The 56,101-nt window shown below is 73.0% G+C and carries 39 protein-coding genes (1 of these 39 running past the window's edge); 21 read left to right on the top strand and 18 right to left on the bottom strand.

What is annotated here, in order from left to right; all coding sequences use genetic code 11:
• The 9 genes from JOL79_RS28645 to JOL79_RS28605 form a co-directional block, all read left to right on the top strand.
• The coding region (locus JOL79_RS28645) for an acyl carrier protein (protein WP_210159017.1) at nucleotides 1–320 on the top strand (320 nt) is incomplete at its 5' end.
• A 24-nt stretch (nucleotides 321–344) separates the two neighbouring features.
• Complete coding sequence (locus JOL79_RS28640; protein ID WP_210159016.1) at nucleotides 345–5,237, top strand: type I polyketide synthase; 4,893 nt, start codon at nucleotides 345–347, stop codon at nucleotides 5,235–5,237.
• Between the two features lie 156 nt (nucleotides 5,238–5,393).
• Complete coding sequence (locus JOL79_RS28635) at nucleotides 5,394–15,023, top strand: type I polyketide synthase (protein WP_210159015.1); 9,630 nt, start codon at nucleotides 5,394–5,396, stop codon at nucleotides 15,021–15,023.
• Between the two features lie 50 nt (nucleotides 15,024–15,073).
• Nucleotides 15,074–15,925: a 3-hydroxyacyl-CoA dehydrogenase family protein gene (locus tag JOL79_RS28630; protein ID WP_210159014.1), complete on the top strand. Its 852-nt coding sequence runs from the start codon at nucleotides 15,074–15,076 to the stop codon at nucleotides 15,923–15,925.
• Between the two features lie 91 nt (nucleotides 15,926–16,016).
• Nucleotides 16,017–16,271: an acyl carrier protein gene (locus tag JOL79_RS28625; protein WP_210159013.1), complete on the top strand. Its 255-nt coding sequence runs from the start codon at nucleotides 16,017–16,019 to the stop codon at nucleotides 16,269–16,271.
• Nucleotides 16,268–17,476 (top strand): acyl-CoA dehydrogenase family protein, encoded by a 1,209-nt coding sequence (locus JOL79_RS28620; protein WP_210159012.1) that lies wholly within the window; start codon nucleotides 16,268–16,270, stop codon nucleotides 17,474–17,476. Before JOL79_RS28625 ends, JOL79_RS28620 begins: the two co-directional genes overlap by 4 nt.
• Complete coding sequence (locus JOL79_RS28615; RefSeq protein WP_210159011.1) at nucleotides 17,473–18,585, top strand: HAD-IIIC family phosphatase; 1,113 nt, start codon at nucleotides 17,473–17,475, stop codon at nucleotides 18,583–18,585. Before JOL79_RS28620 ends, JOL79_RS28615 begins: the two co-directional genes overlap by 4 nt.
• Nucleotides 18,586–18,591: 6 nt before the next feature.
• A complete protein-coding gene (locus JOL79_RS28610; protein ID WP_210159010.1) occupies nucleotides 18,592–19,386 on the top strand; it encodes a thioesterase II family protein in 795 nt (264 codons plus the stop codon).
• On the top strand, nucleotides 19,377–20,264 hold the full coding sequence (locus JOL79_RS28605; RefSeq protein WP_210159009.1) for a 4'-phosphopantetheinyl transferase family protein: 888 nt from the start codon (nucleotides 19,377–19,379) through the stop codon (nucleotides 20,262–20,264). The genes JOL79_RS28610 and JOL79_RS28605 overlap by 10 nt, the downstream gene beginning before the upstream one ends.
• Nucleotides 20,265–20,348: 84 nt before the next feature.
• Here the strand turns inward: JOL79_RS28605 and JOL79_RS28600 are convergent, their stop codons facing one another.
• Nucleotides 20,349–22,064, bottom strand: coding sequence for a DUF222 domain-containing protein (locus JOL79_RS28600; protein ID WP_210159008.1), 1,716 nt, complete (start codon nucleotides 22,062–22,064; stop codon nucleotides 20,349–20,351).
• 647 nt (nucleotides 22,065–22,711) lie between these two features.
• On the opposite strand from JOL79_RS28600, the gene JOL79_RS28595 reads away from it, so the two are divergent.
• Nucleotides 22,712–23,002 (top strand): alpha-amylase inhibitor, encoded by a 291-nt coding sequence (locus tag JOL79_RS28595; protein WP_210159007.1) that lies wholly within the window; start codon nucleotides 22,712–22,714, stop codon nucleotides 23,000–23,002.
• Here the strand turns inward: JOL79_RS28595 and JOL79_RS35900 are convergent.
• From JOL79_RS35900 to JOL79_RS28570, 6 genes are all read right to left on the bottom strand, one after another.
• The gene (locus tag JOL79_RS35900) at nucleotides 22,975–23,580 is read right to left on the bottom strand and encodes a DUF6342 family protein (RefSeq protein WP_372446819.1); all 606 of its coding nucleotides are present in this window, start codon (nucleotides 23,578–23,580) and stop codon (nucleotides 22,975–22,977) included. The genes JOL79_RS28595 and JOL79_RS35900 overlap by 28 nt on opposite strands.
• 133 nt (nucleotides 23,581–23,713) lie before the next feature.
• Complete coding sequence (locus tag JOL79_RS28590; protein WP_210159006.1) at nucleotides 23,714–24,874, bottom strand: acyl-CoA dehydrogenase family protein; 1,161 nt, start codon at nucleotides 24,872–24,874, stop codon at nucleotides 23,714–23,716.
• Nucleotides 24,871–28,716: an SDR family oxidoreductase gene (locus tag JOL79_RS28585; RefSeq protein ID WP_210159005.1), complete on the bottom strand. Its 3,846-nt coding sequence runs from the start codon at nucleotides 28,714–28,716 to the stop codon at nucleotides 24,871–24,873. The genes JOL79_RS28590 and JOL79_RS28585 overlap by 4 nt, the downstream gene beginning before the upstream one ends.
• Nucleotides 28,713–33,524 carry a type I polyketide synthase gene (locus tag JOL79_RS28580; RefSeq protein ID WP_210159004.1) on the bottom strand — a complete coding sequence of 1,604 codons (4,812 nt, stop codon included), beginning with the start codon at nucleotides 33,522–33,524 and terminating at the stop codon, nucleotides 28,713–28,715. Before JOL79_RS28580 ends, JOL79_RS28585 begins: the two co-directional genes overlap by 4 nt.
• Before the next feature lie 37 nt (nucleotides 33,525–33,561).
• Nucleotides 33,562–34,401 (bottom strand): ABC transporter permease, encoded by an 840-nt coding sequence (locus tag JOL79_RS28575; RefSeq protein ID WP_210159003.1) that lies wholly within the window; start codon nucleotides 34,399–34,401, stop codon nucleotides 33,562–33,564.
• Complete coding sequence (locus tag JOL79_RS28570; protein WP_307848790.1) at nucleotides 34,391–35,221, bottom strand: ABC transporter ATP-binding protein; 831 nt, start codon at nucleotides 35,219–35,221, stop codon at nucleotides 34,391–34,393. The genes JOL79_RS28575 and JOL79_RS28570 overlap by 11 nt, the downstream gene beginning before the upstream one ends.
• A gap of 200 nt (nucleotides 35,222–35,421) precedes the next feature.
• Between JOL79_RS28570 and JOL79_RS28565 the strand changes: the two genes are divergently transcribed.
• Complete coding sequence (locus JOL79_RS28565; RefSeq protein ID WP_210159001.1) at nucleotides 35,422–36,711, top strand: acyltransferase family protein; 1,290 nt, start codon at nucleotides 35,422–35,424, stop codon at nucleotides 36,709–36,711.
• Here JOL79_RS28565 and JOL79_RS28560 read toward each other — a convergent pair.
• From JOL79_RS28560 to JOL79_RS28510, 11 genes are all read right to left on the bottom strand, one after another.
• The gene (locus JOL79_RS28560) at nucleotides 36,701–38,287 is read right to left on the bottom strand and encodes an ABC transporter substrate-binding protein (RefSeq protein ID WP_210159000.1); all 1,587 of its coding nucleotides are present in this window, start codon (nucleotides 38,285–38,287) and stop codon (nucleotides 36,701–36,703) included. The genes JOL79_RS28565 and JOL79_RS28560 overlap by 11 nt on opposite strands.
• Nucleotides 38,288–38,299: 12 nt before the next feature.
• Complete coding sequence (locus tag JOL79_RS28555; RefSeq protein ID WP_210158999.1) at nucleotides 38,300–39,100, bottom strand: alpha/beta fold hydrolase; 801 nt, start codon at nucleotides 39,098–39,100, stop codon at nucleotides 38,300–38,302.
• Nucleotides 39,101–39,113: 13 nt separating this feature from the next.
• On the bottom strand, nucleotides 39,114–40,112 hold the full coding sequence (locus JOL79_RS28550; RefSeq protein WP_210158998.1) for an ABC transporter ATP-binding protein: 999 nt from the start codon (nucleotides 40,110–40,112) through the stop codon (nucleotides 39,114–39,116).
• The gene (locus JOL79_RS28545) at nucleotides 40,109–41,116 is read right to left on the bottom strand and encodes an ABC transporter ATP-binding protein (RefSeq protein WP_210158997.1); all 1,008 of its coding nucleotides are present in this window, start codon (nucleotides 41,114–41,116) and stop codon (nucleotides 40,109–40,111) included. The genes JOL79_RS28550 and JOL79_RS28545 overlap by 4 nt, the downstream gene beginning before the upstream one ends.
• Nucleotides 41,113–41,979 (bottom strand): ABC transporter permease, encoded by an 867-nt coding sequence (locus JOL79_RS28540; protein ID WP_210158996.1) that lies wholly within the window; start codon nucleotides 41,977–41,979, stop codon nucleotides 41,113–41,115. Before JOL79_RS28540 ends, JOL79_RS28545 begins: the two co-directional genes overlap by 4 nt.
• Entirely contained in the window at nucleotides 41,976–42,935 is a 960-nt protein-coding gene (locus JOL79_RS28535; protein ID WP_210158995.1) for an ABC transporter permease, read from the bottom strand. Before JOL79_RS28535 ends, JOL79_RS28540 begins: the two co-directional genes overlap by 4 nt.
• Nucleotides 42,932–43,723 (bottom strand): FadR/GntR family transcriptional regulator, encoded by a 792-nt coding sequence (locus JOL79_RS28530; protein WP_210158994.1) that lies wholly within the window; start codon nucleotides 43,721–43,723, stop codon nucleotides 42,932–42,934. Before JOL79_RS28530 ends, JOL79_RS28535 begins: the two co-directional genes overlap by 4 nt.
• A complete protein-coding gene (locus tag JOL79_RS28525; protein WP_210158993.1) occupies nucleotides 43,720–44,982 on the bottom strand; it encodes a M20/M25/M40 family metallo-hydrolase in 1,263 nt (420 codons plus the stop codon). The genes JOL79_RS28530 and JOL79_RS28525 overlap by 4 nt, the downstream gene beginning before the upstream one ends.
• A 271-nt stretch (nucleotides 44,983–45,253) precedes the next feature.
• Nucleotides 45,254–45,451, bottom strand: a complete 198-nt coding sequence (locus JOL79_RS28520) for a hypothetical protein (RefSeq protein WP_307848789.1) — start codon at nucleotides 45,449–45,451, stop codon at nucleotides 45,254–45,256.
• A complete protein-coding gene (locus tag JOL79_RS28515) occupies nucleotides 45,448–45,759 on the bottom strand; it encodes a hypothetical protein (RefSeq protein ID WP_210158991.1) in 312 nt (103 codons plus the stop codon). Before JOL79_RS28515 ends, JOL79_RS28520 begins: the two co-directional genes overlap by 4 nt.
• A gap of 6 nt (nucleotides 45,760–45,765) precedes the next feature.
• Nucleotides 45,766–45,948, bottom strand: a complete 183-nt coding sequence (locus JOL79_RS28510) for a hypothetical protein (RefSeq protein WP_210158990.1) — start codon at nucleotides 45,946–45,948, stop codon at nucleotides 45,766–45,768.
• 182 nt (nucleotides 45,949–46,130) lie between these two features.
• Here JOL79_RS28510 and JOL79_RS28505 point away from each other — a divergent pair, with 182 nt between their 5' ends.
• The 10 genes from JOL79_RS28505 to JOL79_RS28460 form a co-directional block, all read left to right on the top strand.
• The gene (locus JOL79_RS28505; protein WP_210158989.1) at nucleotides 46,131–46,910 is read left to right on the top strand and encodes a GntR family transcriptional regulator; all 780 of its coding nucleotides are present in this window, start codon (nucleotides 46,131–46,133) and stop codon (nucleotides 46,908–46,910) included.
• A complete protein-coding gene (locus JOL79_RS28500) occupies nucleotides 46,864–47,091 on the top strand; it encodes a ferredoxin family protein (protein ID WP_210158988.1) in 228 nt (75 codons plus the stop codon). Before JOL79_RS28505 ends, JOL79_RS28500 begins: the two co-directional genes overlap by 47 nt.
• A gap of 11 nt (nucleotides 47,092–47,102) precedes the next feature.
• The gene (locus JOL79_RS28495; RefSeq protein ID WP_210158987.1) at nucleotides 47,103–48,515 is read left to right on the top strand and encodes an ABC transporter substrate-binding protein; all 1,413 of its coding nucleotides are present in this window, start codon (nucleotides 47,103–47,105) and stop codon (nucleotides 48,513–48,515) included.
• Nucleotides 48,512–49,468: an ABC transporter permease gene (locus JOL79_RS28490; protein ID WP_210158986.1), complete on the top strand. Its 957-nt coding sequence runs from the start codon at nucleotides 48,512–48,514 to the stop codon at nucleotides 49,466–49,468. The genes JOL79_RS28495 and JOL79_RS28490 overlap by 4 nt, the downstream gene beginning before the upstream one ends.
• Nucleotides 49,465–50,265 carry an ABC transporter ATP-binding protein gene (locus JOL79_RS28485; RefSeq protein ID WP_230985655.1) on the top strand — a complete coding sequence of 267 codons (801 nt, stop codon included), beginning with the start codon at nucleotides 49,465–49,467 and terminating at the stop codon, nucleotides 50,263–50,265. The genes JOL79_RS28490 and JOL79_RS28485 overlap by 4 nt, the downstream gene beginning before the upstream one ends.
• Nucleotides 50,265–53,153: a fumarate reductase/succinate dehydrogenase flavoprotein subunit gene (locus JOL79_RS28480; RefSeq protein ID WP_210158985.1), complete on the top strand. Its 2,889-nt coding sequence runs from the start codon at nucleotides 50,265–50,267 to the stop codon at nucleotides 53,151–53,153. The genes JOL79_RS28485 and JOL79_RS28480 overlap by 1 nt, the downstream gene beginning before the upstream one ends.
• 407 nt (nucleotides 53,154–53,560) lie before the next feature.
• A complete protein-coding gene (locus tag JOL79_RS28475) occupies nucleotides 53,561–54,067 on the top strand; it encodes a flavin reductase family protein (protein ID WP_210158984.1) in 507 nt (168 codons plus the stop codon).
• Between the two features lie 106 nt (nucleotides 54,068–54,173).
• Entirely contained in the window at nucleotides 54,174–55,190 is a 1,017-nt protein-coding gene (locus tag JOL79_RS28470; RefSeq protein WP_307848788.1) for an ABC transporter substrate-binding protein, read from the top strand.
• Entirely contained in the window at nucleotides 55,187–56,029 is an 843-nt protein-coding gene (locus tag JOL79_RS28465) for an ABC transporter ATP-binding protein (protein ID WP_210158983.1), read from the top strand. Before JOL79_RS28470 ends, JOL79_RS28465 begins: the two co-directional genes overlap by 4 nt.
• Nucleotides 56,022–56,101, top strand: partial view of an ABC transporter permease gene (locus JOL79_RS28460; protein WP_307848787.1) — the 5' portion only. The gene runs 823 nt beyond the window's last position; only the first 80 of its 903 coding nucleotides appear in the window; it begins with the start codon at nucleotides 56,022–56,024; the stop codon falls past the right edge of the window. The genes JOL79_RS28465 and JOL79_RS28460 overlap by 8 nt, the downstream gene beginning before the upstream one ends.

The following is a 56,101-nucleotide window of genomic DNA, read 5'->3' as shown; positions in this document are numbered from 1 at the left end:
TGAACGCGGAGACGGGGTTGCGTCTGCCGGCGACGTTGGTGTTCGACCATCCGACGGTGACGGCGTTGGCGGATTACCTGTTCCGCACTCTGGCTCCGCCACCGCCCTCCCCCGAAGACACCCTCCGCACCGCGCTGCGGAGCATGGACGAACTGATCGCCGGCGCGAACGGAGAGGCCGACGTGCTGCGCGGCCGGTTCGCCCGCATCCTCCAGGACGCGCTCGGCCGCCTCGGCGCCGCCGGATCAGGCGGCGTGACGGACACGATCGACTCGGCCTCGGACGAGGAGATCTTCGCCCTCATCGACAACGAACTGTGACTTCGGACCGGAAGGGCTTCCACGATGGGAACCGAGGACAAGCTCCGCGCCTACCTCAAGCGCGCGACCGTCGAACTGGCCCAGACCCGGCAGCGCCTGAGTGAGGTCGAGGAGCGGCGCAACGAGCCCGTCGCCATCGTCGGCATGGCCTGCCGGTTCCCCGGAGGCGGCACGGTCGAGGACTTCTGGGCGCTGCTGCGCGACGGCGGGAGCCCGGTGCGCGAGGTGCCCGCCAGCAGGTGGAACGCCGACGACTACTACGATCCCGATCCCCGGGCGCCGGGCGCCATGTACACGAAGTCCGGCACGTTTCTCGACGACATCGCCGGCTGGGACGCGGAGTTCTTCGGGCTGTCCCCGCGTGAGGCCCTGCGCATGGACCCTCACCAGCGCCTGCTGCTCGAACTGACCTGGGAGGGCCTGGAGAACGCGGGCCTGGCCCCCTCCCGGCTGGCCGGCAGCCGGACCGGCGTGACGGTCGGCTACATGGACACCCTCCAGTACGGCAGGCTCCAGATCGAGCGGCAGGGCCGCGACGCGCTGAGCGACCCCTACCTGGGCCAGGGCTCGGTGCCGAGCGTCGCCGCCGGGCGCATCGCCTACCAGTTCGACCTGGTCGGGCCGACGATGACCGTCGACACCGCCTGTTCGTCCTCACTCGTCGCCGTCCACCTGGCCGCGGAGAGCCTGCGGCGGGGCGAGTGCGACCTCGCGATCGCCGCCGGGGTGTCGCTGAGCATCCACCCGTCGCTCTACATCCAGGCGTGCGCGGGCCTGATGATGAGCAGGGACGGCCGCTGCAAGACGTTCGACGAGGGGGCCGACGGCTACGTCATGGGCGAGGGCGGCGGCCTCGTCGTGCTGGAGCCGCTGTCCAGGGCGATCGCGAACGGCCGCCGCATCCGGGCCGTGCTGCGCGGGTCGGCCGTCAACCAGGACGGCCGCAGCAACGGGCTCACCGCGCCGAGCCGGCGCGCCCAGGCCGACGTGATCGGCCGGGCCCTGGCCGCGGCCCGGGTCACGCCGGACGACGTCGACTACGTCGAGGCGCACGGATCGGGCACCCACCTGGGTGACGCCATCGAACTGTCCGCGCTGCACGACGTCTTCGGCGGCCGCCCGGCCGACCGGCCGCTGCACGTCGGAGCGGCCAAGACCAACATCGGCCACACGCAGGCGGCGGCCGGCATCGCGGGCCTGATCAAGACGACGCTGATCCTGGAGACCGGGCTCATCCCGCCAACGCTGAACGTCAGCACCCCGGCCGTCGCGATCCCCGAGGACGGCACCGTGCGGCCCGTCACCGGCGCGACGGCCTCCGCCCCGGACCGGCGGCCCCGGCTCGCGGGCGTGAGTTCCTTCGGCCTGTCGGGCACCAACGCCCACCTCGTGCTTGAGGCGGCCCCCAGTCGCGAAGCCGGCTCCGAGGCCGTCCCCCCGGACGCGGCGGCGTCCCCCAACACGCCCCCCAACACGTCCCGCGACGCGTTACCCAGCGCGTACGTTTTCCCTCTGTCCGCCGCGAGCGGCGCCGCGCTGCGGGAGCAGGCGGCCCGCCTCGCGGCGTGGCTGGAGGACCGGCCGGAGACCGATCCGGCCGACCTCGCGCACACGCTGCGGTCCGGGCGATCCGCCCTGGACCACCGCCGCGCGATGGTCGCCGCCGACCTCGGCGAGGCGATCCGGGGGCTGCGCGACCTCGCCGGAGGCGGCTCGCACCGGGTCAAGGGCCGGCCGCGGATCGCGTTCCTGCTCCCCGGGGTCGGCGACCACTACGCCGGGCTCGGCCGCGACCTGTACGCCCGCGAACCCGTCTACGCGGAGGCCGTCGACCGGTGCGTGGAAATCGTCCACCGGCGGTCGGGCCGCGACCTGCGCCCCCCGTTCGAGGCGGACCCGGCCGCGCCGGCCGGCGATCCGGCGCCGGACCCGTTCGCCGAGATGCTGGGCCGGGGCACGCCCGCCGGGGACGACCCGCTCGACCACGCCGTCACGGCGCACCCTTTCCTCTTCACCGTCGAGTACGCGCTGGCGCGGCTGCTGGCCCACCGGGGCGTCACCCCGGATCTCCTCATCGGCTACAGCCTGGGCGAGTACGTGGCGGCATGCCTCGCGGGCGTGTTCACGCTGGAGGACGCCCTGCACGTGGTCGTGGAGCGGGCGCATCTCATCGCGGCCGCCCCCGCGGGCCGCATGGTCGCGGCGGCCGGCCCGCTGGACGCCGTCCGGCCCGCGCTCACGGGCCTGGAGGTGGACGTCGCCGCCCTCAACGGGCCGTCGATGACCGTGCTCAGCGGCACCCCCGACGACGTCGCCGCCGTGACCGCCGCGCTGACGGAGCGCGGGATCGCCTGCCGCCCGCTGCGTTCGGCGCACGCCTTCCACTCCTTCCTGCTGCGGCCCGCCCGGGAGAAACTCGCCGCCCTCCTCGACGCGGTACCGCGCCGGCCGCCCGCCGTCACCATCGTGTCCAACCTCACCGGCCGTCCGCTCACGCCCGAGCAGGCCACCAGCGTGTCGTACTGGGCCGACCAGCTCGTCGGCACGGTCCGCTTCTCCGACGGCGTACGGCACTGCCTCGGCCAGGACGTCGCGGCGTTCGTGGAACTCGGGCCCGGCCAGACCCTCGGCGGGCTGGTCAGGCAGAACCTCACGGCGGCCTCCGGCGCGGCCGTCCTCGGCACGCTGCCTCCCCGGCACCGCGCGCGCACCTCGCACGCCTCGGGGACGGCCGACGAGCTGACCCGGTCGTGTGCCCGGCTCTGGGAACTCGGCACGCCCGTGAGCTGGGAGAACACCCAGCCCCAGGGCGGCCGCGTGCTGAGCCTGCCCACCTATCCCTTCCAGCGGACCCGCTTCTGGCCGGAGCCGGCGGACCCGTCGGCCCGGCCCGAGCCGTTCGGAGGCGCCGCGACCGCGGCCGGCACAACCGGCACAACCGGCACGGCCGGCACGGGGGGCGCCGCCGACCACGCCTACGTGCCGAGCTGGCGGCAGGACCCGGCGCCCCCGGCCGCACCCACCGCCGTGTCCTCCTCTGCATCCCTCTCCGTGCCCCCGCTCACCGGGCCCCTTGTCGTCTTCGCCGACCCCGGCGGCGTCGGGACCGCGCTCGCCGATCTCGCCGAGGCGGCGGGCGTGCCCGTCGTCGAGGTCGTCCCCGGCGCCGCGCGGCACCGCGAGGGCCGCCGGCTGACCGTCGACCCCGCCGCGCCCGGCGACTACGCCGAGGTCTTCGCCGGCCTGGGCGAGGGCCGGGTCCACGTCGCTCACCTGTGGGGGCTGACCCCCGCGGCCGGAGATTCGGCGGACGAGCACCTCGCCGCCGCCGTCACGGGCGGCTTCGACAGCCTGCTGCTCGCCCTGCAGGCGCTCGGCGACCTGCCCGCAAGCCGGGGCGTACGGCTGCTGACGGTGTCGCGGGGGGCCGCGGAGATCCTCGGACGGGACGTGCCCGCGCCGCAGCAGGCGCTCGTCCACGGCCTCGGCCGGGCCGCCCGCCACGAGATCCCCGGGCTCGTCTGGAGTGGCGTCGACCTCGACCCCGAGACCGGCGGGGACGGCGCGGGCGAGGCCGCCCGGGAGGTGCTCCGCGAGATCGGGACCGACCCGGAGGGAGACGCCGACCGCGACGCGCTCGCCGCGTGGCGGCGCGGGCGGCGCTGGACCCGCGGCTGGGCCCCGCTCCCCGTGGACGCGGCGCGGCCCGGCGAGCCGGTGTGGCGCCCGGACGGCGCCTATCTGATCACCGGCGGCACCAGGGGCCTCGGCATGGCCCTGGCCCGTCACCTGGTGCGGTCGGGAGTGCGGCGGCTGGCCCTGGCCGGCCGTACGCCGATCGACCGCACGGGCGGAGCGGAGCCGGACGAGCGGGCGGCGCGCACGCTCCGGGACGTCGCCGAGCTGGAGGCCGCCGGCGCAGAGGTGCTGCTGGTCACGGCCGACGTGGGCGATCCGGCGGCGCTACGCGAGGCGCTGCGCCGGGCACGGACCCACTTCGGCGCCCTGCACGGCGTGGTCCACGCCGCCGGGCTGCCCGCGGGCGGCCTGCTGGGGCGCCGCACGGTCGCGCAGGCCCGCGAGGTGCTCGCCCCCAAGGTGCTGGCGATGGGGCCGCTCGCCGAGCTGGTCGGCCCCGGCACGCCGCCGGAGGAGCGGCCCGAGCTGCTTGTCCTCTACTCCTCCGCGGTCACCGCGTTCGGCGGCATCGGCGAGGGCGACTACTGCGCGGCCAACACCCTGCTCGACGCGTACGGCCAGGCCCTGGCCGCCGCCGCGCCCTCGACCCGTGTCGTCTCGGTCGCCTGGGGGCCCTGGCGGCACGACGTCTGGCAGGCGGAGAACCTGAAGTCCGCGGGCGGCCTGGCCGAGCGGGTCGCGGCCTATCGGGAACGGTACGGCTTCTCCGACGAGGCCGGGTGCGCGCTGCTCGACCGGATCGCCGCCTCCGGTCACGGCAGCGTCCTCGCGGTGCGGCAACCGCTCCACGAGGTGATCCGCGACTGGTCCGGGATGCTCGACCTGGACAGTCTGGTCGGCGCCGCCGCGCCGAGAAGCGAACGGTTCCCCCGCCCAGAGCTCCGCGCCGACTACACGGCCCCGCGCACCCCCGCGGAGGCGCGGATGGCCGAGCTGTGGGGCGCCTACCTCGGCATCGACCGGGTGGGGGTGCACGACCCGTTCTTCGACCTCGGGGGCAACTCGCTGGTCGGCATGGCGATGGTGCTGGTCATCGAGAAGGAACTCGGCCGGCCCGTCCCTCCCGCCCTGCTTTTCGAGCGCCCGACCGTCGCCGAGTTCGCCGCCGCGCTGGACGGCGGCGCGGACGGGCCCGACACCGGCGGCGAGGAGGCGCTGGCGGACGGCTCGGCGCGCGGCCAACGCCGCCGCCGGGCCCGCGTCGGCCGGCGCGGGTGACCCCCGCCCGGTGCGGACGGCCCGGCCCTCCCCACGCGATCCCGCGACACACCACCATGACGCTCCCCACGACACCCCGCGACACACTCCCCGCGACGCTCCCCACAGGGCGGCCCGGGACGAGAACCGAGACGAACCCTGAGATGAGGGCCTGAGATGAGGGCGGAAGACGTGATCGACGAGATCGACGGGATCGACAGCTCCGGCGCCGACATCGCGATCGTCGGCATGTCGGGCCGGTTCCCGGGGGCGTCCGGCGCGGCCGAGCTGTGGGACGCCGTCCGGGCGGGCACGTCCGGCATCACGCGCCTCACCGACGACGACCTGCGCGCGGCCGGCGTCCCCGAAGACCTGATCGGCGATCCGGCGTACGTCAAGGCGGTCGCGGCGATCGACGGCGTCGAGCTCTTCGACGCGGGGTTCTTCGGGTTCAGTCCCAAAGAGGCCCAGATCATGGATCCGCAGCACCGGCTGTTCCTGGAGCACAGCTGGTCGGCGCTGGAGGACGCCGGCTGCGACCCCACCCGCTTCGACGGCTCCATCGGCGTATTCGGCGGCTGCGCGCACAGCTCCTACCTGCAGAACAACCTGGTGCCGAGCGGCATCGGCGCGGTGATCGGCGACCTCGCCCTCGGCCTCGCCAACGACAAGGACTCGCTGACGACGCGGGTGGCGCACACGCTCGGCCTGTCCGGTCCCAGTTACGGAGTGCAGAGCTACTGCTCCACGTCGCTGGTCGCGGTCTGCGCGGCGGCCACCAGCCTGGCCGCGTTCGAGTGCGACCTCGCGCTGGCCGGCGGCGTCGCGGTGAACGTGCCGCAGCGGGTCGGCTACCTCTACCAGCAGGGCGGCATCACCCCGCCCGACGGCGTCTGCCGCGCCTTCGACGCGGGCGGGCTCGGCGCGCCGCTCGGCAGCGGCGTCGGCGTCGTCGCCCTGCGGCGGCTGGAGGACGCGCTCGCCGATGGCGACCAGATCTACGCGGTCATGCGCGGCTGGGCGGTGAACAACGACGCCGGGCGCAAGGTCGGCTTCACCGCGCCGGGTGTGCAGGGCCAGGCCGCGGTGATGGCCGAGGCGCTGGCCAGCGCCGACCTGACCCCGGCCGACATCGACTACGTCGAGGCACACGGCACCGGGACCGCGCTGGGCGACGCCGCCGAACTCGCCGCGCTGCAGCAGGTGTTCCGCGGGCGGTCGGTGCTGATCGGCTCGGTCAAGACCAACGTGGGCCACCTCGACCGGGCCGCCGGGGTCGCCAACCTGATCAAGGCGGCGCTGGCCCTCCGCCACGACGAGATCCCGCCCACGCTCAACCTGGAGCGGCCCAACCCCCAGCTCGGCTCCGGCGAGGCCCACCTGGAGGTCGTCACCCGGCTGCGGAGCTGGCCGCGCGAGGCGGGTCGCACCCGCCGGGCGGGGGTGAGTGCCTTCGGCATCGGCGGCACCAACGCCCACGTCGTACTGGAGGAGGCGCCGCTGGTGCCCCGCACCGCGGAGCCGCCGCGGCCGGAACTGCTCGTGTGGTCGGCCCGCACGGCCGCCGCCGCCGACGCCATGACGGAACGGCTCGCCGCGCACCTCGACGGCGAGGGCCGCGACCACCGGCTCTCCGACGTGGCCCACACCCTGCAGGCCGGGCGGCAGGTCTTCGCACACCGCCGCATGCTGGTCGCCTCCTCAACGGCCGGGGCCGCCGCGGCGCTGCGGGGTGGCGCGGCGCCGCGCGGTGGCGGAGTGCTGAGCGGTGGCGGAGTGCTGAGCGGTACGGCCACCGGCGCCGACCGGAGGGTCGGACTGCTCCTCACGGGTGCCGGTGAGCCCTGCCCGGGCCTGGCGGCCGAGCTGTACGAGTCGGAGCCGGTCTTCCGCGAGGCGATCGACGCCTGCCGGGCCGGGCTGCGCCGCCTGACGGACGCGACCGACCCCCTCGCGCCCCTGCTCGACCGCGCCGGGACGGACTCGTTTCCCGGCCCGCTGCCCGGCTCGGCGCCCGATTCGTTGCCGGGATCGTCGCCCGGATCGTTGCCCGGTCCGGCCGTCGTGTTCGCCGTCGAGTACGCCCTGGCCCGGCTGGTGCTGTCGTGGGGGATACGGCTCTCGGTGGTCGCCGGATGCGGCGTGGGCGAGTTCGTCGCCGCCGTCCTGGCGGAGGTGTTCCCGCTGGAGTCGGCGCTGGCCCTGATCGTCCATGGGGCACACCCCGTGGGCGCGCCGCTCCGCCCGCCGTCCGTTCCCTTCGTCTCCGGCGTGACGGGTGCGCTCGTCCCCGGCGAGCGGCTCACCGACCCCGCGTACTGGGCCGGACCCGGGTCCAGGCCCGGGTCCATGTCCGGGTCCAGGCCCGGGTCCACGCTCTGGTCCGCGCCCGTACGGCTGGACGACGTGCTGGCCACGCTGCTGCGGCACGAGGGGGAGCCCGTCCTGCTGGAGATCGGCCCCGGGACGTCCCGTTCCGTGTCGGCCGACGGCCGTCTCGGCTGCCCGCCCGAGCGGCTGCCCCTGGTCGTCGCCGCGTCGCCCGATGCGGCCGATGCGCCGGCGGTCGGCGAGTCACTGGCGGTCGGCGAGTCGCCGGCGGTAGGGGAGGCACTGGCCGAGACGGCCGGCCGGCTCTGGCTCGCCGGGGTGGCGCTCGACTGGGCCGGGTTCCGCCAGGACCGGCCGGTGGCGAAGGTCGGCCTGCCCGGCTACGCGTTCCAGCGGGAGCGTTACTGGATCGACCCGCCGCCCGCCGCTGCCACCGGCGGCGTCCCCACCGCCGTCACGACCGCCCCCGTGCCGACCGCTGCGCCTGCCGCCATGTCGGCTGCCGCGTCCACCACCGCGTCCACCATGGCCTCCACCATGGCCTCCACCATGGCCTCCACCACGGCCTCCACCACGGCGGCCGCCCCTGTGACAGCCGCCGCGGATCGGCCCGCAGCGCGTCCCCATGTGGAGTTGCTGGCCCCGGCGTGGAACCTGGCGCCCTCGGCGGGCGTCCCCCAGCCGGTGGCGCGCTGCGTGCTGCTGGCCGACCGGACGGGCGTGGCCGAGGCGCTGGCCGGCGCCCTCAGCGCCGCGGGCACCGAGATCGTCGTGGTTCCCCCTACAGACGCAGCCACAGAGGCGGGTACAGCGGCAGGCGCGGCGGCCGGGGCGGTCGCAGACGTGGCCCGTCGCGCGGGCGCCGCGGTGGTCGTGGATCTCCGTCTCCTCGACGACCCCGACGGCGAGGCAGCGTCGGCCGCCGCGCCCAATGCGTCGGCCACCGCGCCCAATGCGTCGGCCACCGCGGCGCTGCCCGCCGCGGCACGGCTGCTGGCCACCTGGGGTGAGGAGGGCGGCGACGGCAGCCGGATCCTCCTCGTCACGCGAGGCGGGCAGGCGGTCGCGCCGGGGGAGAACCCCCGGCCCGGTCATGCCGCCGCCGCGACCCTTCCCGTGGTCGCCAACCAGGAGTACCTCTCGCTCGCGTGCGCCGCGGTCGACCTCGACCCACAGGCCGGGCCCGCCGCCGCGGCGGACGCGCTCGCCGCCGAGATCCGTCATCCGTCCGCCGACGTGGTCGTCGCGTACCGGGACGGGGTGCGGCTGGTGCGGAGCTTCACGCCCACCGCGCCGCCGGAGCCCGCATCGACGTCCATCCCGACGCCCGCGCCGACGTCCATCACGAGGCCTGCGCCGATAAAACAGGGCGGGACCTATCTCGTCACCGGAGGGCTCGGCGACGTCGGCCTGCTGCTGGCCGGTCACCTGGCGGCGGCCGGGGCGGGGCGGCTCGTCCTCACCGGGCGCGGCGGCCTGCCCGGCGACCCGGCCGACCACCGGCGACTGGCGGTGGACCGGCTCCGCGCGCTCGGCTGCGAGGTGCTGACCCCCCGGGTGGACGTCACCGACACCGGCGCCATGCGCGCGCTGCTGGACGGCCTGCTCGCCTCCGGCGGACGCCTGGACGGGGTGATCCACGCGGCGGCCGAGACCCGTCCCGGCACCTTCGCTCCGTTGCGAGACCTCGACGCCGCCGCGGTGGACCGGCACTTCGCGGCCAAGGTGACCGGCGCCCTGGTCCTTGAGCGCCTGCTCGAGGAGTTGCCCGACGACCGCCGCCCGGCATTCTGCCTGCTGTTCTCCTCCACCTCCGCCATCCTGGGCGGCATCACGTTCGGCAGCTACGCCGCCGCCAACGCCGCGCTGACCGCGATCGCCCGCCGCGCCCACGCGGGCGACGCCGGCCACGACGTCGAGGGAACGGCGACGCGATGGGTGGCAGCGAGCTGGGACACCTGGGCGGTCACTCTCGACCGGATGGAGGGTGGTCTCGGCGCCGCGATGGCGGCCCACTCCATGACGGCGGAGGAGTCGCTCGCGGCCTTCGACCTGCTGGCCGCCGGCGTGCCCGACCTGCCCGACGTGGTGGTCGCGGCGGGCGGCCTCGACGACCGGCTGCCCCGGGCGCTGCCACCGGCCGCCGCCGCTCTGCCCGGTGCGGCCGACCGGTTCCCCCGGCCCGAGCTGCCCGAGCCGTACGCGCCGCCGGTCTCCGCGACGGAGCGGGGCCTGGCCGGCCTGTGGTCGGAGGTGCTCGGCGTCGAGCCGGTCGGCACCAGGGACAACTTCTTCGACCTGGGCGGCAACTCCCTGGTGGCGCTGCAGATGCTCACCCTGGTGAAACAGCGTTTCGGCGTCGCCGTCCCGACTGTGGCGCTGTTCGAGGCACCGACCGTGCGCACGCTGGCCGCCCTGCTGGACGAGCGCGGCGCGCCGGACGGGGCCGCCCCCGCCCCTCTCAACCCCGCCCCTCTCAACCCCGCCCCTCTCAACCCCGCGGCCCTCGCTCCCATCAGCCCCGCCGCCGTTCCCGGCGCGGCCGCACCCGCGCCCGCAATCACTCCCGTACGCGCGCCGGTGTCCGTGCCACGGCCCTCGGCCACGGGCGGGCGCGTCCGGGACGACGCGGGGGACGACGCAGGGGAGGACCGGCGGATCGCGATCGTCGGCATGGCGGGGCGGTTCCCCGGCGCGCCCGACGTCGCGGCGTTCTGGCGCAACCTGTGCGACGGCGTTGAGTCGATCACGTTCTTCTCGCCCGAGGAACTGCTGGCGGCCGGTGCCGACCCCGCGCAGATCGCCGACCCGGCTTATGTGCCGGCCCGGCCGGTCCTCGGCGACGTGGCCGGCTTCGACGCCGCCTTCTTCGGCATGAGCCCCCGGATGGCCGCGATCACCGATCCCCAGCAGCGGGCGTTCCTGGAGGTCTGCTGGGAGGCGCTGGAGCAGGCCGGCTACGCCGAGCCCGCCCACCGGGGCCGGGTCGGCGTGTTCGGCGGCGCCAACATCAGCACCTACCTGCTGCGGATGACCGACCACGTGTTCGGCGGCGGGCGGCGCGACTTCAGCGACTTCGAGGTCATCATGGGCAACGACAAGGACGCCCTGACCACGACCGTCTCTTACCTGCTCGACCTGTACGGCCCCAGCGTGGCAGTCCAGACGTTCTGCTCCACCTCGCTCGTCGCCGCGCACCTCGCCGTGCGGAGCCTCCGCGCGGGCGAATGCGAGATGGCCCTCGCGGGCGGCGTGTCGATCCGGGTGCCCGACCGGGTGGGCCACCTTTACGGCCCCGGGGGACAGGAGTCGCCCGACGGGCACGTCCGGGCCTTCGACGCCCGCGCCAAGGGCAGCATGTTCGGCGACGGAGCCGCCGCCGTCCTGCTCAAGCGCCTGCCCGACGCCGTACGCGACGGCGACCACATCTGGGCGGTCATCCGCGGCACGGCGATGAACAACGACGGCGCGCTGAAGGTCGGCTACACGGCGCCCAGCGTGGTCGGCCAGTCGCGCGTCATCGCCGACGCGATGGCGGACGCCGGGGTCACCGGCGACGACATCAGCTACGTCGAGGCCCACGGCACCGCCACCGAGCTGGGCGACCCCATCGAGGTAGCCGCGCTGACCCGCGCCTTCGGTCCGACGGCGGAGAAGGGCTACTGCCCGATCGGCTCGGTGAAGACCAACGTGGGGCACCTCGATCGGGCCGCCGGCGCCAGTGGCCTCATCAAGACGGCCCTCGCGCTGCGCGAGGGAGTGATCCCGGCGACCCTCCACTACACCAGCCCGAACCCCGAGATCGACTTCGACGGCAGCCCGTTCCGGGTGAACGCCGAGCTGTCGCCCTGGCGGACCCGCGGCGGGCGGCCCCGCATAGCTGGGCTCAACTCCCTCGGCATGGGCGGCACCAACGTCCACATGGTGGTCGAGGAGCCGCCCGTCCGGACGGCGCCGCCGCCCTCCGCCCGCCGGCATCAGGTGCTGGTCGTCTCGGCGCGGACCGCCGCCGCGGCCGACGAGGCGTCCGGCCGTCTCGGCCGCCATCTGGCCGCCGATGCCGGCGGCCGCCTCGCCGACGCCGCCTACACGCTGCAGGCCGGGCGCAAGACGTTCGAGCACCGGCGGGCGGTGGTCGCCCGCGACGCCGCGGCGGCCGCCGCGGCACTGACCCGCCAGACGGAAGGGGCCCTGCTGAGCAGGGTCGACACCGTACGCGACCGGCCGGTGGCGTTCCTGCTGGCCGGCGTGGGAGAGCAGTATCCCGGCCTCGCCGGCGACCTCTACCGGCACGAGCCCGCCTTCCGCGCCGCGCTCGACGAGTGCCTCGGCCTGCTCGACGACACCCTCGCCGGGTCCGATGACGGGTCCAATGGCGGGCCCACCGACGCGATCTCCGACCTGCCCGATCTGCCCGATCTGCGCGAGCTGCTGGCCGGCCCGCGCGGTTCGGGCGCGGGCGCCGACCTGGCCGCCCTGCTGGGCCGCACGACCAGCACGAACGGCGCGAACGGCACGAACGGCACGGGCGACGGGCGGGCCGCCGCGCTGGAGCGCACCGAGGTCGCCCAGCCCGCCCTGTTCGCCGTCGAGTACGCGCTGGCCCGCACGCTCATGGCGTGGGGTCTGCGGCCCCAGCTGATGCTGGGCTACAGCCTGGGCGAGTACGTCGCGGCCTGCCTGGCCGGGGTGCTGTCGCTCCGCGACGCCGTCGCCCTGGTCGCCCACCGGGCCCGGCTGATCGCCGGGATGCCGGCGGGCGCGATGCTCGCGGTCTCGCTGCCCGCCGGCCGGTTACGCGACCGGCACGGGCTGGCCGCGCGCGGCCTCGACGTGGCCGCGGAGAACGGCCCGCAGGCGACCGTCGTCGCCGGGCCGCCCGAGGAGGTGGCGCGGCTCGCCGCCGATCTGCGCGCGGCCGAGATCGCCTGCCGCCCCCTGCCGACGACCCACGCGTTCCACTCGCGGATGCTCGAACCGCTTACCGGCGAGCTGACCCGCTGGATCGAGGCCAACATCGAGCTCCGGCCGCCCGCCCTGCCGTACGTCTCGAACGTGACAGGTGAGGTCGCCGACGCCGCCCTCGTCTGCGATCCCGGCTACTGGGCCCGCCACATGTGCGGCACGGTGCGGTTCTCGGCCGGCGTGGAGACGCTGCTCGCCGACCCCGCCCTGGCCGTCGTCGAGATCGGGCCGGGGCAGTCCCTCGGCGCGCTGGCGCGCGGGGCGGGCTGCCCACCCGACCGGTGGCCGCTGATCACCCACACGCTGCCGGCGACCGGCGACACCCGGCCCGGCGACGAGGTGCTCGCCGGATGCCTGGCGCGGCTGTGGCTGTGCGGCGTCACCGTCGACTGGGACGCCTACCACGGCCGGGTCGAGGGCGCCGATCCTGCCGGGCTGCCGGGACGGGTGCCGCTGCCCACGTATCCGTTCCAGCGGCAGCGCCACTGGATCGACCCTCCGCGCCGTGACCGCGCGGCCGTCCCCGCCGACCCCGGCGACCTGTTCGAGGCCGTCACCAGCCTGCCGAAGCTGCCCGAGGACCGGTGGCTCTACCTGCCCGTCTGGCGGCAGACGGCGCGCCCTGCGCCGGCGGAGAAACCTCCGGGCTCGTGGCTGGTGTTCACCCGGGCCGGTCTGGCCGACGCCGCCGCGACCCGGCTGGCCGGCGCCGCCGCGGGTGCGCCCGTCACGTTCGTACGACCCGGCGACGCCTACACCAGGACCGCCGACGGCTACACCGTCCGGCCTGGACACGTGGCCGACGCCATCGCCCTGCTGCGCGACCTGCGTGCGGAGGGCCGCCCGCTGGACCGGGCCGTGCACCTGTGGACCCTGGAGCCCGGCGGGCACGACGACGCCGTACGCCTCGGACTGCACACGCTCGTCGCCCTCGCGCGGGCCGCCGGGGAGTCGGGCGTCGGGGGCTGGTCGCTCGACGTGGCCGTCTCCGGCACCCAGCCGGTGCTCGGCGAGGAGGTCGCCAACCCCTCAGGGGCGACGCTGACCGGTCCCTGCCTGGTGGTCCCGCTGGAGTATCCGGAGGTGACCACGCGGCTGGTCGACCTGCCGGCCGGCCCCGCCGCGTCCGACCTGGACGACCTCGCCGCCGAGCTGGCCCGGCCGCAGGGCGACCGGATCGTGGCGCTGCGGCGCGGCCGCCGGTGGCTGCCCGGCTACGACCCCATGCCCGCGCCCGCGCCGGACGGCGCCGCGCCGTTCCGCGAGGGCGGCGTCTACCTGATCACTGGCGGGCTCGGCGGCATCGCGCTCGGCCTGGCCGAGCGCCTCGCCCGCCACAGCCGCGCCAGGCTGGTGCTGCTCGCCCGCACCGGGCTGCCGCCACGGGAGGAGTGGCCGGCCGTCCTGGCGGGCGGCTCCGGCTCCGGCTCCGGCTCCGGTTCCGACGCGACCGTACGGCGGCGGGTGGCCGCGGTGAGCGAGATCGTCGCGCTGGGCGGCGAGATCGAGATTGTCACCGGCGACGCGGCCCGGCCCGAGGACGTCGCCCGGGCGGTCGATGTGGCCCTCGAACGGTTCGGTGCGCTGCATGGAGTGCTCCACGCGGCCGGTGTGCCCGCGATGGGCCTCATGCAGTTCAAACGGCCCGAGGAGCTGGACGCCGTGCTCGCCCCCAAGACCGGCGGCGCCCTGGCGATCGAACACGCCCTGCGGATCGGCACGCCCGGCGAGATCGAGCTCGACCTGCTCGTGCTGTTCTCGTCCATCACCTCGGCGACCGGAGGCGGGCCAGGCCAGGTCGACTACTGCGCCGCCAACGCCTTCCTCGACGCGCACGCCGCGCGGCTCGCCGCGACAGGCCGGCGCGTGGTGTCGGTCGGCTGGGGCGAGTGGACCTGGAACGCCTGGGAGGCCGGGCTGGAGGGGTACGAGGAGTCGTTGCGCGACTTCTTCCGGGAGAACCGGGCCCGCATCGGCATCGGCTTCGACGAGGGCTGGCGCGCGCTGCTGCGGGCCCTCGCCACCGGCGAGCCCCACGTGGTGGTCTCCACCCAGGACTTCCCCACGCTGGTCATGGGCAGCTCCCGGTTCACCGTCGAGGCCGTCACCGCCCCGGCGATCGGCGGCGCGCCGGCCGACCGCCACCCGCGGCCGGAGCTGCTCACCCCCTACCAGGAGCCGTCCGGCCCCGCCGAGGAGGCGATCGCCGCGATCTGGGGCGACTCGCTGCGGCTGGACCGCGTGGGCGTCCTCGACAACTTCTTCGAGCTCGGCGGCAACTCGCTGCTCGGCGTCGCCGTCGTGGCCGCGGTGCGCAGGGAGTTCGGCCTGGCCGAGCTGCCTCCGCACATCCTCTACGAAGCGCCCACCGTGGCGGCGCTGACCCGCACGGTCGAGGCCCTGGCGGCCGGTGAGGCGCCGGAGGCCGCCGACTCCGGCGGCAGCCAGGTGCGCGCCCAGCTCCGCCGTTCGGGGCTGGAGGCGTCCGCCGCCCGCAGACGCGGGCGGTGACCGCGCGTTTCGCGTCATTGCAATCACCACATGAACGAACAGGAGCGGACATGAGCGTGATCGGTGTCATCGGCGCCGGTGTCATGGGGGTGGGGGTCGCCCAGAACCTCGCCCAGACCGGGCACGACGTGGTGCTCGTCGACAAGGAGGAGGGCATCCTCCGCGAGGCGCTGGCGACCATCGCCCGCAACACCCGGATGAGCCGGCTGATGGGCGGCCCCGCCCTCGACTCCGACGAGGTGCTGTCGCGGATCTCCACCTCGGTTGGCGTGGCGGGGGCGGCCAAGGCCGCCGTCGTCATCGAGAACGTCACCGAGAACTGGGACGTCAAGCGGGAGGTCTACGAGGCGCTGGACGCCGAGTGCCACCCGGACACCGTCTTCGTCGTCAACACCTCGGCCATCCCGATCACCAAGGTCGCCGCCGTGACCCGGCGCCCCGGCAAGGTGATCGGCGTGCACTTCATGAACCCGGTGCCCGCCAAGCCGGCCGTGGAGCTGATCCCCGGCTTCCACACCTCGCCCGAGACCGTCCAGCGGACCCGCGACCTGCTGCAGGCCATGGGCAAGAAGGCCGTCGACGTCAAGGACTCCTGCGGCTTCGTCTCCAACCGCGTGCTGATGCTGACCGTCAACGAGGCGGCCTACCTGGTGCACGAGGGCGTGGCCGACGCGGCCTCGGTCGACGAGGTGTTCCGCAGCTGCTTCGGCCACCCCATGGGCCCGCTGGAGACCGCCGACCTCATCGGCGTCGACACGATCCTCTACAGCGTCGAGGTGCTCTACGAGCACTACGCCGACAGCAAGTACCGCCCCTGCCCGCTGCTCAAGCAGATGACCGACGCCGGGCTGCACGGCCGTAAATCGGGCCGCGGTTTCTACACCTACGCCACGGCCGGCTGATCCCCCTAATTCCCCAGCTTTCGCGACTTTCCAGACTTGCCTGACCTTCCCGACGTTCCCCCAATATCGAGACAATCCAAGGAGAACCGCCATGTTCGACACGGCTCAGGGCCAGATCCTCGAATTCGTCCGCGGCAGGTACCCCCAGGCCGAGATCGACGCCGAGCAGGACATCTTCGCGTTCGGCTTCGTCAACTCGCTGTTCGCGATGGAACTGGTGATGTTCGTGGAGAAGACCTTCGGCATCACGATCCCCAACGAGGAGCTGCGGATCGACAACTTCCGCTCCGCGAACACCATGGCCGCGCTGGTGGGCCGGCTGCAGAACGAGCCGGTCGTCGCATGACGCTCCTCAACGAGGCCCCGGCCGCCGTCGCGGCGGCCGGCTCTGTCACCGGCCCCGTCACCGGCCCTGTCACCGGCCCCGTCACTGGCCCTGTCACTGACCGCGCCTCGGCGCGCGCGTTCGTGGACGCCTGCGTGACGCCGTACGCCAACGCGTACGACCGGGCCGGACGGGTCCCCGAGGACCTGCTTGACCAGGTGGCGCGGGCGGGCCTGTGGGCGCCGTTCCTGCCCTCCGCGTACAGCGGCGCCGACATGGACATGGTCACCCTCGGCGCGGTCCACGAGGAGGTGGGCCGGGGCTGCTCGTCGCTGCGCAGCCTCCTCACCGTCCACACCATGCTCGCGTGGACCGTACGGCGGTGGGGCGACCCCGCGCAGCGGGAACGCTGGCTGCCCGAGCTCGCCTCGGGCGCGACGCTGGGCGCGTTCTGCCTGTCGGAGCCGGGAGCGGGCAGCGACGCGTCGGGCATCGCCACCACCGCCGTCGAGACGGGCGGGGGATGGGTGCTCAACGGCGTGAAGAAGTGGACCACCGGCGGCCAGCGGGCCGATCTGTTCCTCGTCTTCGCCCGCACCGCGACCAGCATCGGCGCGTTCCTGGTGCCGAGGGACGCCCCGGGCGTCCGGGTCGTCCCCATCGACGACATGCTGGGCACCCGCGCCTCGATGCTGGCCGAGATCTCCTTCCAGGACGTCGTCCTCGGCCGGGACGCGCTGCTCGGCCCGAGCGGCTTCACCGCCGGCATGGTGCTGACCGGCGCCCTCGACCTCGGCCGCTACAGCGTGGCCGCGGGTTCCGTCGGCATCATCCAGGCCTGTCTGGAGGCATCCTCGGCGTACGCGGCGGAGCGGACCGTGGGCGGCACGCCGCTCGCGCGGCTACCGCTCATCCAGGCCAAGCTCTCCGACATGGTCACCGACGCCCGCGCGGCCCGGCTGCTGCTCGCCGAGGCGGGCCGGCTCAAGGACGCCGGGGACGCCAACACGATCATGGCGACCTGGGTGGCCAAGTATTTCGCGTCGGTGGCCGCCGCCAGGCACGCCGCCGAGGCCGTGCAGATCCACGGCGCCAACGGGTGCAGCCCGGACTATCCCGTGGCCCGCTACTACAGGGACGCCAAGGTGATGGAGATCATCGAGGGCAGCAGCGAGATCCAGCGGATCACGATCGCCGGCCAGGCGGAGCGGGAGACCACGATATGAGCGTCACCACCGAGGGGCGGCCCGATTCCGCCGTCGCCCCGCCGCCCGCCAAGCCCGCGCGCGGCCGGATCAAGTGCGTCGTCTGGGACCTCGACAACACGCTGTGGGACGGCGTGCTGCTGGAGGACGCCGACGTGACCCTGCGCGAGGCCGTCGTCGAACGGGTCCGCGAGCTCGACCGCAAGGGCGTCCTGCACTCCGTCGCGAGCAAGAACGACCGGGAGACGGCCCTGGCGAAGCTGCGCGACCTCGGGCTCGACGACCTGTTCCTCTATCCGCAGATCAACTGGAACGCCAAGTCGGAGTCCATCCGGCAGATCGCCAAGGCGCTCAACCTCGGCCTGGACGCGTTCGCGTTCGTCGACGACCAGGAGTTCGAACGGGCCGAGGTGGCTCACCAGGCCCCCGAGGTGACGTGCGTCGACATCCTCGACCTCGACGCGGCGCTGGCGACGCCGGAGTTCCAGCCGCGCTTCGTCACGGACGAGTCGGCCCGCAGGCGCGAGATGTACCGGAGCCAGCTCACCCGCGACCGGATCGAGGAGGAGTTCGTCGGCACCAACGAGGAGTTCCTCGCCAGCCTGGAGATGACGTTCACGATCGCGCCGGCCCAGCGGGACGACCTGCAGCGGGCCGAGGAGCTGACCGTTCGCACCAACCAGCTCAACTCGACCGGCCGCACCTACTCCTACGAGGAGCTGGACGCGCTGCGCGAGTCGCCCGATCACATGCTGCTCGTCGCGTCGCTCACCGACAGGTTCGGCTCCTACGGCAAGATCGGGCTGGCCCTGGTGGAGAAGGGCACGGAGGACGGCGCGGAGGACGGCGCACCTGTCTGGCGGCTGAACATGATGCTGATGTCGTGCCGGGTGATGTCCCGCGGTGTCGGGATGGTGCTGCTCAACCACATCATGCGGCTGGCCGCCCAGGCCGGGGCCGTCCTGCGGGCGGACTTCGTGGAGACGGGCCGCAACCGCATGATGCAGATCACGTACGCGTTCGCCGGTTTCCGGGAGGCGCGCCGCGACGGCGCCCGGGTCCTGCTGGAGGCCGACCTGAGTGCCGTGCAGCAGCCGCCGCCGTACGTGCGGCTCGAGATTCTCAAGTGAGGACCCATGACCGTTGATCCCGCAGTGGGGAGCGATCTGGTCGCCCGGTGGCTGCCGTTCTCCGCGCTGACCGGCGCCGAGCCGGGCGCGCTGCCCCTCTACTGCCTGCCGCACGCCGGCGGCGCCGCCTCGGCCTTCCGGGGATGGCAGCGGCGGTTGCCCGGGGTGGCCGTGCAGCCGGTGCAACCGCCGGGCCGGGAGAGCAGGCACCGCGAGGAGCCGTACCGGCGCATGGAGCCGCTCGTCTCCGACCTCGCCGACGTGGTGCTGACCGACGTGGAGCTGTCGGCGGCGGGCCGCCGGTACGCCCTCTACGGGCACAGCCTCGGCGCGCTCGTCGCGTTCGAGCTGGTCAGGGAGATCCGGCGGCGCGGCGGCCCCGAGCCGGTCCACCTGTTCGTCTCCGGCTCGGACGCGCCCCACCTCACCTACGAGGACGGGCCCGAGGTGGCGAAAATGGGCCGGGCCGAGCTGGTCGCCCTGCTGCGCGCGCTCGGCGGGACGCCGGAGTGGCTGCTCGACGACCCCGAGGCGCTGGACATGGTGCTGCCCGCGGTGCAGGCCGACTTCACCGTCAAGGAGACCTACGCCTACCGGGACGAGCCGCCGCTTGAGGTGCCGATCACGGCGCTGCCCGGCGACGCCGATCCGCGCGTGTCCGGGGCCAAGGTGGCCGGCTGGTGGGCGCAGACCTCGCGGGGATTCACCCTGCACCCGATCCAGGGCGGCCATTTCGCGGTGTTCGAACAGGTCGCGCGGACCCACGAGATCGTGGCGGAGGCGCTGCTGCCGTGGCGGTGACGGCGGTCGCCGCGCCGCTCCCGGCCCGGGGCCTCGTGGGGGCGAGGATCTGGCGGATCCCGCTCGACCGGCCAGGCGACCCGGGCCGGTGGCGCTGTCTGTCGGAGGCCGAGCGCCGCCGTGCAATGCGCTTCGCCGCCCCCGGCGAAAGGCGCAGGTACGTCGTCGCCCACGCCGCCCTGCGCACGCTGCTGGGGCGGCTGTGCGGTGTTCCGCCGGAGCGGCTGGCCTTCGGTGCGGAGGACGGTGGCCGCCCCCGCCTCGACCCCTCGTGCCTGCCCCCGGGGGACCGGAAGCCGCCGCCCGACTTCAACCTGTCGCACTCGGGAGACTGGGCGCTGGTCGCGGTGGCCCCGCCCGGCGAGCGCGTCGGCGTCGACGTCGAGCGGATCCGCGCCGACCTGGACCACGACGAGTTGGCCCGGCGCATGTACCAGCCGGAGGAGGCCGCCCGGGTCAGCCGGGCCGGCCTGGGGGAGTACTTCCGGCTCTGGACGGCCAAGGAGGCATACGTCAAGGCCACCGGCGTCGGTCTGGCCGGGCTGCGCGACGTCCTGGTCCGCGAGACCGGCGTCGCCTGCGAGACCGGCGCTGCCTGCGAGACCGGTGTGGTCCGCGTGACCGGCGCTGCCTGCGAGATCGGCGACGCGCGGGAGGCCGGCGTCGTCCGCGATACCGGCACTGCCTACGAGACAGGCGCCGCCTGGGGAGTCGGCGACGGGGCGCGTCCGGACCGCGCCGAGGTGCTGTCGCTGTCCGCGGGCTCGGAGGCTCGGCCGGTGCACTGGCTGGACGTGGCCCCCGGCTACGCCGCCGCCGTGGTGACCGTGCCGTCCCGGCAGGCTCACGCCCGGCAGGCTCAGGGCGTGCGGTCATAACACCTGGGGCGGGTGACGGTCTCGCCAGGGCCTCCAGGTGTCTGTCCCGGGTGTCATGCCCGGGGGGTTCTGTCCCCGGGCACCTTATCCCGGTGGGTGGGTGACCTGGTCGGTCCGGGGTTGGCGGGTGCCGCGTTCGTAGCTGCGGCGGTTGGGGTGGTGGAGGAGGGTCCAGGTGCCGTAGGGGTTGCGGCGAGCGGTATAGCGCTCGGGGTGGGCGAATTTGTCGCGGTTGTGGAAGGTGCAGGCGGGGGCGAGCAGGTCGAGGTTGGTGACGCCGTCGTCGATCCAGCCGTTGACGTGGTCGACTTCGGCCATGGTGGCGGGGATCGGGCAGCCCTGGCAGTAGCAGGTGGCGTACTGCGCGAGCAGAGCCTTCCGCTGGGCCGGGGTGGCCAGCCGCACGGAACGCCCCATGTCCAGGACCTGTCCCTTGGCGTCCATCACCATCCGGGTCAGGCGTGAGGTCCGCGCCAGCCGGTGGACGTCGCTGACCGGCAGCAACTGCCCGGTCGCCACCAGCAGGCCCGGGGCGAGCCGGTCGGGAGCATGCCCGCAGGTGCGGCACGCGTCAGCCCGCGCTCCGGCGGTCCCCTCCTCCGCTCGCGCGTCTGCGTCTGGGTCTGCGTTCGCAGTGGCAGCAGTAGCGACGTCTTCGGCGGTTGCGGCACCGGCGGCGAGCGCAGCATCGGCGGAGGCATTGGGAGGGTCCGGGTCGGTGCCGGTCGGCTCGGCGGTCGACCCGGCCTCCTGCGCTCCGGCCGGCGGGGCGTCCCGTGTTCCGGCCGGCGGGGCCTTCGGTGTGCCGGTGGGGATGAGGATGTCGTCGGGGATGGATTCGGCGCGGACCAGGACGAGGAGTTCGGTGGAGACCTTCTTACTCAACAGCGCGGCGAACGCGTCGGCCTGGCGAACGCGTAGCGGCCGGTCGTCGTCCTTGTCCTTGGGCCGGGCGTAGGAGGTGAGGAACGACCGCAACCGGGCCGCCGCCTCCCGCGGTAGGCGGAATTCCCCTTCCACACCGCCGGTGCTGGACGGGCGGACCAGCAGGAACCGGGACGCGTAATCGTCCTCACACTCTTGGACGAGGGTGCCGGGGTCGAGGATCTCCCGGATGTAGCGGCCGGCCTTGGCCACCTCCGCGCACGACGCGCTGTCGGACAACTGCACCAGGATCTGTTCGGCTTCCTCCGCCTGCTTGTCGGCCAACTTGGCCGTCACCGTGGTGATCGCATCCACCGCTCCACCGGACAGGGAACCATCCCGGTAGCGGGCCTTCACCAGGGGAAGGCGGGCCACCTCACCGGAGATCCGCAACCACCGCGACGCCTGCGCACCCGTCATCCCCGGACCACGCCGCACCACCACCGGCGCTCCCGGTGCCCCTGCACCGGTCTCCGCCGCACCCGACGCGGTTGCCCCCGGTGCGGGGGTGCCCGGTGCAGGGGTGCTTGGTCTGGTTGAGCGGAGCCATGAAGCGGTGGAGGCATGACCGTACGCCTTGGCCTCACCGGTGACATGCGCCTGATGCAACTGCGCCACGAACACCGAACTCAACAGGTCTATCGCTTGGATCAGCTTCTCAGCCGACGGCAAACACACCACCGCACCGCCGCGCCGTTGCCTGCGCGCCATCCGGGCGGCCAACTCCAGCACGATGTCCACATCGTCGGCCGCGTCACCGGGCATGTCACCCGCCGTGTCACCGGCCGTGTCACCGGCGGCGTCAGAGGCCGTGTCACCTGCCGTGTCGCCGTCGCCGGTCGCGTCGTCGGCGAAGCCGCCTCCGCGCGGGTTCACGGCGGGCCGCCCCGCCGGCCGCCCCTGGGAGGGGGAGCGAGGATCCAGACACGTGCCCGCAAGCAGGGGTGGCACCCCGTCCGCCGAGACACGAGTATCCGAGTCGGACGACCCGAGGAAGCCGGCATCCTCCCCCGCCCCGAGCTCCGCGGCGCCATAGATATCGCCAGAGCGGGGAACGCCGCCGACGCCAAAGTCACGAACCGCAGACACGAAGGCACCTCCTCCCCACCAGTCCGATCGTGTGTTCGATACACTACAGACCGTGACTGACAGAAGTCGGCGAACTCCCAACCGGAGCCCCAGGAACTCTCAGAACCCAGCCTAAGAATGCCGCGAAAAATTGACCTTCGGCGCAGGGAAGGTCCACGGGAGTCCGGTCACACATAGACGGCAGACCGCTACCATCGGACGGCTACCGGACCGGCGCGAGCGGAAGCAACTGAGCGATGCCCATCCCCGTGCGCTGCTGGTGCTGACCGGGCAACGCCTTCGATACGGCGATCAAGTAGGTCAACGCTGCGGAGCAGTCGGTGGCACGCATAGCCAGAAAGTTGGCACTGATTAACAAGTGGATGTTCCCTGCCATCTCCTAAGATCGCTGAAGTGAACAGCAGTCGTCACTCCAGGAAGGCAGCGAACTGAAAATGAGAAAGGGCATCGCGCGGGTCACGGTCGTCTCAACTTTCGCCGCATCCGCTCTCGTCGGCGCAGTTCTACCAGCCTTTGCCGGCGACAAGCCGTTTTGCGTCACGGTCACCGTGAACAGCTTCAACAACGTCACAATATACAACAACTGTTCGAGAAGCTGGAAGTTGAAGGTCGTCTGGTCCTACGCTCGCGACTCCGGTTGCTTCACTGTAGGCCCCGGGGGCTCGAAGCTCGTGGGGGCAGAGAATCAGCCGCTGGCTCAGTACGACAAGGTCGTAACTTGCTGATGCGTAGCATGATTTACGGCTGAGTGGCGCAGTGGTCGGCGTCGAAGACGAACGCTGCCAGTGCTCATGAGTTCTGCTACGCGGATGCCCGCGGTCTCTGACAACAGGCGACCGTGGGCATCGCAATGTGTGCGGCGGCGGACGGACAGGTCAACGACGAGACGCGAGACCGGACCCTCTTCAAGATCGTGCGGGTGGCCGGCCGCGGGCGGACGCCCTACCCGACATTCCCGGCGGTAGATCGGTGAATGCGATCGCTTACTTAATTCCCGATTCCGAGGGCGTGCGGTGTGGATGGCCGGCAGAGGTGCGGATTGTTTCTGCAACGTGTCCCGCGCCTGGGCGCCCGGAGTTAACCGGAGGCCCGTTGCTGAGGGGTCGGGCCGGGATAAGACCGAGTAGGTGGTGAAGAAGATTTCATCCGCTCCTTTGGAGGCGGAGTACTTGGTATTGACTGATGGCTCGACACTGCATGGCGAAGTGCTGAGTACATTCTTCTTGCCCGAGTCCGGATAATGCTGGTTCTCGCAACTTGTCCGACAGCACCTTCCGTCGGCGCCAGGCCCGAAGAACAGCATCCCGCCCACGCGATCGTCGACCAGGTCTTCGCCGACCTGACCTGCGGCCCGCTCGGGGCTGAAGCCGTGTGACCGGGCACGGCCAACCGACCGGGCGAGCCTCCCGCCCGGCCAACCGACTGGGCTACGGGGGTTACGACCGTTTCGACACCGGCACCACGTAGCGGCTGAAGACCAGGTCCCGCAGCACGTCGTCGCCGCCCTCGACGATCGACACGTAGCGCATGTCGCGCAGCAGCTTCCCGATGACCGACTCGTGGGTGTAGCCGTGGCCGCCCATCATCTCGGAGGCCGTCGAGGCGATCTGCCATCCGGTCTGCCCGCAGAACATCTTCGTCGTGAGCGCCTGCTTGAGCGTGCCGACCCGGAGGAACTCCTCACCGGCGTCCGGCCGGGTCGCGATCGCGTCGTACGCCCGCGCGGCGGCGAGGCACTGGTTGGACATGACGTCGATCAGCATCTCGAACTGGCCCAGCCGGCTCGCGAAGACCGCGTTCGCGGTGAGCGGGCCGCCCTTCACCGACTTCGACTTGCCGTAGTCCATGCAAACGTCGCGGATCCGCCGGGCCATGCCGAGCGCCGTCGCGGCGATGAGGACGCGGCTGGCGTTCAGCCCGACCTCCAGCAGGCGCAGGCCGTTGCCCCGCAGCGCGTTGCCGGCCGGGACGCGGACCCCCGACAGCGAGACCTGGTAGGTCGCCGACGAACGCAGGCCGATGACGTCCCACCGTTTGTCCACGTGGACGCCGGGGGTGTCGCGGGGCACCAGCACGGCCAGATATCCGGCCGGGTCGTCCTCGGCCCGCGCGATCACGACGAGGAACTGGGCGAATCCCGTGTTAGTGGAGAACGCCTTCTGCCCGTCGAGCACGATCGTGTCGCCCTCGCGCCGGGCCGTGGTGGTGATCCTCGCCAGCTCGCTTCCGGCGGCGTGCTCGCTGCCGAGCGTGGCGCAGAAGCCGTTGTCCGCCACCAGGCGGCCGAGATGGCGCTCCCTGAGCACGGCGTCGCCGTACCAGGCGACCATGCTCGTGGTCAGCACCGGGATGAACAGGGTGAACGCCACTCCCGCGTCGGCGTACGCCAGTTCGGCGGCGATGCGCACACTTTCCTCGAGGCCGAGCCCGAGACCGCCGACGTCCTTCGGCAGCCACCAGTTGGCCAGGCCGGTGGCGGCGAACCTCTCGTACAACGGCATCGGGGCCTCGGCCAGACTGTCGAGGTAGGCGTCCTTGCCCGTCAGCTCGCGGCGGGCGAAGGACTGCACCGTGCGCAGATACTCCGGCTGCCTCATGCCGCGTCCTCTCCCCGCGCGTCGAGCACCTCGGCGAGCTGACGCACCGTCGGATACTCCAGCAGGCCGGTCACCGGCACCGACGCGTTCAGCGCGCGGCGGATCCGGGTGGTCAGCTCGATCGCGAGCAGCGAGTGCCCGCCCAGCTCGAAGAAGTTGTCGAGGGCGCCGACGGGCTCGATGCCGAGCACGCGCGACCAGATCCCGGCCAGCGTGGTCTCGGTGCCCTCGCGGGGCTCCACGTAGGGATTGTTCAGGTCCGGCCGCGGGTGCCGTTCGCGGTCGTCGGCGTCGTCGCCGCCGTCGTGCAGGTCGCCGGTCACCCACTGCGCGAGGCGCGCCTCCAGCGGCCCGGTCGAGATGACGAGGTGCCCGGCCCGGTCGGCGGCCGAGAGCGCCCGCTCGAACACGTCCACACCCTCGGCGGGGGTCATCGCGTAGTCGACGACCGCGCCGCTGTGCCCGCCGAGCCGGTCGGGGTCGATGTTCCAGGTGTCCCAGTCGACCGTGACCCAGCGCGGCCCGCCCGCCACCCGCGTCGCCCGCACGTACGCGTCGAGCGCCGCGTTCGCCGCGGCGTACGGGCCGAGGGTCATGCCCCCGAGGACGCCGGCGATCGACGACAGCGTGATCCGCCGGTCGGGGCACCGGTCGCCGAGCACCTTCTCCAGCACGTGGAAGCCGGTCACCTTGGCCGCCAGGTGCGCCTCGCACTGCCGGCGGTCGGTGAGGTGGGCGAAGGTGAAGTAGGCCCCGTCCTGCACGCCGGCGCCGTGGACCGCGACGTCGATCCCGCCGAAGCGCTCGACCGCCGCGTCGACGACCGCCCGCATGCCGGCCTCGTCGGCGACGTCCGCGGACCGGGCGAGCACCTGCGCGCCCCGGCTCTCCAGGTCGAGGATGTTGCGGATGTGCCGGGCGGCCCGCTCCCCGCCGGGCGGAACGGCGGCCAGGTAGGCGTCCCACTCCTCCCGCGGCGGCAGTTCGGTGCGCACGGTCAGGACCAGGCGGCAGCCGTACGCCGCGGCGAGGTGGCGCGAGAGCACCAGCCCGACGTCGCCCAGCCCGCCGGTGACGAGCACGGTGTCGCCGTCGCGGAACGGCCGGTCCTCGGGCGCGGGCTCCTCGATGGGGTACGGCCGGTAGTGGCGCAGCCAGGTCTCGCCCGCACGGACCGCCATCGGCCCCTCGTACGCGCAGACCGCGGCGGCCAGCACGGCGGCGGCCTGGCCGGGCGAGGTCACGGCCGAGTCCACGTCGACGTGGCGGCACCGCAGCCGGGGGTTCTCCTGGGCCAGGGTCGGGGCGAGCGCGGCGAGCGTGGCGTGCTCGGGATGGCGCAGGTCGGCGCCGGTGACGCCGGCCGCCTGTGGGGTGAGCAGCACCAGTTCGGCTCGCGGCGCGGTCCCGGTGTCGTCGACGAGCTCGCGGGCGAGCGCCAGGACGGAGTGGAAACCGGGCTCCTGCGCCGCCGCGAAGTGCCCGACCGGGTCGGTCCCGGGTTCAGGCTCGGCGGCCCCGAGGCTGAACGCGTGGACGATCGTCCGCGGGCCGCTGACCAGGGAGCGGAACAGCTCGGTCATGTCCCCGGCTTCGCCGGCACGGATCGTGAAGTCGCCGGTGTCCTCCTGCTCGAACCTGTCGCCCGCGCGTACGGCGGTCACCTCGGCCCCGGCCTCGGCGAGCCGCTCGATCAGGGCCTCACCCCGGGCGTCGCCGGAGAGGACCAGCCAGGGCCCGGCCATGCGCAGCCGCTCGTCGAGACCCGCGGTGGGCAGCGGACGGGGCAGCCAGGCCGGCAGATAGGTCCACTGCGCGCGGTCGAAGTTCTTCCCGGTGCTCGCCGGCGCCTGGAGACGGGCCGGGTCGGCGTCGATCCAGAACCTGCGCCGCTGGAAGGGATAGGTGGGCAGCTCGACGCGGCGGCCCCGCCCGCGGTGCAGCGTCGCCCAGTCGATCGCGCCGCCCGCGAGCCACAGCCGGGCGACCTGGGCGAGCAGCCACTCGGCGGCGCCGGTCCCCTCCGCCGGGACGACCTCGACCTCCTCGACCGCGCCGGTCCCGCCGTCGCCGCGCGCCACGTGCACGCCCAGCCCGGCCAGGCCGTCGGCCAGCGCGCTCAGCGCCTCCTCGCGGCCGGTGGGACCGGACGGCGCTGGGGTGCCGCGCAGCACGGCGTTGACGGCGGCGTGCAGCTCGGCCCACCAGCCGGCCGGGATCTCGCCGCCCGGCACGGTCAGCCGCACCTGCGGGTTGCGCCGCTGGGTCTTGCCGTCGATCCACCGGGAGGGGTCGGCCAGCGCGGCCACCGCGTCGTCGTGGTCGCGGCAGACCACGGCCCGGCGCAGGGCGAACCCGCCCCGCGAGACCTGCAGGGTGAACGCCACGTCCGCGATGTCCTCGGCGTCCCCGGCTCTTACGGCTCCGGGGGACACAGCGGCGAGGTGGAGGCGGAGCCGTTCGGTGAGGTCCGTGAGCGCCCGGTCGTCGGCGGCGGAGAACACCAGCAGGTGCGGGCCCGGCCGGGGCGGCCGGGCCGGGCGGGCGGGGGCCTGCTCCAGCACGACGTGCGCGTTGGTGCCGCCCAGGCCGAAGGAGCTGACCCCGGCGCGGCGCGGGTGCGGGCCGACCGGCCAGGGCCGGTCCTCCCGGAGCACGGTGAACCGGTCGCCCGCGGAGGCGAGCGCCGGGTTGGGCGTCTCGTAGCCGGGGACGCCGGGAAGCACCCCGTGTTTGAGCGTCAGGGCGGCCCGGATGAGACCGGTGACGCCGGAGGCGCGGTCGAGGTGGCCGAGGCTGGGCTTGAGCGACCCGAGCACGCACGGCGTCGCGCGGCCCTCGGTGAACACCCGGCTCATCGCCGCCAGCTCGATCGAGTCGCCCAGCATGGTCCCGGTGGCGTGGCACTCGACGTATCCCACCGTGTCCGGCTTGACCCCGGCGACGCCCAGCGCGGCCTCGACGACCTCGGCCTGGCCGTCCACGCCGGGGGCGGTGTAACCGGCGCGCAGCCTGCCGTCGTTGTTGGACGCCGAGCCGAGGATCACGGCGTGGATGACGTCGCCGTCGTTCAGCGCGTCCGACATGCGTTTGAGCGCGACGGAGGCGACGGCGCTGCCCATCACGGTGCCGCCGGCCTCGGCGTCGAAGCTGCGCACCCGGCCGTCGGGCGACAGGATGCCGCCCTGCTCGTAGAGGTAGCCGCTCGGCTGCGGCAGCGGCGTGAACGCCCCGCCGGCCACCGCGACGTCGCACTCGTACGTCAGCAGGCTCTGGCAGGCCAGGTGCACGGCGACGAGCGAGGTCGAGCAGAACGTCTGCACCGACACCGCGGGGCCGCGCAGGCCGAGCTTGTAGGAGACCAGTGAGGCGAGCGAGTCGCGCTCGTTGCCGATCGCCATCAGCAGCGCCCCGCCCGGCTGGGCGGTGATGTGCTGGATGTTCTGCACGATGTAGTCGGGGAAGCCGCAGCCGCCGAAGACGGCGACCTGACCGGGGACGTCGGTGGGGCAGTAACCCGCGCCCTCCAGCGCCTCCCACGAGCATTCGAGGAACAGCCGGTGCTGCGGGTCCATGGTCTCGGCCTCGCGCGGGTTGACGCCGAAGACGCCGGCGTCGAACCGGTCGAACCCGTCGATCGGGCCGCCCACCCGGACGTACCGCGGGTCGGCGATCCGGCCCGGCTCGACGCCCGCCTCGCGCAGCTCCTCGTCGGTGATCGTGCGCAGGCCCTTCACCCCGGCGAGGAGGTTGGCCCACAGGTCGTCGACGGTCGAGGCGCCGGGGAAGCGCCCCGACATGCCGATCAGGGCGACCGCGGAGCCGTAGTCGATCTCGGTCATGACGTCCTTCCGCTTCTGAGCATGGAGCGCCGCTGGGCGATGCGCGATCGCTGCTGTTCGCGGGCCTCGGCCTGCCGGTCGTCCGGCTCCTGGCCGGCGGTCGCCGCCTCGGCGAGGGAGGCGATGGTGGGCGACTGGTAGAGGATGTGCGGCGGCAGGTAGGAGAGGCCGAGGGCCCGCCGGACCTCCGCGATGATCTCCATGCCGAGCAGGGAGTTGCCGCCGAGCTCGAAGAAGTTGTCGTGCGCGCCGACCTGTTCGAGGCCGAGCGCCTCACCCCACACCTCGGCGATCTTCTCCTCGGTCGGCGACTGCGGCTCGACGTACGGAGTGGACAGCTCCGGCCGCGGATGGCGGCCGAAGGCGTCCCGGATCTTCTTGACCGTGGCCTGGTGGCTCTCGATGGACGACCGCCGGCTCATCGCGACCAGCGGGGAGAAATCCTGCGTGGACGCCACGACATGGGGCTCGCCGCCGGCCAGCGCCCGCAGCAGGGTCTGCCACCCCTGGTCGAAGGTGAGGCCGAAGTTCTCCCGATACCAGGTGAAGTACTGCCGGGAGCCCTCGTCGTAGTTCTCCAGGCCCTCGGTCCAGCCGTTCCACGTCCACTCGCACCAGTCGATCGACGTGACGACGGTGCCGGGCAGCGGATCGCTGAGCGCGAAGGAGTCGAGGAACGCGTTCGCCGCGCAGTAGTCGACCTGGCCTGCGCCGCCGCCGGTGGCGGAGGTGGTGGAGGAGAACAGGGCGAGGAAGTCGACCGGCACCTCGCGCAGCACCTCCGCCAGGGCCAGGGTGCCGGCGACCTTCGGGGCGAGCACGCGGTCCATGTCGGCGACGGTCTTGAACTGCATCAGGCCGACCGCGGGCACGCCCGCGCAGTGCACCACGCCGTTCAGCTCGCCGAACCGCTCGACCGCCTCGCCCACCGCCCGCCGTACGTCCTCGGTGCGGGAGACGTCGCCGGCCACGGTGAGCACCTCGGCGCCCGACGCCTCCAGCCGGAGCAGGCCCTCCAGCCTGCGCCGCACCTCGTCGGCCGTGGTGTCGGCCGACAGGATGGCGGGCCACTGCTCGCGCGGCGGTACCGGGGTGCGGCCGAGCAGGACCAGCCGCGCCCGGTAGTGCTCGGCCAGCCGCTCGGCCATCGCCAGGCCGATGCCGCCGAGCCCGCCGGTCACGAGATAGACGCCGCCGGGCCTGACCTGGGCGGCGGGCGGGGCCGCCTCGATGACGGCGGCGTCCAGTACCTCGTAGTCGGGGATCCAGCGGCGTCCGCCGCGCAGCGCGACGACCTGGTCGTCCGGCTCGGCGGCCAGCTCGGCGAGCAGCGCAGCGGGGTCGTCCCGGCCGGGGCCGTCCAGGTCGATCACGCGGGTCCGCACGCGCGGATACTCGACGGGGATGAGCCGGGCCGGGCCGAGCAGCGTGCCCTGCGCGGCCTCGACGCGGTCTCCGGGAAGCACCCGCTGGCCGCCGCCGGTGACGATGTCGAGCGACCAGGAGGGCAGGCCGATGTCACCCGCCGCGCGGGCGAGCGCGACCAGGCTGTGGAGCCCGCGCTGGAGCGTCTCCGCGGCGGGCCGCCCCGGATCGGCGCACCACAGGTGCACCACCCGCTCGGGCGTCCAGTCGCGTTCGGCGAGCACGCGCAGCGCGGCCGAGGCGTCCTCGGGGGAGCCGGGCCGCACCCGGATGCCGTCCGCATCGCTGGAGAAGGCGTCGCCGGGCCGTACGAACACCACCTCGCGGCCGGCCTCCGCGAGCCGCCGCGCCAGCGGGGCGGCCAGCGCGTCGGCGAGCCCGGAGTCGGTGTAGACCAGCCAGCGGTCCGCCTCGTCCTCCCGGGCGGGACGGGTGGTGGTCTGACGCCAGACCGGGGTGTGGATCCAGCGGGTGTCGGGCAGCCGCGGGTACGCCTTGGCGATGCTCGTGGGGTCGTTCTCGTCGATGACAGGCGCCCCCGAGCTCAGCGCCGAGGGGTCGATCTCCAGCCAGTAGTCCTGGTGCTCGAACGGGTAGGTCGGCAGCGGCACCCGGCCCGGCGTCCAGCCGTCCTCGGCGTGCAGCGCGGCCCAGTCGACGGGCACCCCGGTCAGCCACAGCTTGCCGACGCCGGTGGCCAGAGCGGTCGCCGCGTCCTGCGGGTCGTTCGCGCCGGGGAGAGTGGTGACGATGAGCGGCCACTGGTCGCGCTCGCAGGCGGGGTGGCCGCGGGTCAGCGCGCCGAGCGACTGGCCGGGGCCGATCTCGGCGAGCGCGAGGTCCTTGACGGCCAGGACCCGTTCCAGCGCCGCGCCGAACTCGACGGTCTCGCACATGTGGCGGGCCCAGTAGCCGGGGTCGGTGACGACCTCGGCGGTGGCGATCTCACCGGTCACGTCGCTCAGGTACGGCAGGACGGGCGGGTTGAGCGTGACGTTGTCGGCGATCCACGCGGTGAGCTCGGCGGCGATCGGCTGGAGCATCCGCGAGTGATACGCGTGCGTCGTGTCGAGCCGCCGGTTGCCGATCTTCAGGTCGCGCAGCAGGGCCGCCGCCGCCTCCACCGCCCCCGGCGGGCCGGCCAGCACGGTCTGCGAGCCGGTGCGGATCGCCACGTCGAGGTCGCGCGTGAACAGGTCGCCGAGCACGGCGCGCAGCCGTCCCTCGGCGGCGGAGACCGCGAGCATCGCGCCCTCGGGCTGCGCGGAGATCAGCTTGGCCCGGTAGGCGACCAGGCGGAGCGCGTCGGGCAGCGACAGCACGCCCGCCAGGCAGGCCGCGACGTACTCGCCAAGGCTGTAGCCCACCATGATCTCCGGCCGCAGGCCCCACCGCATCAGCAGGCGGGCCAGGGCGTACTCGGCGACGAAGACGGCCGGCTGGACGAGGTGGGCCTCGGCGGCCGGGCGGGCGGCGGCGGGCTCGGCGCGGCCGAGCATCCGGGCGAGGTCGCCCGCGGCCGCCGGATCCCGCTCGGCCGGGGTGAAGACGTCGGACAGCTGGGCCGGGTCGGTCAGCCCCAGCACGGCCAGGCACTCGTCGACGTCGGCACGGAAGCTCGGCTCCTCCGCGTACAGGCCGGCCACCATCCCGGGGTACTGCTCGCCGACCCCGGCGATGAGGAAGCCGGCCTTCCGGCCCACGGTCGCGTCGGTCCGGCCGAGCGCCCCCACGGGGTCGCCGAGGCGCGCGGCGGCCTCCTCCGCGGAGGACGCGACGACGAACCGGCGGTGCTGGAAGACCTTGCGCCCGGTCTGCAGCGTGTAGGCGACGTCGCCGAGGTCGTCGGCCGCGCCGGCCAGCCGCTCGGCGAGCCGCTCGCGGGCCCGGTCGGCCGCCGCCGTGGAGCGCGCGGAGAACGGCAGGACCTGCACGCGCCGTCTGCGCGTCTCGCGCGGCGCGGGTTCGGGTGCCTCCTGGACGATGACGTGGGCGTTCGTGCCGCCCATGCCGAGCGAGCTGACGCCCGCGATCCGCGGCCGGTCCGCCGTGCGGGGCCAGGGCGTCGGCGCGGCGGTGACCCGGAAGGGGCTGTTCGCGAAGTCGATCTCCGGGTTGGGGGAGCGGTAGTGCAGGGTGCCGGGGATCAGGTCGTGGCGGAGCGACTGGACGACCTTGATCAGGCCGGTCGCCCCGGAGGCCCGGTCGAGGTGGCCGACGTTGGGCTTGATCGACCCGAGCAGGCAGTACTGCTTGTCGAGGGGCTGCTTGTCTGCCTTCTGCCTGTCTGCGGCCCGCCTGTCGGCGGATCGTGTGCCGGCGGCGGTGCCGAAGGCGCGGGTGAGCGCGGCGACCTCCATCGGGTCGCCCACCTCGGTCGCGGTGCCGTGCGCCTCGACGTACGAGACGTCCCGGGGATCGACCCCGGCGCGCGCGAGGGCGGAGGAGACGCAGCGGCGCTGGCCGTCGACGCTCGGCGCCAGGTAGCTGAACTTCATCGCGCCGTCGTTGTTCACCGCCGAGGCGCGGATCACGGCGAGCACGGTGTCACGGTCGGCCACGGCGTCCGAGAGCCGCTTCAGCGCGACGACCGCGGCGCCGTCGCCGAACATGCTGCCCCGGCCCTCGGCGTCGAACGTGCGCACGTGCCCGTCGGGCGACTCCTGGCCGCCCTCCTCCCACAGGTAGCCGACGCGGTCGGGGATCCGCACCGACACGCCGCCCGCGAGCGCGATGTCGCACTCGCGGCGGCGCAGGCTCTCGCTGGCCAGGTGGACGGCGACGAGCGAGGTGGAGCAGAACGTCTGGACACTGACGCTCGGCCCGTCGAGGTCGAGCCGGAAGGAGACGTTCGTGCAGAGCGAGTCCTTGTCGTTGCCGATCATCAGGGCGGAGGTGTCGATGCCCATCTCGAAGGCCCGCAGCCGGGTGAGCAGGTAGCCGCTGATGTTCATGCCCGCGAACACGCCGACGCTGCCGCGGCCCTCGGGCCTGCCGTAGCCGGCGGACTCCAGCACCTCCCACACGCACTCCAGGAAGATGCGCTGCTGGGGGTCGGCCAGCGTCGCCTCCCGCGGGTTGTAGCCGAAGAACTCGGCGTCGAACCCGCGGATGTCGTCGAGGATCGGCCGGGTTCTGACGTAGTTGGGCCGCTGGAAGGTCGTGGGACCGACCCCCGCGGCGATCAGCTCGTCGTCGGTGAACGCCGTGAACGACTCCACCCCGGTGCTGATGTTGCGCCAGAACGTCTCGACGTCGGAGGCGCCGGGGAACCGGCCGGCCACCCCGATGACGGCGATGGCATCCGCCCCGCCGTCGTCGGTCCCGCCGGTCCCGCCGTCACCGGCGCTGCCGGCGTCGCCCGGCGACTTGTGCTGATCCATCCACATGCCCCTCTTCGCTGGAGTTGCCGGCATCGGTTCAGATGAGTCCGCCGCGGGCCCAGCCGCGGGCGAGCCGCCGGGCGGCGAACGCCCCGGCCAGCAGGCCGATCGCGAGCAGCACGCCGGCGGACGGAAGCGCGCCCGCGACGTCGCCGCGTACGGCGGCCTGCATCAAGATCAGGGCCCAGTAGCCGGGCGAGGCGTGCGCGGCGAACTGGGCCCAGTCGGGCATGATGCTCAGCGGCACGAGCGCCCCGCCGAGCGAGCTCAGGGTGAGTGCTCCCACATCGGTGATCACGCTGAGCTCACCGTGGCTGCGTACCACCGTGGCGAGCGCCGCCCCCACCGCGAGCAGCGCGAACGCCCACAGGGCGATGGCGAGCAGCACGACGTGCGGGGCGGGCGGGACGGGCAGGCCGATGACGAGGCAGCCGTAGACGAGCAGCAGCGTCTGCTGCACGACCATCACCGCGAAGAGCGGGAGCACCTTGCCCACGAGCAGCTCGGGGGCCGACGCCCGGCTCACGCGCAGCCGGTCCCAGGTGTGCCAGGTGCGCTCCGACAGGATGGCGTTGCCCACCATCGCCATCGCGAAGACCGAGAACATCACCATCAGGCCGGTGGCGACCTGGGTGGCCCCGCCGTCGACGGCCCGGACGTACAGGGGCTTGAGCACCAGCATGAGGACCATCGGCATGACGATGTAGCTGATCATCTGCCCGGGGTCGCGCAGCCGGATGAGCATGTTGTGCCTGGCCAGGGCGCCGATGCGGTGGACGGAGTCGAGCAGCCGCGCGGAGCGCGGCGCCTCCGCGCCCCCGGGGACGCCCGGAACGCCGGACGCGCTGGGCGCGCTCGGCACGTTGTCAAGGAGCATCGTGAACCGCCAGAGATCGGTAGAGGTCGTCCAGGGAGGGATGGCGCACGTCCACCGAGCTGATCGGCCGGTCGATCTGGCGGAGCAGGTCCATCAGCGTCACCGTCGGCTCGTGCGTGGAGACGCTGATCTCCTCCTCGCTGTCGAGCCTGACGCGCACCTCGCCCGGCAGATCGTTGACCAGTTCCTCGTAGGAGCCGTGGGCGATGATCCGGCCGTCGCGGGCGACCGCGATCGTGGCCCGCAGCTCGGTCAGCTCGGGCAGGTAGTGAGTGGTGTAGACGACGGCCGCGCCTTCGCCCGCGCGCTGCTTGACCACGTCGAGGATGGCCTCGCGGGTCTCGAGGTCGGCGCCCGCGGTGGGCTCGTCGAGCAGCAGCAGCGGAGGCCGGTGCACGAGCGCGCTCGCGGCCTGCGTGCGGCGCTGCTGGCCGCCGGAGAGCTTGCCCGTCCGCCGGTCCATGATCTCGGTGAGCCGCAGGACGACGGCGAGCTCGTCGACGGCCTCCCGGAGCGTGGGCCCCCTGAGCCCCGCCAGCTTGCCGTACAGCTCCAGGTGCTCGCGCACCGTGCACGACGGGTACAGCGAGATGTGCTGCGGCGACACGCCGATGCGGCCGCGCGCCGCGGCCGGCGGCCTGCCGTCGATGCTGACCGTGCCGCTGTCCGGGCGTACCAGGTTGGACACGATCTCCACGAAGGTCGACTTACCGGCGCCGTTGTGCCCGACGAGCCCGACGATCTCGCCGGCCGCCACGCTCAGCGTGAAGCCCTCCAGGGCCCGCACCGTGCCGTACCGCTTTACCAGGTCGGTTGCCACCAGCAACGCGTCACCTCCGATTCGCGGGAAATCCGCATGGAGCCGAGCTCCCGGTTATGCGCCGGATATTCGCGGCTGAATTGCTGTCCGCCCCACGATAACGACAAAGGGAGAACGGGCCGGATGGCAACTAGTTGCCGGAAGAACCGGTCAGCACCGATATATGTACGGTATTCACGCGGCCGGGTAGCGTGGCCGCCATGCGAGTCGAACCGCCGGTGGCCACGGATGACGCTCCCACGGCGGCGCGACGGCGGCCCGAGCTCGACCTCGTGCGGATGATCGTGGTCGTCGGCCTGGTGTTCTTCCACGCCTCCCTGGTCTTCGACAGCCAGGACGACTATTACGTGAAGAACGCCCAGACCGTGGAGTTCACCTCGTTCATCGCCGGGGTGGCCGTGCTCTGGGCGATGCCGGTGCTGTTCTTCATCGCGGGCTTCGGGGCCCGTCACTCGCTCCGGCGGCGGGGCCCGGGCGGTTTCGCCGTGGAGAGGATGCGCCGGCTCGGCGTGCCGCTGGCGTTCGCGACCGTGACCCTCATCCCCGTGCCGCAATGGCTGCGCCTGCGCGCCGATCCCGCCTATCACGAATCATATTGGCGGTTCCTGCCGCGCTTTTTCCGGATACGCTTCGACCTGACGGAATTCCCGTTCGTCATTCAGGGCGAGCATTTCGAGACCGGTCACCTGTGGTTCGTCGTCCTGCTGCTCGCGTTCTCGCTCATGCTGGCGCCCGTCGTGCGTTTGACCCCGGCGCGGGTGGCGTCGGCGGCGCGGGAGCGGCTCGCGGCGCTGGCGGCGCGGCGCGGTTTCGCGCTTCTCGCCGGCCTGCCGCTCGGGCTGGTCAGCGCGCTGCTCGGCCTGGAGAAGGAGTACGCCGGCTGGAGCCGCTGGGCGTACCTGATCTTCTTCCTGTACGGCTTCGCGTTCGCGGCGGACGGGCGGCTGCGTGACGCGCTGCGCCGCGACACGCCGATCGTGGTGGTCTGCGGCCTGGTGTTCCCCTCGGCGGGCCTGCCGATGTTCCTCATGGCGCCCGGCGACCCGTTCACCGGCATGGCTCCGGCGGCCGTCGCGGCCCGGGCGCTGTACGGCGTCGCCGGATGGTGCTGGGTGCTGGGCATCCTCGCCCTCATCGACCGGCTCGGCCGCCGCCGCGCCGCCCGGGAAGACGGCGGTGACGGCAACAACGGCGGCCGCACGCGGCGGCGGGTCTACGCCTACCTGGCCGAGGGGGTGCTGCCGATCTACGTGCTGCACCAGCCGGTGGTGGTCGCGGTCGCCTACCCGGTGGTCCGCTGGGACGCCCCCATCGCCGTAAAATACGCGGTGATCGCGACGGTCTCGCTCGTCCTCACCCTGGCCGTCTACGACCTGCTGGTGCGCCGCCTTCCGCCGGTCCGTCTCCTGTTCGGGATGCGCCCACGGCCGCCCCGGGGCTCGGAGCCGCGGACGAAATCGGAGCCGCGGCAGAAAGGGGTCATCGGGTGACGGCGACATCCTCCAGGTTGAGCTCCAGGGTGGGGTTCACGACGGAACCGGTCACGCTCTTCTGCATGAGGTAGTTCAGCGTCTCGTAGTGCACGAAGATCAGCGGGCAGTCGTCCCGTACGATCGCCCGGATCTGGGCGTAGAGCTTCTTGCGGGTCTCCGTGTCGGTGGACGCCGCCGCCTGGTCGATGAGGGCGTCGGCCTTCGGGTTGGAGTACTTCATCGCGTTGATCGAGCCGCCGGTCTTCACCACCAGGGAGTAGAAGTTGTCCGGGTCGATCGTCCGCTCCTGGTAGGCGCTGGTGATCTCGTAGTCGCCCTTGGAGTATCTGTCGAACCACACGGAGACGTCGACCTGCTCGATCTGCATCGTGATGCCGATCTGCTTGAGCTGGTCGGCGACCACCTCGCCGGTCTTCAGGAGCTCCGGATACTGCGGCAGGCCCAGATAGCGAATCGTCAGTCCGTCGGCGTAGCCGGCGGCGGCCAGCAGCTGCTTGGCCTTGGCGAGGTCGGGACCCGAGGCGTACGGGTCGACGCCGTCGAACCACGGTGAGCCGCTGGGCACCTCCTCGACGCCGACCTCCCCCGATCCGAAGTAGGCGATCTGCCGGATCACCTTCCTGTCGATGGCCCACGCGATCGCCTGCCGCACCTCCTTCTTGTCGAAGGGCGCCTTGGCGACGTTCATCGCGAGGAAGTCGGGGATGCCGGCGACCGGGCTGCTCGTGTAGGTGAAGCGGGGATCCTTGCTCAGCGTGGCGAGCTGCTGCAGGGGGACGGCGTCGGCCCAGTTGATCTCCCCGGCCGAGAGCGCGTCGACGCGGCTCTGGTCGACCAGCAGGAAGCGGAAGTCGATCTCGTCCAGGTACGGCCGCCCGGAGCGGAAGTACTTGTCCCACTTCTTCAGCGTGATGTGGTCACCCTGTACCCACTCGACGAACTGGAAGGGCCCGGTGCCGACCGGGTTGCGGGCGGGGTCCTTGGACTCGACGGCCTTCTGGTTGACGATCTCGCCGTTGTTGGCGAGGTTGGTGAGGAACGGCCCGAAAGACGTCTTCAGGTGGAACACCACCTGGGTGGGGGAGACCACCTCGACGGCGTCGATGGGCGCGTAGAGCGGGGCGTACGCGCTCGCGGTCTTCGGGTTGAGGATCCGCTCGAAGGTGTACTTCACGTCGTCGCCGGTGAACTTCTCGCCGTTGTGGAAGTACGCGTTGCCGACGAGGTCGAAGGTCCAGGTCTTCTCGTCGGTGGGCGTCCACTTGGTGGCCAGCCGGGGGACGACCTGGCCGTCGGGCCCGAGGTCGACGAGCTTGCTGAATATGCCGTCGTACACCTGGGCGCCGGTGTAGACGGAGGACACGGCGGGGTCGAGGCTGTCGGGCTCGCCGGTCAGCGCGGCCTTCAGCACGCCGCCCGCCGCCGGGGCGCCGGAGCCGGCGGCCGCCCCGGCCTTCGAGCCGCTGGGCGAGCAGGCCGAGACGATTCCGCCGCCGGCGACGGCCAGCCCGAGGAGCCCGGCACGCTGGAGAAAGGATCGCCGTGGCAGGCCCTGCCCGGGGTTGTTGGTCATTGTGTCTCCCGATCAGCCGGAGTGGGCGCGGACGAAGTCGATGAAGGTCGTGTTGAACGGCTCGGGCGTCTCCCACAGGCAGGCGTGGCCACCGGGCACGGTCGCCCACCGGGACTGCGGCACGCCCTCGTGCAGACGCCGCGACAGCCGTACCGGGATGAGGATGTCCTCCTCGCCCGCGAGCACCAGCGTCGGCGCGGTGATCTGCGCGAGCCGCTCGGTGGTGTCGTGGGTCTGGATCACGTTGAGCTGGGCCAGATAGGCGTCGACGGGCATGGTCAGCCCGGCCATGGCCTCGTCGTACGCCGCGGCCTCCTCGGGACGCTCCTCGAAGAACGGCACGGTGAAGGCCCACAGCAGGACGTCGCGCATGACGGTGGGCACGCCCATGTCACGGGCCATGTCGGCCCACAGGGAGAACATCCGGGAGCAGAACGGCCCCGGCGCCGCGTAGGTGCAGGCGAGTGTGAGGGACTTCAGGTCGCCGGGGTACGCCAGGGCGTACTCCTGGGCGATCATGCCGCCCATCGAGACCCCGGCCAGGTGGACGCCGGTCAGGCCCAGGTGGTCGACGAGAGCCTTCGCGTCGTCCGCGAGCAGCCGGGAGGTGTACGGCCCCGCCGGGCTGTCCGACGAGCCGATGCCGCGGTTGTCGAAGCGCAGGACACGCAGCCCGGCGTCGAGCAGGGCGGGCATCTGGAATTCCCAGGTCTGCAGGTCGTCGGCCAGGCCGTTGACCAGCACGACGGTCTCCGGTCCTTCGCCTTCGAGTTCGTAGTTGAGGGTGATGCCGTTGACATCGGCGGTGGGCACGGAAACCTCCGGATCAGTGCTCGACAGGGGCGGTGCCGGCCTGCGACCTGGCTTGCAGGGCCACGGGGCAGGCGACGTGATGGGCGGCCGTGACGGGCCGCAGTGGGGGGCGTTCCCGCGAGCACGCGTCGACCCGGAGCGAGCAGCGGGGGTGGAACCGGCACCCCCGCGGCGGGTCGATCGGGCTGGGGATGTCGCCCGGCAGAGGGACGTGGACCAGCCGGGCGTCCGGTTCAGGCACCGGGATCGCGTCCAGCAGCGCCCGGGTGTACGGATGCACGGGCTCGGCGAACAGCTCCTCCCGGCTACCGGTCTCCACGATGCGCCCGAGGTACATGACGCTGACCTCCTGGCTGACGTGCTCGACGACGCCGAGGTCGTGGCTGACGAACAGCACGGCGACGCCCAGGTCGCGCCGGAGCCGCGACACCAGGTTGAGGATCTGAGCCTGCACGCTGACGTCGAGCGCGCTGACCGGCTCGTCGGCCACGATGAGGTCCGGGCCGCTGGCGAGCGCCGCCGCGATTCCCACGCGCTGGCGCTGGCCGCCGGACAGTTGCGAAGGGTGCCGGTCGGCGTGGTCCGGTGAGAGCCCCACCAGGTCGAGGAGTTCCTTGACCCGCCGCTCTCGGTCGAGCGCCGACCCCACGCCGAACGCGTCGAGGGACTCGCGCACGCTGCGGCCCACGGTCCACCGGGGATCGAGGCTGCCGAGGGGATCCTGGAAGACCGGCTGAATCCGCCTGCGCACCTCTCGGAGCGCTTTCCCGCGCAGGCCGACGATCTCGGTGCCGTCGAAGACGACCGACCCTTCGTCCGGCCGCTGGAGCCCCAGGACGCAGCGGGCGAGCGTGCTCTTCCCGCTGCCCGACTCGCCGACCAGCCCGTGGGTCTGCCCGCGCCGCATGCTGAGATCGACGCCGGACAGGGCGTGCACACGCCGGCGGCGCGGCCCGGCCCCGGGGGCGGGGAACGTGACGACGACTCCGCGCACGTCGAGCAGGCCGGTCATCGCGCCTCCCGGGCGGTGTCGTGGTGCAGCCAGCAGGAGACGCGGCCCCCGCCGGCCGTACGGATCTCGGGCGGAGGAGCGGCGCAGCGGTCGTGCGCCCGCGGGCACCGCGCGGCGAACCGGCACCCGGCCGGCGGCTCGCTGAGGTCGGGGACCCGGCCGGGGATGACGGGGAGGTCTCCGCTCCGGTGGTGGGCGGCGGGCTGGGATTCGAGCAGCGCCCGGGTGTACGGGTGCGACGGGTGGGCGAAGACCTCGCGGACCGTGCCCTGCTCGACCACCTGTCCCGCGTACATGACGGCGACGCGGTCGCAGACCTGGGCGACGACGCCGAGGTCGTGGGTGATCAGCAGCACCCCGGTTCCGCTGCGCACGGTGAGGTCGCGCAGCAGGTGGAGGATCTGGGCCTGGATGGTCACGTCGAGCGCGGTCGTGGGCTCGTCGGCGATGAGCACCGCCGGGTCGTTGGCCAGAGCCGCGGCGATCACGACCCGCTGCTTCATGCCGCCGGAGAACCGGTGCGGCGGATCGGCGTACCTGGCGCCCGGATCGGGGATCCCGACGACGCGCAGCAGCTCGACGGCGCGCTCGCGCGCGGCGCGGCGGCTCACGTCGCGGTGGTTGCGGATCGCCTCGGCCACCTGGGCGCCCACGGGGAACGTGGGATCGAGGCTGGCCGACGGGTCCTGGCTGACCAGGGCGATGTCGTCACCGCGGATCCGCCGGTAGTCCTCCTCCGCGAGCCCGCGCAGGTCCTGCCCGCGCAGCAGCACCTCCCCGGCGACCCGCGACCCGCCGGGCAGCAGGCCCATGATCGCCCCGCCGAGCGTCGACTTGCCGCATCCGGACTCGCCGACCAGCCCGACGATCTCCGCCGAGCCGACGGTCAGGGTGACGCCGCCGACGGCCTCCACCCACCGGCCGCCGGACACGGGGATCCGCACGCTCAGGTCGTGCAGTTCGAGAACGGCGCCGCCGCCGTTCCGACCGGCCCGCTCGCTCACGAGACCACCCCCTGCGGGTCGAGGTGGCGGCGCAGGCCGTCACCGAGCAGATTGAAGGCGAGGACGACGACCGCGATGGCCAGCCCGGGGAAGATCTCGACCCACGGCGCCTGGGTGAGCACGTCCCGGCCGTCGGAGAGCATGAGCCCGAGCGAGGGGGTCGGCGGTTGCGTGCCCAGGCCGAGAAAGCTGAGCGCGGCCTCGATCTGCACCGCGAACCCTGCCAGGATGGCGGCCTGGACCAGCAGCGGCCCCAGCGCGTTCGGGACGACGTGCCGGCGTATCACCGCGAGCGGCGACCATCCTCTGGCCCTGCCGCCTTCGACGAACCCCGACTGCGAGACGACAAGGGCCGACGCCCGCTGCACCCGCGCGAGGATGGGCAGGTAGATCAGCGCGATCGCGAGGGCCGCCACCAGGCTGCCGGGGCCCACGATGGCGATCAGGCTGATCGCCAGCAGGAGGGCGGGAAGCACGAGCAGCATGTCCAGGGGGCGGGAGATGATCTGGTCCACCCACCCGCCGAAGTAGCCGGCGAGCGTGCCCAGGGGCAGCGCGACGAGGGAGGCCACGGCGACGGCCGCGAACACGATCGACAGGCTCGTCCGGAAGGCGAAGACGGTGCGGCTGAACACGTCCCGGCCCAGGGCGTCCGAGCCGAACGGGTGTCCCAGGTCGGGCGCTGCCAGGATGCGCGCGGAGTCGATGGCGTTGGGATCGTGCGGCGCGATCAGCGGCGCCAGGACGGCGACGGCCGCCAGCACCACCAGGATGGCCGCCCCCGCCCGGGCCGAGCGGGGCAGCGCGCCCACGGCCGACCGGGCCCGGCGAACACCTGACGTCACGGTCATGGTCGTGGTCACGACTGCCCCCTGTCGGAGACGCGCGGGTCGATGAACCCGACGACGAGGTCGGTGATCAGGCTGACCACGATGAACAACGTGGCCACCACGAAGAGGCCCGCCTGCACCACCGGGTAGTTGCGCTGGTTGATGGCCGTGACGATCAGCCGGCCCACCCCCGGGAGCGCGAACAGCGTCTCCACGACGATGGCGCCGCCGAGCAGGACGCCGAACTGGATGCCGACGACCGTGGCGATCGGGGCCGCCGCGTTCCGCAGGGCGTGGCCGTAGACGATGGAACGTTCCCGGGTGCCCTTCGCCCGGAGGTAGACGATGAAGGGACGGCCCAGCACCCCCAGCATCGAGCCGCGGGTCGTCCGGATGATGTACGCCGTCTCGGCCGCGGCCAGCGTGAGCACCGGCAGGAGGATGTACTGCAGGTTGCCGGCGGGGTCGTCGGTGAACGGGATGTATCCCGACGGCGGCAGCCAGGTCAGCGTGCCCGCGAAGAGCAGCACGAGCATGATGCCGAGCCAGAAGTCCGGGACGCTGACGCCGAAGACGACGAACCCCTCGGTGAGACGGCGTGCCCACCGGCCGCCGACCGCGGCCCGGACTCCGAGCGGCACTCCGGCGACCACGGCGAGGATCATCGACAGCAGCGTGAGCTCCAGCGTGACCGGAATCCGCTGGGCGAGCAGTTCGCCGAGCGGCGCCTTGCTCACGAAGTCCTCACCGAAGTCGCCGTGCAGGACCCCGGCGATCCAGTCGCGGTACTGCGCCCACAGCGGGTCGTCGAGGTGGAGCTGGGCCCGCACCTGCGTCACGGCCGCCGGGGTGGCCCGGAAACCGAGCATGGTGCGCACGGGGTCCCCCGGGACCAGCCTGATGATCAGGAAGATGAAGACGCTCATCACGAGCAGCACGGGGATCGTCAGGACGAGCCGCCGGAGCACGAAGCGCAGTCGATGGTTCATCCGTCACTCTCCCGGGTCGCCGCCTCGCCCACCCGCGCCACGAGATCCCGGACGAGTCCTTCGGTGAGGCCGAAGTGCTCCAGGGCGATCGAGTGGGCGCGGCCGGGGTCCTGTTCGATCACGGCCTCGGCGAGCATGCCGTGCTGCACGGCCGCGACCCGGCGGATCTCCGGCGTGTACGGCTCGGCGCCGAGCTCGAGGCTGATCCTGGTGCGGATCTGCGCGCTCAGGCCGACCAGGACCGGGTTGTGCGTCGACTCCGCCACCGCGCGGTGCAGCCGCTCGTCGGCGACGCGGGACTCCTCGCGGTCCGTGGCCTCGCGATAGTCGACGAGCGCCTGGGAGAGCGCCGCCACGTCGCCGTCGCCGCGGCGTCGCGCGGCCGTCGCGGCGATCACCGGTTCCAGGAGTTGCCGCGCGTCGAACAACGCCTCAAAGCGTGACCAGTTGGGCAGGAGGTGGCGCCGGATCAGGTCCGCCGAGGACGGCCGCCAGCCTTCCAGCACGAACGAGCCTCCGTTGCGCCCGCGGCGCTGTTCGATGAAGCCGCTCTCGGTCATCCGGCGCAGTGCCTCCCGTACCGTCGCCCGGGAGACGCCGAGCAGGCTCGCGAGCTCGCGCTCGGGCGGCAGCGCCTGGCCGGGCACGTAGACGCCGAGCGCGACCGCGGTGACCAGGCGCTCCACGATCTGCTCAGGCGCGTTGCGCACCACGATGGGCTCGGCGAGCGGGTCGGTGCTGTCGCGCTGAAGCTCGTTCAGCAGCGGCGTCTCGAAGATCTCGCTCATCCCCGGACCTCCGGCTGGAACCACCGGTGGAGGAACCGGGCGAGCGTCTTGGCGCCGTCGACGATGCTCCGCAGGTCGACGCTCTCGTCGACGCCGTGCATGTCGTACGCTCGCGGACCGTAGCAGAGCGCGGGAACGTCGAAGTCGTTCACGTAGAAGCGGGCGTCGGTGGTGGCGCCGAGGACGAACTCGCGCGGGTCATCGCCGTGGGCCTCCCGGTGGGCCCGGGCCATCGCGGCCGACAGCGGGTGCCCGGCGGAGAGGGCGTAGCCCGCGGCCCGGAATCCGGTGGCCGTGACCTCCGGCGCCGACGGGAAGCGGCCGTCGCGGGCCACGATGTCGTCGATGGCGGCACGGACCCGCCTCTCGGCCTCGCCGGGGGACCAGGCCCGGGGGAATCCCACGCGGATCCGTGCCAGAGCCTCCGTCGGGACGCTGGAAGGCCAGTCGCCGGCGGAGATCTCACCGAGGTTCAGGTTGTACGGGCTGTCCAGCTCGGCGAACGCCTCATCCGGCACCTCCTGCGGCAACCCGGCGCACCAGTCCCGCAGCCCCTGGACGAGGGTCAGGCACAGGTCCACCGGGTTGACGGCCAGATGCGCCGACTGCGCGTGCGCGGCACGGCCCGTCACCCGCAGGTCGAGCCAGAGCACGCCGACACCGCCGGTGAGGATGCCGAGGTCGGTGGGTTCGAGCACCACGACGGCGTCGGCGAGCACCCCGGCTCTGGCGGCGGAGAGGGTGCCGTTGCCCGTGCACTCCTCCTCGATGGCGCCGAGGAACATCAGACGCCCGGTGTCGAAGCCCGGCGCCACCTCGTCCAGAGCCCGTACGGCCAGCAGCCCCATGGCGAACCCGCACTTCATGTCGCCCGAGCCCCGCCCGTACAGTCGGCCGTCCCTGCGGACCGGCAGGAACGGGGGACTGGCCCACGCCTCCGGTGTGCCGGCGGGCACGACGTCGAGGTGGCCGTTCAGCAGGAGGGAGCGCCCGTCGTTCCCGCCCCGGGTTCCGAGCACGTTGGCGCGCCCGTCGTAGGGAACCTGGCGCACCCCGGCGAGGGGATCGGCGACGATTTCCGGCGGAATCGGGAGCCGCTCCACGCCGAAGCCGGACGCCTCCAGTTCGGCGCCGAACACCTCGCAGGCCGCGGCCTCGTGCCCGATCGTGCTCCGCGCCGCGACGAGGCGCTCGAGAAAGGCGAACGCGTCCTCCGCCAGGGCGTCGACCGCGCCGTCGAGGGCCTCCCCGCTGAGCATGCCACCTCCATCGGTGTGATTCGGTATAAGGTCTGGTCCACAGACCATAAATAGGCCGCCCGGAACCCGTCAATGGATGTCCACAATGCGGGATTCGGTCGCACCGTTGGGAAAAGGGGACGTTAAGTTCTCATTTCCGGGCCAGCCGGTTCGCCCGGGGCCGGGGAGACGATCCACCGGCGGCGCGGGTGCTTCCCGCGGTCACGGCGGGGAACTCGGCGGGGAACTCGGCGGAGGACTCACGGTATGGGCCACGGCGTTCGCCGCCGAGCTACGTGCCGCACCGGCCGGTGGTGCTCGTTATGTCCCCGGCAACGGGCTGATCCAGCACCTCGACGTGGAACGCCGCGGTCCGCGTCCGATCGGCGACCGTGTACGACACGGTCACGGTCTGGCGCCCGGGGACGTCCGGGTCGTACCCCGACACCGCGTATCCGCCGTATCCCTCGGCCAGGACCTCGTCCGTCACGCCGTCGGTGTAGGCGGCCGTGACCACGAGGCCCGTCGGATCGAGGGCCGGCCGGCGGCGTAGACGGTCGTGGCGGGCGGCGTCCGCACCGAGACGGACGACAGGCCGGCGCCGCGCAGGGCGGCGTGCTCCGCCTGGGTCAGCGCGAAGACGTGCCCGTGGCGGATGACGCCGTTCGCCGCCTCGTAGTCCGGCCCGACGACGGACGGGTCACGCACGGCGTGCATGCCCTCGGTGGACGCGAGGACCATCCGCCCGCCGTTGACCGCCGCACAGCGGGTGGGGTCGTCGCCGACGCTCGCGGCCATGTAGATCTACTGCCCGGTGTGACTGTTCGACCGGGCGAAGTTGACCATGCCGTAGCGCGAGAACGGCGCGAGCCGCACCGCGGGCCGCACGGTCAGGACGAAGTCGCGGCACGTGCGGGTGGCGCCGGCGTCGAGGCGGGCCGTCAGCGTCACCGTGACCGGCCCGGCCCCGGCCGGCGGGCGCGTCACCACACCCGCCGCGATCGCGCTGGCGACCGGCGGGCGTTTCCCGTAGCGGAGCCCGTGCGGGGGTGGCGGTTGTCCGCCGTGAGCCGACGAAATCCCAGGTCGGAGGGGTGGAACGACCGGCCGGGGTGGCGTAATAGTGTCGTTATCCCGCTATTCCTACCTAAAAGGTAGGCTTCGGCACCATGGAGTTGGCGGATGCGAGGCGGCGCCGCGCGGACCGGGCACGTCAGGTGGCCGACCTGCTGCGGCGCGAGGTCGTGGGCGGCGGCTTCGACGGCGGTCACCTGCCGCTCGAATCCGCCCTCGCCCGGGAGTTCGGGACGTCGCGCAACACGATCAGGGACGCCCTGGACCTGCTCAGGGACGAGGGCCTGATCGAACGGTGCCCGGGCGTCGGCACCACGGTCGCGGCGGAGAAGTTCCCGCACGGCCTGCACCGGCTGCTCGGCCTGGCCGAGACTCTCCGGGAACACGGCGAGGTGACGAACGAGGTCCGCGCGATGGGGCTCATCCAGCCTCCGGCCGCGGTCCGGGGGCGGCTCCACCTGCCGCCGGATGAGCCCGTCGTCTACGTCGAGCGGCTGCGCAGGCTGAGCGGGCTGCCGCTCTCGCTCGATCTGACCTACCTCGTCCGTGAGGTGGGAGAGCCGCTCTTCGACGCCGATCTCGTGCACAACGACGTGTTCGTGCTGCTGGAACGGATCGCCGGCCAGCCCCTGGGCGTCGCGGAGCTCACGATCGAGGCCGTGAACGCCGACGCCCACACCGCGGCCGTACTCGACGCTCCGCGCGGCGCGGCGCTGCTGATGGTCGAGCGTCTCACCCATCTTTCTGACGGCCGTCCCGTGGACCTCGAGTTCGTCAGGTTCCGCGGTGACCGCCTCACCATGCGTGGCCACCTCTGGAGGAACACCGATGACCCTGGTCAACAGCCGGGCCGACGTGCCCGTGACGATCGATGAGTCGCTCTGCATCGAGGGCTGCACCCTCTGCGTGGACGTCTGCCCGCTCGACTCGCTGACCATCCACGAGGTCAGCGGGAAGGCGTACATGCACGTGGACGAGTGCTGGTACTGCGGCCCCTGCGCCGATCGGTGCCCGGCCGACGCCGTCACGGTGAACATCCCCTACCTGCTCCGATAGAAGGACCCCCCATGCGCAAGATCTTCGCCGTAGTGGCGTTGCTGGCCGCCGCCGGCTGCTCGGTCGCCCCGGGCGCCGGCGGAGGCAGGGAGACGGTGGTCATCGGCTACCAGTCCAAGACCATCAACACGGTGACGGCCGGCACGCTGCTGCGCGGCCTGGGCTATTTCGAGAAGCAGCTCGGGGACGGGTACCGGGTCGAGTGGCAGGACTACGACACCGGCGCCCCGATCACCGCGAAGATGGTGGCGGGGAAGATCGACATCGGGTCGATGGGCGACTACCCGCTCCTCATCAACGCCTCCCGCACCCAGGGCACCCCCGCCGCGCGGACCGAGTTCGTCTCGGTGACCGGCTACAACCTGCGCGGCGGACTGAACTCGGTGGTCGTTCCCCCGTCCTCGCAGGTGCGGACGCTGGCCGACCTGAAGGGGCGGAAGATCTCCGCGAGCGTCGGGTCCGCGGGCCACGGCACGCTCGTCCAGGCCCTGGAGCGCGCCGGGCTCGACGCCGCCACCGACGTGGAGGTCGTGAACCAGCAGCCGCCCGTGGGGGCGTCCGCGCTGCAGTCGGGCAACGTGCAGGGATACGCCCAGTTCGTGGCCTGGCCGGGACTGCTCGTCTTCCAGAACCAGGCGCGGCTGGTCTACGACGGGTCGGCGCTCGACGTGCCGACGTTCCACGGCGTCGTCGTACGGCAGGCCTACGCACAGGAGCACCCGGATGTGCTCCAGGCGTTCCTGCGGGCGCAGATCGAGGCGACGCGGTATCTCCACGAGCATCCCGTCGACGCCGCGGAGGCGGTCGCCACGGCGACCGGCCTGCCGCCCGAGGTCGTCTACCTCTACAACGGGCGGTCGGGTGTGGCGTCGTTCGACGTCACCGTGAAACCGCCGCTCCTGTCCGCCATGCGACACGACGAGAAGTATCTGAAGGTGATCGGCGCCGACTTCACCGACGTCGACGTGACGAAGTTCGCGAACGACTCCTACATCAGGAAGGCGTACGGCGGTTCCTACGACGCCGACACCGCGAGCACCGCCAACCCCGCGAAGATCACGGGCCGGGACGACGCCTGCGGGATCGCCGCCGAAGACCAGGCCACGGCGGGCGAGCTCTGGCTCGCGGGGGAGGACCGGCTGCGCCCCGCAGCCACCCCCACCTGCCTGCTGCGCCAGATCGCCGCGGCCACCACGGGCGGCAAGACCGTACGAGCCGCTTACGTGCCCGACACGACAACGGGGACGCACTGGTTCGCCGGCAAGTCGGTCTGGGTGCGCGACCCCTCGGCGGGCGCGGACGACGTGTTCAAGCCCTTCACCACGCGGGACGGCGCCGAGGCGTTCGTGAAGGAGCACTCCCGGGCGGAGATCGTCGGCTATGACGAGGCGTTGAAGGCCGCGGCGGGCGGTGCGTCGCGATGAGCACACCGGCATTGGGCGCGGCGGACGCGCTCAGCCCGGGCACCGCGACCCCGGCCTCGGGAACCCCGGGCACCGCGAGCCCCGGCGCGGGAACCACGGGCTTGGGAGCCACGGGCACCGCGAGCACGGACGACGGTGCCGCGCCGGCTCGTACGGGCCGGGGGAGAACGGCGGCCGGGGCCCGCGGGTGGGCGGTCAGGCTGGGCTCTCTGGCGGCCTTCGTCGCGCTGTGGCAGTGGCTGACGACCGCGGACGTCAGCGCCGGGTTGCGGTTCGACCGGCTGCCCTCGCCCACCGAGGTCGCCGCGGAGTTCGCCCGCCAGCTCGGCACCGGCACCTACTACCTCGATCTGGCGCAGAGCACGATCCGCATCATCACCGGGTTCGCGCTGGCGGCCGTGGCCGGCATCGCTCTGGGTGTCCTGGTCGCGCGGTCCCGGTGGGTCGCCGACGTGCTGCTGCCGCCGATCGAGGTCGTCCGGCCGATCCCCGCGATCGCCCTCGTCCCGATCGCGATCCTGGTGTTCCCCACCGACGAGCAGGGCATCGTGTTCATCACGTTCGCTGCGGCGTTCTTCCCGATCATGGTGAGCACGCGGCACGCCGTGCGGGCGCTGCCGACGCTCTGGGAGGACGCGGTGCGCACGATGGGCGGCGGGCGCGCGCATGTCCTGTGGAACGTCGTCCTGCCGGGGACGCTGCCGGGCGTCTTCGGCGGTCTGTCCGTCGGCATGGGCGTCGCCTGGATCTGCGTGATCTCCGCGGAGATGATCTCCGGTGAGTTCGGCGTCGGCTACCGCACCTGGCACGCCTACACGGTGGTCGACTATCCGGCGGTGCTCGTCGGCATGACGTCGATCGGCGTCCTCGGCTGGGTCACCTCGGCGTCGATCGAACTGCTCGGCCGGCGGCTCACTCGATGGCTGCCCCGGGCGGAGGGGAACACCCGATGACCGCACCCACCGCGTCGACCACCGGGTCGACCACCGCCTCTCCCGCCGCGATGACCGCGGGGACGGAGTCCCGCCGCGTGGACGCCGGGCTCGCCATCCGGCTCGACGGCGTGGCCCTCGGCTACGGTCGCCGGGCCATCCTGGAGGACCTCCGCCTCGACATCGCCCCTGGCGAGGTCCTGGTGCTGGTCGGGCCGTCCGGATCGGGCAAGTCCACCGTCCTGCGCGCCGTCGCGGGACTGCTCGCACCCCACGCCGGCCGTGTGCTGGCCCAGGGCGTTACCGTCTCGGGCCCGTCGCCCGACCGCGCGATGATCTTCCAGGACGACGCGCTGCTGCCCTGGCGCACGGTCCGCCGCAACGTCGAGCTGCCGCTGCGGATCCGCGGGGTGCCGAGGCGGGAGCGCGGCACGGTCGCCGAGAGCTGGATCGCCCGCGTCGGGCTCGCCGGCTTCGAGGACCGGCTGCCCCGCGAGCTCTCCGGCGGCATGCGGCAGCGCGTGCAGCTCGCCAGATCGCTGGCCGGCGCGCCGCGTGCCGTACTCATGGACGAGCCGTTCGGCGCGCTGGACGCACAGACCCGCGGCGAGATGCAGCGGCTGCTGCTGGACGTGCTCCACGGCACCTCCGCCACCGTCGTCTTCGTCACCCATGACGTGGACGAGGCGCTCCTGCTGGCCGACCGGGTCGTCGTGCTGCGGCGCGGGGGCATCGGGAGCGTCCTTTCCGTGCCCGGCCCGCGTACCCCTGACGTCGACCGGGCCGGCCTGCGCGCCCGCATCATCGAGGAGCTGTGATGGACATCCCCGCCCTGGCGGACCGCACGCACATGGAGTGCGAGGTCCTGGTGGTCGGCGGCGGCACCGCCGGGACCATGGCCGCGATCACCGCCGCCGAGCGCGGCGCCGACGTGATCCTCCTGGAGAAGGCGCACGTCCGGCACAGTGGCGCGCTGGCGATGGGCATGGACGGCGTGAACAACGCGGTCATCCCGGGCAGGGCCACGCCCGAGGACTACGTCGCCGAGATCACCCGGGCCAACGACGGAGTGGTCAACCAGCGGACTGTCCGGCAGACGGCCACCCGTGGCTACGACATGGTGCGGCGGCTCGAGGGCTACGGCGTGAAGTTCGAGAAGGACGAGCACGGCGAGTACGCGGTGCGCCGGGTCCACCGGTCGGGCAGCTATGTCCTGCCCATGCCGGAGGGCAAGGACGTCAAGAAGGTCCTCTACCGGGTGCTGCGCCGCCGCGACATCCGCGAGAAGGTGCGCATCGAGAACCGGGTGATGCCGGTCCGCGTGCTCACCACCGGGGGCCGGGCCGTCGGCGTGGCCGGATTCGACACCCGTTCGGGCCGGTTCGTCACGGTCTCCGCCGGAGCGGTGATCCTCGCCACCGGCGCGTGCGGACGGCTCGGCCTGCCCGCCAGCGGCTACCTCTACGGCACGTACGAGAACCCGACCAACGCCGGGGACGGGTACGCGATGGCCTACCACGCGGGCGCCGAGCTCAGCGGCATCGAGTGCTTCCAGATAAACCCGCTGATCAAGGACTACAACGGGCCTGCCTGCGCGTACGTGGCCAACCCGTTCGGGGGCTACCAGGTCAACGCCGAGGGGGAGCGTTTCGTCGACTGCGACTACTGGTCGGGCCAGATGATGGCCGAGGTCGCGAGCGAGATCGCCTCGGCCCGCGGCCCGATCTACCTCAAGGTCAGTCACCTGCCCGACGAGACGCTCACCGCGCTCGAGGACATCCTGCACACCACCGAGCGCCCCACCCGGGGGACGTTCCACGCGGGACGCGGGCACGACTACCGGACCCACGACGTCGAGATGCACATCTCCGAGATCGGCCTCTGCGGCGGTCACTCCGCCTCGGGCGTGTGGGTGGACGAGAACGGCGCCACGACGGTCCCCGGCCTGTACGCCGCGGGTGACCTGGCCTGCGTGCCGCACAACTACATGATCGGGGCGTTCGTCTTCGGCGACCTCGCAGGCGCCCACGCGGCCGGACACCACCGGACTCCGGCGGAGCTGCCGGAGGACCAGATCGCCGACGCGCACGAGCTGATCTACCGGCCGCTGCGCAATCCCGACGGCCCGCCGCAGCCGCAGGTCGAGTACAAGCTGCGGCGGTTCGTCAACGACTACGTGGCGCCGCCGAAGACCGCCAGGAAGCTGGACATCGCGCTGGAGACGTTCGGCCGGATGCGCGAGGAGATCGCGGCCATGGGCGCGCGGACCCCGCACGAGCTGATGCGCTGCGCCGAGGTGACGTTCATCAGGGACTGCGCCGAGATGGCCGCCAGGTCGTCGCTGGTCCGCACCGAGAGCAGGTGGGGCCTCTACCACGACCGCGCCGACCTGCCCGGCCGGGACGACGACGAGTGGCTCTTCCATCTCAACCTGCGCAGGAACGCCGACGGGGCCATGGAGTTCGTCAAGCGCCCGGTCGAGCCCTACCTCGTGCCCGTCGAGGGCTTCGCTCCCCGCCCGGCCGAGCCCGTCGTCGTCGGGACGTTCGGCGCGGCGGGGCCGGCGCGCCGCAGGGCGGGCGGCCGGCTCGCCGTGGAGGCGATCGGCCGGTCGCCCCGCATCCTCGAACTCGTGCGCCTGAGCGACGGAGAGCCGGCGCTCGACCAGATCAGTCCCTACCTGACCGACGCCGATCCCAAGGTCCGCAGGGCGGCGGTCGCGACGCTGACCGAGACCGCGCCCCGCGGCGTGGAGACCGCGCTGACCCGGGCCCTGGCCGACCCGCACGGCATGGTACGGCGGGCCGCCGCCACCGGCCTGCGGGAGCTCGTCGAGGTGCTGCCCGCGACCGCAGAGTTCGGCGCGTCACTCCGCGAGGTGGCCGGTTACGCGGCCCGTCCGGCGGGCCCGGCGGGCGAGACCGCTGATGAGACCGCTGATGACACGGCGGGTGAGCCCGCGGACGAGACGCAGGCGGAGGTGGCGGCTGGAGTGGCGGTGGGGGTGGCGGCGGGGGACGCGCTCGTCCGCGCCGCCGTCCTGGACCTCCTGCGGGCCCTGCGCCTCGGCGACGCCGGGCTGTTCGAGGCGGCGCTCGCCGATCCCGACACCCGGGTGCGGATCGAGGCGGTCAGGGGGCTGATCGCGCTCGACGACGCGGAGCGGGTGGCGCTCGCCGCCGGCGACGACGACCGCGAGGTGCGCGTGTGGGCGGCCAGGGGTCTCGGCGGCATCGGCCTGGCCGCGGGAGTGCCCGCCGTCGCGCGGCTCGCCGCCGATCCCGACCCGCTCGTCCGGGCGGCGGCGCTGGAGGCGTTCGCCGGGCTCGGCGCGGCTCTCCGGCGCGACTCCGGCTTCACGGAGACGGCCGTCCGGGCCCTGGCCGATCCGGCCTGGCAGGTGCGGGTGGGCGCGGCGCGGGGGCTGGCGGCGGCGGACCCGGATCCGGCGGTGGAACCGCTGGTCGCGTCGCTGGCCGATCCGCACCTCGACGTGCGCAAGGCCGCGGTCGTCTCGCTGTCCGCGTGGGCGGGGCGGCCGGAGGTGGCCGCCGCGTTGCGCGGCGCCCTTGGCGACTCCGACGCGGACGTACGCGCGTACGCGCGCAGGGCGCTGGACGCGGGGCCGGCCGCGGAGGCGGTCGCGAATCCGGACGCGGGGCTGGACGCGGAGGTGGACGCAGGGCCGGCCGCCGCGCGGGCGTAAGCGGGCTGGGAGCGGGGTGGGAGCGGGCGGGGCCTGAGTTTTCATGTAAACCCAGTAGGAAATGTTGACTTAGCTGCGGGGAGATCGTAGCATCAGAGGTATGAGCCAGGGCGTTTATCTGACCCGGCGTCCGGACGTGGACTTCGGCCACGTCGCCAGCGCACGGTGTTGTTGATCGAGGATCTTCGTTCCCCCTTCCCTCCCACCTCGACGAGGGTCCGGCCCCACGGTCGCCCTCCCCGCGCGTCAACGGTCCGGTCATGACCCCGCGCTTCCGCTCGCCCGTGCTGTGCCGTGCCGTGCCGTGGTCGCGGCCGGGCCTCGCCCGAGCCCCGGAACGCGCACGCCGAGGTGGCCCCGATCCCCGGACCCATCCTCAGCCAGCTGTGAACTTCACGGAGGTTCCCATGACGGAGACTCTGCCCCGCCCGACTCTGAACGCCGAGGGTTTCAAGCGCGCCCTCGCGGTACACGCGGCGGGCGTCGTCGTGATCACCGCGCAGACCGACGGCGTTCCCGCCGGGCTGACCGCCACCTCGTTCTCCTCGGTCAGCCTCGATCCGCCCCTCGTCTCCTTCTACGTGGACCAGTCGTCCACCACGTGGCCCTCGCTGCGCGAGGCGGACCACTTCGCCGTCAACGTCCTGGCCAGCGACCAGGCCGACATCGCCGCCAGGTTCGCCCGCAGGGGCGTCGACCGGTTCGCGGACCCCACCCGGTGGCGTCCGGGGCCGCTCGGGGCGCCGCTGCTCGACGACGTCGCCGCGCATCTCATCTGCCTGCCGTACGAGACCGTCGGCGTGGGCGATCACCTCCTCGTCGTGGGCCTCGTCGCCGAGGCCGAGGTACGCGCCCCGGGCCGCCCGCTCCTCTACCACCAGGGCCGCTTCGGCCGTTTCATCGCCCATCCGTGACCGGGTGGGGTCTCCTTCACCTCTCCGCGCGCGGGCGACGGCGCCCGCGCTCACCTGTGGCCCGGCCGCCCGTCGCGGACCGGCCCGCCTTTCACAAGGATCAGTCGTGACCAGAACCACGCGTGCCCTCATGTCCGTCGCCCTGGCCGCCGTTCTCGCCGCCGGCTGCGGCTCCACCTCGGGTTCGGCGGGCGGCACGGAGACGACCGAGCTGCGCTACCAGGGCAGCGTCGGCGCCGTCGGCTTCCCGGAGCTGGCCGAGGACCTCGGCTACCTCGGAAACATCAAGCTCAAATGGGTCGGCAACACCATCTCAGGTCCCCAGGACATCCAGTCGGTCGCCACCGGCCAGACCGACTTCGGCGGCGCCTTCAACGGCGCCATCATCAAGCTGGTCGCCGCCGGGGCCCCGATCAAGGCGGTGATCGGCTACTACGGCAGCGACACCGACAGCTACATCGGTTACTACGTCGCCGACGGGTCGCCCATCAAGGGCCCGCGCGACCTGATCGGCAAGAAGATCGGGGTGAACACGCTGGGGGCCCATCTGGAGGCCGCGCTCAAGGAGTATCTCAGCCGCGGCGGTCTCACCCCCGAGGAGATCGCCAAGGTGCAGCTGGTAGTCGTGCCGCCGGTTAACACGGAACAGGCGCTGCGTCAGGGACAGATCGACGTGGCCGCCCTGTCGGGTGTGCTGCGCGACAAGGCGCTGGAGCGCGGCGGCATCCGTCCGCTCTTCAAGGACATCGACCTGTTCGGCTCCTTCACCGCCGGCAGCGTCGTGCTCACCAAGCGGTTCATCGCGCAGAACCCCACCACGACGCGCAGGTTCGTCGAGGCGTTCGCCAAGGCGGTCGACTGGACGCAGACCCATCCCCGCGCGGAGGTGATCGCCAGGTTCAAGCAGATCATCGCCAAGAGGCATCGCAACGAGGACGCGACCACCGTCGGGCTGTGGAAGAGCAGCGGCGTGCACGGCAAGGGCGGCGTGATCGCCCCGAGCGAGTTCCAGACCTGGCTCGACTGGCTGAAGCGGGAGGGCGAGATCAAGCCCGACCAGGTGAAGCTCTCCGACCTCTACACCAACGAATTCAACCCCTTCGGCACCGGGAGCGCCGCATGACCGTGAACGTCGCCGAGTACAACCCGTCCGGGTACGCCGACGCGCCCGTGAAGATCAGCCTCAGGGACGTCGGCAAGACCTTCCCGATCAGGGGATCCGACCGGACGTTCACCGCCCTCGACGGGGTCGGCCTGGACGTGCGCGCGGGGGAGTTCCTCACGCTGGTCGGCCCCAGCGGATGCGGCAAGTCCACGCTGCTCGACCTGATCGCCGGCCTCACCGCGCCGACGACCGGGCGGATCGTCATCGACGGCGTGCCGGTCGACGGGCCCGGACCTGACCGGGGAGTGGTCTTCCAGCAGTACGCGCTCTTTCCCTGGCGTACCGCCCTGGCGAACGTCGCGTTCGGGCTGGAGGCCAGGGCCGTGCCGAAGGGCGAGCGCACCGAACGGGCCCGGCACTATCTCGACCTGGTCGGGCTGAGCGGGTTCGAGCAGCGCTACCCGCACGAGCTGTCCGGAGGGATGCGCCAGCGCGTCGCGATCGCGCGGAGCCTGGCCTGTGATCCGGAGGTGCTGCTGATGGACGAGCCGTTCGCCGCCCTCGACGCGCAGACCCGTGAGTCGCTGCAGGAGGAACTCCTCCTCATCTGGCAGAAGACCGGCAAGACCGTGGTGTTCATCACCCACGGCATCGACGAGGCCGTCTACCTGGGAGAGCGGGTGGCGGTGATGACGTCGCGGCCCGGCCGGATCAAGCACGTGCTCGACATCGGCTTCGACTCCCGTGACGGAGACCTGCGCGCCGATCGGCGCTTCGGCGAATACCGCCACCACGTCTGGACCCTGCTGCGCGACGAGGTCGCCGCCGCCCAGGAACAGGAGCGAGCCCGTGGCTGACACCGTCACCACCTCCCGCGTCCCCGCGGTGACCGGACCGGCCGGAACCGGCGCCGAGACCAGGACCGAGGC

It is taken from the genome of Microbispora oryzae (genome assembly GCF_017896165.1).
Lineage (GTDB): Bacteria > Actinomycetota > Actinomycetes > Streptosporangiales > Streptosporangiaceae > Microbispora > Microbispora oryzae.
This window is presented reverse-complemented; position numbering and strand designations above follow the sequence as displayed.

Bases quoted from the DNA above. Each gene is read 5' to 3' on its own strand.
- JOL79_RS28525 (WP_210158993.1), bottom strand. From the start codon at position 44,982: ATGCTCAGCGGGGAGGCCCTCGACGGCGCGGTCGACGCCCTGGCGGAG.
- JOL79_RS28635 (WP_210159015.1), top strand. From the start codon at position 5,394: ATGAGGGCGGAAGACGTGATCGACGAGATCGACGGGATCGACAGCTCC.
- JOL79_RS28535 (WP_210158995.1), bottom strand. From the start codon at position 42,935: ATGAACCATCGACTGCGCTTCGTGCTCCGGCGGCTCGTCCTGACGATC.
- JOL79_RS28475 (WP_210158984.1), top strand. From the start codon at position 53,561: ATGACGGAGACTCTGCCCCGCCCGACTCTGAACGCCGAGGGTTTCAAG.
- JOL79_RS28550 (WP_210158998.1), bottom strand. From the start codon at position 40,112: ATGACCGGCCTGCTCGACGTGCGCGGAGTCGTCGTCACGTTCCCCGCC.
- JOL79_RS28595 (WP_210159007.1), top strand. From the start codon at position 22,712: ATGAGAAAGGGCATCGCGCGGGTCACGGTCGTCTCAACTTTCGCCGCA.
- JOL79_RS28560 (WP_210159000.1), bottom strand. From the start codon at position 38,287: ATGACCAACAACCCCGGGCAGGGCCTGCCACGGCGATCCTTTCTCCAG.
- JOL79_RS28505 (WP_210158989.1), top strand. From the start codon at position 46,131: ATGGAGTTGGCGGATGCGAGGCGGCGCCGCGCGGACCGGGCACGTCAG.
- JOL79_RS28515 (WP_210158991.1), bottom strand. From the start codon at position 45,759: ATGGCCGCGAGCGTCGGCGACGACCCCACCCGCTGTGCGGCGGTCAAC.
- JOL79_RS28575 (WP_210159003.1), bottom strand. From the start codon at position 34,401: ATGCTCCTTGACAACGTGCCGAGCGCGCCCAGCGCGTCCGGCGTTCCG.
- JOL79_RS28530 (WP_210158994.1), bottom strand. From the start codon at position 43,723: ATGAGCGAGATCTTCGAGACGCCGCTGCTGAACGAGCTTCAGCGCGAC.
- JOL79_RS28630 (WP_210159014.1), top strand. From the start codon at position 15,074: ATGAGCGTGATCGGTGTCATCGGCGCCGGTGTCATGGGGGTGGGGGTC.
- JOL79_RS28465 (WP_210158983.1), top strand. From the start codon at position 55,187: ATGACCGTGAACGTCGCCGAGTACAACCCGTCCGGGTACGCCGACGCG.
- JOL79_RS28610 (WP_210159010.1), top strand. From the start codon at position 18,592: ATGACCGTTGATCCCGCAGTGGGGAGCGATCTGGTCGCCCGGTGGCTG.
- JOL79_RS28565 (WP_210159001.1), top strand. From the start codon at position 35,422: ATGCGAGTCGAACCGCCGGTGGCCACGGATGACGCTCCCACGGCGGCG.
- JOL79_RS28495 (WP_210158987.1), top strand. From the start codon at position 47,103: ATGCGCAAGATCTTCGCCGTAGTGGCGTTGCTGGCCGCCGCCGGCTGC.
- JOL79_RS28500 (WP_210158988.1), top strand. From the start codon at position 46,864: ATGACCCTGGTCAACAGCCGGGCCGACGTGCCCGTGACGATCGATGAG.
- JOL79_RS28585 (WP_210159005.1), bottom strand. From the start codon at position 28,716: ATGACCGAGATCGACTACGGCTCCGCGGTCGCCCTGATCGGCATGTCG.
- JOL79_RS28485 (WP_230985655.1), top strand. From the start codon at position 49,465: ATGACCGCACCCACCGCGTCGACCACCGGGTCGACCACCGCCTCTCCC.
- JOL79_RS28620 (WP_210159012.1), top strand. From the start codon at position 16,268: ATGACGCTCCTCAACGAGGCCCCGGCCGCCGTCGCGGCGGCCGGCTCT.
- JOL79_RS28640 (WP_210159016.1), top strand. From the start codon at position 345: ATGGGAACCGAGGACAAGCTCCGCGCCTACCTCAAGCGCGCGACCGTC.
- JOL79_RS28580 (WP_210159004.1), bottom strand. From the start codon at position 33,524: ATGGATCAGCACAAGTCGCCGGGCGACGCCGGCAGCGCCGGTGACGGC.
- JOL79_RS28590 (WP_210159006.1), bottom strand. From the start codon at position 24,874: ATGAGGCAGCCGGAGTATCTGCGCACGGTGCAGTCCTTCGCCCGCCGC.
- JOL79_RS35900 (WP_372446819.1), bottom strand. From the start codon at position 23,580: ATGCTGTTCTTCGGGCCTGGCGCCGACGGAAGGTGCTGTCGGACAAGT.
- JOL79_RS28490 (WP_210158986.1), top strand. From the start codon at position 48,512: ATGAGCACACCGGCATTGGGCGCGGCGGACGCGCTCAGCCCGGGCACC.
- JOL79_RS28625 (WP_210159013.1), top strand. From the start codon at position 16,017: ATGTTCGACACGGCTCAGGGCCAGATCCTCGAATTCGTCCGCGGCAGG.
- JOL79_RS28615 (WP_210159011.1), top strand. From the start codon at position 17,473: ATGAGCGTCACCACCGAGGGGCGGCCCGATTCCGCCGTCGCCCCGCCG.
- JOL79_RS28480 (WP_210158985.1), top strand. From the start codon at position 50,265: ATGGACATCCCCGCCCTGGCGGACCGCACGCACATGGAGTGCGAGGTC.